Annotated in this window: 51 protein-coding genes and 3 tRNA genes (2 of these 54 cut by a window edge); 24 read left to right on the top strand and 30 right to left on the bottom strand. The window is 58.8% G+C overall.

Annotation, left to right across the window (positions count from 1 at the left end):
- Positions 1-269, top strand: the final stretch of a protein-coding gene (locus WG29040_RS11030; RefSeq protein WP_127196141.1) for a potassium transporter Kup. It extends 1,633 nt beyond the left edge of the window; only the last 269 of its 1,902 coding nucleotides appear in the window; its start codon lies off the left edge, out of view; it ends in the stop codon at positions 267-269.
- An 82-nt stretch (positions 270-351) separates the two neighbouring features.
- Here the strand turns inward: WG29040_RS11030 and WG29040_RS11035 are convergent, their stop codons facing one another.
- The 5 genes from WG29040_RS11035 to WG29040_RS11055 all read right to left on the bottom strand — a co-directional run bounded on the left by WG29040_RS11035 (position 352) and on the right by WG29040_RS11055 (position 5,186).
- Positions 352-1,632: a virulence factor family protein gene (locus WG29040_RS11035; RefSeq protein ID WP_127196142.1), complete on the bottom strand. Its 1,281-nt coding sequence runs from the start codon at positions 1,630-1,632 to the stop codon at positions 352-354.
- Positions 1,632-4,274 carry a bifunctional lysylphosphatidylglycerol flippase/synthetase MprF gene (gene mprF, locus WG29040_RS11040; RefSeq protein WP_127196143.1) on the bottom strand — a complete coding sequence of 881 codons (2,643 nt, stop codon included), beginning with the start codon at positions 4,272-4,274 and terminating at the stop codon, positions 1,632-1,634. The genes WG29040_RS11035 and mprF overlap by 1 nt, the downstream gene beginning before the upstream one ends.
- 260 nt (positions 4,275-4,534) lie before the next feature.
- Positions 4,535-4,611 (bottom strand) — tRNA-Met (locus WG29040_RS11045).
- A gap of 160 nt (positions 4,612-4,771) precedes the next feature.
- A tRNA-Met gene (locus WG29040_RS11050) sits at positions 4,772-4,848 on the bottom strand.
- Positions 4,849-5,109: 261 nt separating this feature from the next.
- A tRNA-Met gene (locus WG29040_RS11055) sits at positions 5,110-5,186 on the bottom strand.
- A 288-nt stretch (positions 5,187-5,474) separates the two neighbouring features.
- Between WG29040_RS11055 and dinB the strand changes: the two genes are divergently transcribed.
- The gene (dinB, locus tag WG29040_RS11060; RefSeq protein WP_003443002.1) at positions 5,475-6,536 is read left to right on the top strand and encodes a DNA polymerase IV; all 1,062 of its coding nucleotides are present in this window, start codon (positions 5,475-5,477) and stop codon (positions 6,534-6,536) included.
- Here dinB and WG29040_RS11065 read toward each other — a convergent pair.
- The 4 genes from WG29040_RS11065 to WG29040_RS11080 form a co-directional block, all read right to left on the bottom strand.
- Positions 6,533-7,486 (bottom strand): hypothetical protein, encoded by a 954-nt coding sequence (locus WG29040_RS11065; RefSeq protein WP_003442999.1) that lies wholly within the window; start codon positions 7,484-7,486, stop codon positions 6,533-6,535. The genes dinB and WG29040_RS11065 overlap by 4 nt on opposite strands.
- 17 nt (positions 7,487-7,503) lie before the next feature.
- A complete protein-coding gene (locus WG29040_RS11070) occupies positions 7,504-9,219 on the bottom strand; it encodes a proline--tRNA ligase (protein WP_003442995.1) in 1,716 nt (571 codons plus the stop codon).
- A 102-nt stretch (positions 9,220-9,321) separates the two neighbouring features.
- On the bottom strand, positions 9,322-10,866 hold the full coding sequence (locus tag WG29040_RS11075; protein ID WP_003442994.1) for an AmpG family muropeptide MFS transporter: 1,545 nt from the start codon (positions 10,864-10,866) through the stop codon (positions 9,322-9,324).
- Positions 10,867-10,908: 42 nt separating this feature from the next.
- On the bottom strand, positions 10,909-11,262 hold the full coding sequence (locus WG29040_RS11080; RefSeq protein ID WP_127196144.1) for an MGMT family protein: 354 nt from the start codon (positions 11,260-11,262) through the stop codon (positions 10,909-10,911).
- Positions 11,263-11,428: 166 nt separating this feature from the next.
- On the opposite strand from WG29040_RS11080, the gene WG29040_RS11085 reads away from it, so the two are divergent.
- Positions 11,429-12,442 carry a DUF481 domain-containing protein gene (locus tag WG29040_RS11085; RefSeq protein ID WP_003442992.1) on the top strand — a complete coding sequence of 338 codons (1,014 nt, stop codon included), beginning with the start codon at positions 11,429-11,431 and terminating at the stop codon, positions 12,440-12,442.
- Between the two features lie 111 nt (positions 12,443-12,553).
- On the opposite strand, the gene WG29040_RS11090 is transcribed toward WG29040_RS11085, so the two are convergent.
- Complete coding sequence (locus WG29040_RS11090; protein WP_060781731.1) at positions 12,554-13,312, bottom strand: SDR family oxidoreductase; 759 nt, start codon at positions 13,310-13,312, stop codon at positions 12,554-12,556.
- Positions 13,313-13,412: 100 nt separating this feature from the next.
- Between WG29040_RS11090 and WG29040_RS11095 the strand changes: the two genes are divergently transcribed.
- From WG29040_RS11095 to groL, 4 genes are all read left to right on the top strand, one after another.
- Complete coding sequence (locus WG29040_RS11095; protein WP_127196145.1) at positions 13,413-14,138, top strand: HugZ family protein; 726 nt, start codon at positions 13,413-13,415, stop codon at positions 14,136-14,138.
- A gap of 71 nt (positions 14,139-14,209) precedes the next feature.
- Entirely contained in the window at positions 14,210-14,683 is a 474-nt protein-coding gene (locus WG29040_RS11100) for an FxsA family protein (protein WP_003442984.1), read from the top strand.
- Between the two features lie 242 nt (positions 14,684-14,925).
- Positions 14,926-15,219 carry a co-chaperone GroES gene (locus WG29040_RS11105; RefSeq protein WP_003442977.1) on the top strand — a complete coding sequence of 98 codons (294 nt, stop codon included), beginning with the start codon at positions 14,926-14,928 and terminating at the stop codon, positions 15,217-15,219.
- A 49-nt stretch (positions 15,220-15,268) separates the two neighbouring features.
- The gene (groL, locus tag WG29040_RS11110) at positions 15,269-16,912 is read left to right on the top strand and encodes a chaperonin GroEL (RefSeq protein WP_003442974.1); all 1,644 of its coding nucleotides are present in this window, start codon (positions 15,269-15,271) and stop codon (positions 16,910-16,912) included.
- A gap of 123 nt (positions 16,913-17,035) precedes the next feature.
- Here the strand turns inward: groL and WG29040_RS11115 are convergent, their stop codons facing one another.
- Positions 17,036-18,985: an LTA synthase family protein gene (locus WG29040_RS11115; protein WP_127196146.1), complete on the bottom strand. Its 1,950-nt coding sequence runs from the start codon at positions 18,983-18,985 to the stop codon at positions 17,036-17,038.
- A gap of 203 nt (positions 18,986-19,188) precedes the next feature.
- On the opposite strand from WG29040_RS11115, the gene colR reads away from it, so the two are divergent.
- The 5 genes from colR to WG29040_RS11140 all read left to right on the top strand — a co-directional run bounded on the left by colR (position 19,189) and on the right by WG29040_RS11140 (position 22,970).
- Positions 19,189-19,872 (top strand): two-component system response regulator ColR, encoded by a 684-nt coding sequence (colR, locus tag WG29040_RS11120; protein WP_060690978.1) that lies wholly within the window; start codon positions 19,189-19,191, stop codon positions 19,870-19,872.
- The gene (locus WG29040_RS11125; RefSeq protein ID WP_003442958.1) at positions 19,862-21,142 is read left to right on the top strand and encodes a HAMP domain-containing sensor histidine kinase; all 1,281 of its coding nucleotides are present in this window, start codon (positions 19,862-19,864) and stop codon (positions 21,140-21,142) included. The genes colR and WG29040_RS11125 overlap by 11 nt, the downstream gene beginning before the upstream one ends.
- Positions 21,143-21,342: 200 nt before the next feature.
- Positions 21,343-22,023 (top strand): class I SAM-dependent methyltransferase, encoded by a 681-nt coding sequence (locus tag WG29040_RS11130; RefSeq protein WP_127196147.1) that lies wholly within the window; start codon positions 21,343-21,345, stop codon positions 22,021-22,023.
- A gap of 3 nt (positions 22,024-22,026) precedes the next feature.
- Positions 22,027-22,743, top strand: coding sequence for a lipopolysaccharide kinase InaA family protein (locus WG29040_RS11135; RefSeq protein ID WP_003442953.1), 717 nt, complete (start codon positions 22,027-22,029; stop codon positions 22,741-22,743).
- Entirely contained in the window at positions 22,743-22,970 is a 228-nt protein-coding gene (locus WG29040_RS11140) for a hypothetical protein (RefSeq protein WP_003442952.1), read from the top strand. The genes WG29040_RS11135 and WG29040_RS11140 overlap by 1 nt, the downstream gene beginning before the upstream one ends.
- A gap of 52 nt (positions 22,971-23,022) precedes the next feature.
- On the opposite strand, the gene WG29040_RS11145 is transcribed toward WG29040_RS11140, so the two are convergent.
- From WG29040_RS11145 to WG29040_RS11180, 8 genes are all read right to left on the bottom strand, one after another.
- On the bottom strand, positions 23,023-24,120 hold the full coding sequence (locus tag WG29040_RS11145) for a DUF1513 domain-containing protein (protein WP_003442951.1): 1,098 nt from the start codon (positions 24,118-24,120) through the stop codon (positions 23,023-23,025).
- A gap of 14 nt (positions 24,121-24,134) precedes the next feature.
- Positions 24,135-25,199, bottom strand: a complete 1,065-nt coding sequence (locus tag WG29040_RS11150) for an imelysin family protein (protein WP_003442948.1) — start codon at positions 25,197-25,199, stop codon at positions 24,135-24,137.
- Positions 25,200-25,225: 26 nt separating this feature from the next.
- On the bottom strand, positions 25,226-26,641 hold the full coding sequence (locus WG29040_RS11155; protein WP_127196148.1) for a di-heme oxidoredictase family protein: 1,416 nt from the start codon (positions 26,639-26,641) through the stop codon (positions 25,226-25,228).
- Between the two features lie 301 nt (positions 26,642-26,942).
- Positions 26,943-28,289, bottom strand: coding sequence for an imelysin family protein (locus WG29040_RS11160; protein ID WP_127196149.1), 1,347 nt, complete (start codon positions 28,287-28,289; stop codon positions 26,943-26,945).
- A 145-nt stretch (positions 28,290-28,434) separates the two neighbouring features.
- Positions 28,435-30,501, bottom strand: coding sequence for a bifunctional diguanylate cyclase/phosphodiesterase (locus WG29040_RS11165; RefSeq protein WP_127196150.1), 2,067 nt, complete (start codon positions 30,499-30,501; stop codon positions 28,435-28,437).
- 232 nt (positions 30,502-30,733) lie between these two features.
- Entirely contained in the window at positions 30,734-31,330 is a 597-nt protein-coding gene (locus tag WG29040_RS11170; RefSeq protein ID WP_003442934.1) for a superoxide dismutase, read from the bottom strand.
- Positions 31,331-31,516: 186 nt separating this feature from the next.
- On the bottom strand, positions 31,517-32,119 hold the full coding sequence (locus WG29040_RS11175; RefSeq protein ID WP_003442932.1) for a LysE/ArgO family amino acid transporter: 603 nt from the start codon (positions 32,117-32,119) through the stop codon (positions 31,517-31,519).
- A gap of 5 nt (positions 32,120-32,124) precedes the next feature.
- On the bottom strand, positions 32,125-32,526 hold the full coding sequence (locus WG29040_RS11180) for an ACT domain-containing protein (protein ID WP_003442927.1): 402 nt from the start codon (positions 32,524-32,526) through the stop codon (positions 32,125-32,127).
- Between the two features lie 99 nt (positions 32,527-32,625).
- Between WG29040_RS11180 and WG29040_RS11185 the strand changes: the two genes are divergently transcribed.
- The 3 genes from WG29040_RS11185 to WG29040_RS11195 all read left to right on the top strand — a co-directional run bounded on the left by WG29040_RS11185 (position 32,626) and on the right by WG29040_RS11195 (position 35,453).
- A complete protein-coding gene (locus WG29040_RS11185) occupies positions 32,626-33,519 on the top strand; it encodes a LysR family transcriptional regulator ArgP (protein ID WP_003442925.1) in 894 nt (297 codons plus the stop codon).
- 52 nt (positions 33,520-33,571) lie between these two features.
- Complete coding sequence (locus WG29040_RS11190; RefSeq protein ID WP_127196151.1) at positions 33,572-34,570, top strand: NAD(P)-dependent oxidoreductase; 999 nt, start codon at positions 33,572-33,574, stop codon at positions 34,568-34,570.
- Between the two features lie 61 nt (positions 34,571-34,631).
- Positions 34,632-35,453 (top strand): ATPase, encoded by an 822-nt coding sequence (locus WG29040_RS11195; protein ID WP_127196152.1) that lies wholly within the window; start codon positions 34,632-34,634, stop codon positions 35,451-35,453.
- A gap of 80 nt (positions 35,454-35,533) precedes the next feature.
- Here WG29040_RS11195 and WG29040_RS11200 read toward each other — a convergent pair whose 3' ends face one another.
- Entirely contained in the window at positions 35,534-37,051 is a 1,518-nt protein-coding gene (locus WG29040_RS11200) for an MDR family MFS transporter (protein ID WP_127196153.1), read from the bottom strand.
- Between the two features lie 60 nt (positions 37,052-37,111).
- Complete coding sequence (pobA, locus tag WG29040_RS11205) at positions 37,112-38,296, bottom strand: 4-hydroxybenzoate 3-monooxygenase (RefSeq protein WP_127196154.1); 1,185 nt, start codon at positions 38,294-38,296, stop codon at positions 37,112-37,114.
- A 174-nt stretch (positions 38,297-38,470) separates the two neighbouring features.
- Here pobA and WG29040_RS11210 point away from each other — a divergent pair, with 174 nt between their 5' ends.
- Positions 38,471-39,364 (top strand): helix-turn-helix domain-containing protein, encoded by an 894-nt coding sequence (locus tag WG29040_RS11210; RefSeq protein WP_010655740.1) that lies wholly within the window; start codon positions 38,471-38,473, stop codon positions 39,362-39,364.
- Positions 39,365-39,688: 324 nt separating this feature from the next.
- On the opposite strand, the gene WG29040_RS11215 is transcribed toward WG29040_RS11210, so the two are convergent.
- Positions 39,689-40,588, bottom strand: a complete 900-nt coding sequence (locus WG29040_RS11215) for a LysR family transcriptional regulator (RefSeq protein WP_003442894.1) — start codon at positions 40,586-40,588, stop codon at positions 39,689-39,691.
- A gap of 113 nt (positions 40,589-40,701) precedes the next feature.
- On the opposite strand from WG29040_RS11215, the gene WG29040_RS11220 reads away from it, so the two are divergent.
- Both WG29040_RS11220 and WG29040_RS11225 read left to right on the top strand, forming a co-directional pair.
- Positions 40,702-41,586: an MBL fold metallo-hydrolase gene (locus WG29040_RS11220; protein WP_010655741.1), complete on the top strand. Its 885-nt coding sequence runs from the start codon at positions 40,702-40,704 to the stop codon at positions 41,584-41,586.
- Positions 41,587-41,629: 43 nt separating this feature from the next.
- Positions 41,630-42,244 carry an NAD(P)-dependent oxidoreductase gene (locus WG29040_RS11225; RefSeq protein WP_127196155.1) on the top strand — a complete coding sequence of 205 codons (615 nt, stop codon included), beginning with the start codon at positions 41,630-41,632 and terminating at the stop codon, positions 42,242-42,244.
- 62 nt (positions 42,245-42,306) lie between these two features.
- On the opposite strand, the gene WG29040_RS11230 is transcribed toward WG29040_RS11225, so the two are convergent.
- Entirely contained in the window at positions 42,307-43,191 is an 885-nt protein-coding gene (locus WG29040_RS11230) for a LysR substrate-binding domain-containing protein (RefSeq protein ID WP_127196156.1), read from the bottom strand.
- Positions 43,192-43,302: 111 nt separating this feature from the next.
- Between WG29040_RS11230 and WG29040_RS11235 the strand changes: the two genes are divergently transcribed.
- Positions 43,303-44,934 carry a 5-guanidino-2-oxopentanoate decarboxylase gene (locus tag WG29040_RS11235; protein ID WP_127196157.1) on the top strand — a complete coding sequence of 544 codons (1,632 nt, stop codon included), beginning with the start codon at positions 43,303-43,305 and terminating at the stop codon, positions 44,932-44,934.
- Here WG29040_RS11235 and WG29040_RS11240 read toward each other — a convergent pair.
- Entirely contained in the window at positions 44,929-45,858 is a 930-nt protein-coding gene (locus WG29040_RS11240) for an AraC family transcriptional regulator (RefSeq protein WP_003442880.1), read from the bottom strand. The two genes, WG29040_RS11235 and WG29040_RS11240, sit on opposite strands and share 6 nt — an antisense overlap.
- 318 nt (positions 45,859-46,176) lie before the next feature.
- Here WG29040_RS11240 and WG29040_RS11245 point away from each other — a divergent pair, with 318 nt between their 5' ends.
- Both WG29040_RS11245 and WG29040_RS11250 read left to right on the top strand, forming a co-directional pair.
- A complete protein-coding gene (locus WG29040_RS11245) occupies positions 46,177-46,491 on the top strand; it encodes a putative quinol monooxygenase (protein WP_003442878.1) in 315 nt (104 codons plus the stop codon).
- A gap of 32 nt (positions 46,492-46,523) precedes the next feature.
- Positions 46,524-46,757, top strand: coding sequence for a hypothetical protein (locus tag WG29040_RS11250; RefSeq protein ID WP_003442877.1), 234 nt, complete (start codon positions 46,524-46,526; stop codon positions 46,755-46,757).
- Positions 46,758-46,760: 3 nt separating this feature from the next.
- On the opposite strand, the gene WG29040_RS11255 is transcribed toward WG29040_RS11250, so the two are convergent.
- Complete coding sequence (locus WG29040_RS11255; RefSeq protein ID WP_003442875.1) at positions 46,761-47,381, bottom strand: flavin reductase family protein; 621 nt, start codon at positions 47,379-47,381, stop codon at positions 46,761-46,763.
- Between the two features lie 222 nt (positions 47,382-47,603).
- Positions 47,604-47,861 carry a hypothetical protein gene (locus WG29040_RS11260; protein WP_003442858.1) on the bottom strand — a complete coding sequence of 86 codons (258 nt, stop codon included), beginning with the start codon at positions 47,859-47,861 and terminating at the stop codon, positions 47,604-47,606.
- 392 nt (positions 47,862-48,253) lie between these two features.
- Between WG29040_RS11260 and WG29040_RS11270 the strand changes: the two genes are divergently transcribed.
- On the top strand, positions 48,254-49,009 hold the full coding sequence (locus WG29040_RS11270) for a hypothetical protein (RefSeq protein WP_127196159.1): 756 nt from the start codon (positions 48,254-48,256) through the stop codon (positions 49,007-49,009).
- A gap of 70 nt (positions 49,010-49,079) precedes the next feature.
- Here the strand turns inward: WG29040_RS11270 and WG29040_RS11275 are convergent, their stop codons facing one another.
- From WG29040_RS11275 to WG29040_RS11290, 4 genes are all read right to left on the bottom strand, one after another.
- Positions 49,080-50,399 (bottom strand): MFS transporter, encoded by a 1,320-nt coding sequence (locus WG29040_RS11275; RefSeq protein WP_003442854.1) that lies wholly within the window; start codon positions 50,397-50,399, stop codon positions 49,080-49,082.
- A gap of 213 nt (positions 50,400-50,612) precedes the next feature.
- The gene (locus WG29040_RS11280) at positions 50,613-51,947 is read right to left on the bottom strand and encodes a sigma-54 dependent transcriptional regulator (RefSeq protein WP_010655744.1); all 1,335 of its coding nucleotides are present in this window, start codon (positions 51,945-51,947) and stop codon (positions 50,613-50,615) included.
- A 3-nt stretch (positions 51,948-51,950) separates the two neighbouring features.
- Positions 51,951-53,705, bottom strand: coding sequence for an ATP-binding protein (locus WG29040_RS11285; protein WP_127196160.1), 1,755 nt, complete (start codon positions 53,703-53,705; stop codon positions 51,951-51,953).
- Positions 53,696-54,445 (bottom strand): 4'-phosphopantetheinyl transferase, encoded by a 750-nt coding sequence (locus WG29040_RS11290; protein WP_127196161.1) that lies wholly within the window; start codon positions 54,443-54,445, stop codon positions 53,696-53,698. The genes WG29040_RS11285 and WG29040_RS11290 overlap by 10 nt, the downstream gene beginning before the upstream one ends.
- 135 nt (positions 54,446-54,580) lie before the next feature.
- Here WG29040_RS11290 and WG29040_RS11295 point away from each other — a divergent pair, with 135 nt between their 5' ends.
- The gene (locus WG29040_RS11295) at positions 54,581-55,258 is read left to right on the top strand and encodes a response regulator (RefSeq protein ID WP_003442848.1); all 678 of its coding nucleotides are present in this window, start codon (positions 54,581-54,583) and stop codon (positions 55,256-55,258) included.
- A protein-coding gene (locus tag WG29040_RS11300; RefSeq protein ID WP_003442847.1) for an ATP-binding protein crosses the window boundary here: on the top strand, positions 55,255-55,722 show its 5' portion. Its footprint extends 879 nt past the window's final position; 468 of the gene's 1,347 nt are visible here — the first part of the coding sequence; its start codon is at positions 55,255-55,257; the stop codon falls past the right edge of the window. Before WG29040_RS11295 ends, WG29040_RS11300 begins: the two co-directional genes overlap by 4 nt.

The following is a 55,722-nucleotide window of genomic DNA, read 5'->3' on the forward strand; positions in this document are numbered from 1 at the left end:
TCCGGGTGATCTTGCACTTCGGCTTTATGGATGAGCCGGATGTGCCTGAAGCGTTGAAACTGTGCCATCTCGACGAGCTGGATTTCAGTCCTATGCGCACCACCTACTTCCTGAGCCGGGAAACGGTGATTGCCTCCAAGATTGTGGGCATGGCGCGTTGGCGCGAGACGCTGTTTGCCTTCATGCTGAAGAACGCCAACGGCAACCTGCGATTCTTCAGGCTGCCCGTCAACCGGGTAATTGAGCTGGGAACCCAGGTCGAGATGTAGCGCTGTCGAGATGACCAAAAAAAGCCCCGGTTCGTGAGAACCGGGGCTTTTTTGTTGCTGACTGCTGCAGGGTTGCGGGGGGTTACGGTGCGGTTGCCTGATGCTTCTTGATGACGTCTACCAGGCGCTGGGCCAGAGCCGGGTAGTTCTCGTCAAAGTGATGGCCCCCTGGCAGCTTCATGCTTTCACCGACGGCGGTCTTGGCAGTGCAGCCGCTTTCATCGACTTCTTCCGCGCCATAAATGCACACCACTTTGGCGGCAGGCAGCCTGGACATCTCTTCGCCGGTATCGGCTTCTGCGCCGGCTTTGCCAAGCCAGCCGTCGACGTGGATTTCAAAGCTGCCGCTACGGGCAAAAGCCAGCAGGATGATGGCGTCAACGCGCTTTTGCTCGGCTTCAGGCAGGCGGTTGAAGGTGGCAGGCAACACGTCGGCACCAAATGAATAGCCGACCAGTACAAAGCGCTGGGTACCCCACTTTTGCCGATAGTGCTGCATCAGCTCGGTCAGATCGGTAGCGCTTTGCTCCGGGGTCTTGTGCTGCCAGTAGTAGCGCAGCATGTCGATGCCGACCACCGGGTAGCCGATCTTCGCCATCTCGCCGGCCACGTCGCGGTCCAGGTCGCGCCAGCCGCCGTCACCGGACAGGAACAGGGTCACGGTGCTGTTTTGCTGGCCGGCCGGTACTTCGACCACAGGCATGTTCAGCCCGCCGTTTTCATCCCCCACCAGTATTTTGCGCAGCTCATTGCTGAGTACTTGGGGGTAGTGAATGTCGTAGTCGCTGATGCTGGTCTGAGCATTCGGTTGATCGCGTACGAAGGCGGCGCTCGGGTCGTCAGGGTTGTCGTTCCAGGCCACCAGCCAATTGCCGTGTGCCGCCGACTTGGGCAAGGGCAGGGTGCAGCCGGGTTGTTCGAGCATGAAACCGACTGACACGGCTTGTGCCTTGTCATCGGTTTGCCCGGCCAGCCAGCGCCAGGCCAGGGTTGCGCCAGGACCTATGCCACTGACCAGCGTGGCAGGGCCGTCAAGCTGTTGCAGTGCGTTCTGCAGGGCCTGTTGCTGCAGGGTGCAATCTTCCTTGGGCAGGATCACCTGCACCAGTTGTGCTTTGCCGCCACGGCTCAAGGCCATCAGCTGGGTGTCGCTCAGTGCTTCTTCGACCGGAGTGGCTATTACGATCCGGGCCCTGGCTTTCTGGCCGGGTATCACTTTGGTCAGGGTCGAGCCGTCGGTTTGGCTCAGGTGTTCTATCGTCGGTTCCGGGGCAGGACGACTCCAGAACCAGTAGCCGCCTGCTGCAAGCGCGACCAGAACTATCAAGGTAAGCAATAAAAACCGCCAGGAACGATGTTTCATTAACGTTTCACCAATCCAGTCAAGCCGCCTGCAATCAGGGCGGCGGTATCAGCCAGTGCCACCAGCGGATCAAGTCCTGCGGGCACGGCCATATAACGAGGTTCCCAGTCAGGCTGGAATTTGTCTTTAAAGCGACGCAAACCCTGGAAGTTGTACAGGTGCTCGCCGCGCTGGAACAACATCGACCCCAGACGCTGGGTCAAAGGCGCTCCGCGACGCGGTTGCAGACCGGACAGGGGTACCATTCCCAGGCTGAAACGTGCGTATCCATGCTTTTTATAATGTTGAATCAGGCCGACCATCATGAATTCCATGGTCAGTTTTGGGGCCTCCGGGTGGGCGCGCATCAGGTCGAGGCTCGACAGTTCATGACTGTGGGTCTCAAGCAGGTTGGCGAAAGCCACCGGTTTGCCTTCAAAGCGGATAATGGCCACGCGAAAGTGCTTGATGTACTCGGTGCTGAATCTTCCGAGGGAAAAGCCTTTTTCGCGCACGTTCTTGCCCGTCAGCCAGGCATCGGAAATCACCTTGAGCTCATCCATCGGCGCCTCTCCCGGCTCATGGATTTCCAGTGACAGGCCATCACGTGTGCCGCGATTCCAGGTGTAGCGCAGGTCTTTCATCTCTTTGCCTTTGGCTTCGAGATCAAAACGGTGCAAGTCGACCCGGGCTTCTTCGCCGAGTTTGATCGCGGTCAGGCCAATGTCCATATAGAACGGCAGGTTCTCGGCACGCACTTGATAAAACACCGGCCGGGCGTGGTAGATATCGCACAGGTCACGGAACTGCCAGATCAGCTCGGCCCGGGGCTGGTTAGGCCCGATAGGGTCATACAGTGCCACCAGGCTGCGGCCTCGGCGGGCGTACATCAGGAAGGCGTTGTCGTCCGGATGGAACAGCAGGGCCTTGTCGCCGGTCAGGGCCAGGCCGCCATCGGGCTGATCGGAGGCCAGGAGGATTTTCTCGGCCCTTTCCAGCTCCCCGGCGTCCGGCAAGTGGATTACCGGGCGCGCGGTGCGCAGCAGCCAGGTCAGCGAAACAATCACCAGCAGCACTGCCGCGCCCATCAGTGAGCGCAGGCCCCGCGGGGCGTCAGAATCAAGGGTGAACTGCCACCACAGCTGATGGCTATAAGGAACGTCTTGATAGGCGAACAGCAGCAGCCAGATAGAGGCACCCAGGACGCAAATGCTGGCCACCAGATACAGTGGCGAAAAGGGTAGTTCGGTCAGGCGGCTCGGGCGGTAGAACGAGCGGCGAAACAGTCCCAGCAGGCTGGCGGTGAGAACCAGAATGGAGGCTTCCTCCCAGTCAAAGCCTTTGAGCAGGGAAAGCACGGCGCCCACCAGCAGCAAAATGGTGGTCAGCATCCAGGCTGCCGACAAGCGCCGGCGCAGGCCCTGGGCCAGTAGCAGGCACAGAACCCCGATCAGGCTGGCGCCGAAGTGCGAGGCGTCAATCAGGCGATGGGGGATCAGGAAGCCGATGTGTTCCAGGCGGGTGTCGATCTCGGGAGTGGCGCCCGAGAACAGCAAAACCACCCCGGACATAAACACCAGCACAGCCAGGACCGGTGCCGCGAGGCCTGAGGCCACCCGCAGGCTTTGGCGGGTATGAATCAGTCGTTGGGCTTCGTTGATCAGCAGCATCAGGCATGCGACCAGCAGCGGCATGATCACATAGATCATGCGATACAGCAGCAGGGCCGCAGCCAGGGGGGCGGCACCCAGCTGGTTGGCAAAGGCGGCAAGCAAGATGGCTTCAAAGACTCCGACGCCGCCCGGCACATGGCTGAGTACGCCGGCAGCCAGCGCCAGCAGATAAACCAGCAGGAATGGACCAAAAGGCGGTGCTTCAGGCAGCAATAAATACAGGACTGTGGCCGCAGCGGCGACATCCAGTGCCGTAATGACCAGCTGCAACAGGGTCAGGCGCGGGCTTGGCAGACGCAGCGTGCGGCGTCCGGCCTTTACCAGCAGGTTGTCGGGGATCGGCTGCTCGGGCAGGCGACGTCGATAAATACCCAGCGCCAACAAACCGAATAACGCCAGAACCGCAAAAGCGATCGCCCCCAATAGATAGGCGGGAATATGCAAGGCGGCGGAGGCCGCAGGCAGGTTGCTCAGGGTTGCCAGCGCCGCCAGGGGCGGTAGTGCGCAGCCCAGGGACAGGCTGGCAAACAGCGTCATATGGGCGACTTCAGAGGCGCCAACACCATGTCGTGCATACAGGCGATAACGCACAGAGCCGCCGGACAACAGTGACAGGCCGATGGCGTTGCCAATGGCAAAGGCGGTAAAGCCCCCCAGAGCCAGGGTTTTGGGGGGTAGCTTGACCCCTGCATAACGACTGGCGGACCACTCGTAGCCGAGCAAAATCACGAATCCTGCGGCCGTCGCAGCCAGGGCGCCGAGGAGGGCGGGCTTGGGGACTTCCAGAATTGAGTCTTGCAGGGCATATAGATCAAGCTCGCTGAGCAGATGCCGGCACGCGATCAGCGCAATCGCAAACAACAGTAAAGTGAGTGCAAGGCCAATGGGTTGACGGTATTTGCTCAACAAATCCAGCCAGCGCAAACGAGTTGCGGCAATCGGGTGGGCTGCTGTAACGGCTTCTTTAAGTTCTGGCGAGTTATCGGGCATCAATCACCTCGTGGATCGTGCGCGACAGGATGGGGGCATAAACTCAAGTTACCAATCCTTTTGGTTAAAGTTTTTCAAAATATTGCCAGTTGTTTGTCTGAGGTTCAGGTTTGGCGTTTGAAAAAAAGGTAATTGCCGGCCCACAGCATAGTCGAACGGATTTTCAGAAATATGATGTTTATTTTTCGCTGGTCGTCTATTGCAGACTTTTCGAGCACGCACAAAAAAGGCCACTCTTTCGAGTAGCCTTTTTTGATGTTTGGTTGCGGGAGCCGGATTTGAACCGACGACCTTCGGGTTATGAGCCCGACGAGCTACCAGACTGCTCCATCCCGCGTCTGTGGGGTGGATTCTACAGCGAATCGCCGGGCTGTCAACCCCTGAATCTCGTAAGCGATTGAAATGTCCGGATTTAATCCTGCTCCTCCGGTCGGGGAGGGGGAGCAAAAACACCCGGGCACAAAAAAGGCCACTCTTTCGAGCAGCCTTTTTATGTTTGGTTGCGGGAGCCGGATTTGAACCGACGACCTTCGGGTTATGAGCCCGACGAGCTACCAGACTGCTCCATCCCGCGTCTGTGGAGCGCACTCTACAGTGATGCGGTGGGGAGTCAACCTTTAATGCGAAAATGCACTAAATAAGATCAATGCAGCTGGTTTTCAGGCGACGGCCTGATCCTGGTCGGCTCGATCCTGCAGGAGAGCTCCCCGGTCTTCAAGATTGTTGCGCTGTACAAGGGGAGAGGTTGTTGCGAGCAGATCGCTCTTTGTGCGGCGGGTCATAAAACAGGCGCGCACAAAAAAGGCCACTCTTTCGAGTAGCCTTTTTCGATGTTTGGTTGCGGGAGCCGGATTTGAACCGACGACCTTCGGGTTATGAGCCCGACGAGCTACCAGACTGCTCCATCCCGCGTCTGTGGGGTGGATTCTACAGCGATACGCTGGGCTGTCAAACCTTAATTTAGAAAAAAGTGTTCTGGTTCAATCGCTTAGATAAAAGTGCGGGTTATAAAAACGGCTACAGGGCAGGTAGCGTATGGGGTCCAGCTCTATTAGAGGGTGTAATTCGATTAGAAAAACAAATTCATGAGCGGTATTTCCCACGCCTGTCGGGGAGAATCCACACTACTGGTGCTATATACAGTTCCCGGTGACATACTGATCTTCTGTATTGCCTACCCTATAAAGAACACCGCCCTACATGACCCAGCGCAAAATCATCCATGTCGACTGTGACTGTTTCTACGCCGCTATTGAAATGCGTGATGATCCGAGTCTGGCGAACAAGCCCATGGCAGTCGGGGGCTCGGCTGACCATCGTGGGGTTATTTCTACCTGTAACTATGAAGCGCGGGCTTTTGGCGTGCGTTCGGCGATGGCGTCCAGACATGCACTGAAATTGTGTCCGGATCTGGTCATCGTCAATGGCAGGATGGATGCCTATAAAGAAGCCTCCAGAGAGATACACGGCATCCTGCGTGATTACACCGAGCTGATTGAGCCGCTGTCGCTGGATGAGGCCTATCTGGATGTGTCTGACAGTCCGCATTTTGCCGGCAGCGCTACGCGTATCGCCCAGGATATCCGGCGCCGTGTGTCCAACCAGTTGCACATCACCGTGTCTGCCGGTGTGGCGCCCAATAAATTCCTGGCCAAGATCGCCAGTGACTGGAAGAAACCCAACGGACTATTCGTGATCACTCCGGATCAGGTCGAGGATTTTGTCTCGGCGTTGCCGGTCAATAAGCTGCATGGGGTGGGCAAAGTCACGGCCGACAAGCTTGGACGGCTGGGGATTGAAACCTGCCTGCAATTGCGGGACTGGAACAAGCTGGCGCTGGTGCGTGAATTCGGTAGTTTCGGTGAGCGATTGTGGGGTTTGGCACGCGGGATAGATGAGCGTCTGGTGCAGAGCGACAGCCGACGTCAGTCGGTCAGTGTTGAAAATACCTACGATACGGATTTGCCTGATCTGGCCAGCTGTCTAAGCAAACTCCCCGAGCTGCTCGCGACCCTTAATGGACGCATTGCCCGCATCGACAGCAGTTATCGTCCCGGCAAGCCGTTCGTTAAAGTGAAATTTCACGATTTCACCCAGACCACACTGGAGCAGTCCGGTGCGGGGCTTGATCTTGAGAGTTACCAGGATTTATTGAGTCAGGCATTTGCACGCGGTTCCAAGCCCGTTCGATTGCTCGGGCTTGGTGTGCGTTTGCAGGACTTGAACAACGGGTTTGAACAGCTGGAGCTGTTCAGGCGTTAGCTGATCCCGGGATCAGCCACCAGCCGACCGGCATTTTTGGTCAAGGATTGAAGGAATTCACGTTGTAACTCGGGATCGTTACGGGTGAGTTCGATCAGGCTTTGTTCCAGTTCGCTGGCTTCTTCTTCCAGACCCAGTTCCGACAGGCGCTTGACCCGATGCACCCATTGGTTGACGTCGTCACCCTCAAGGTCGTCGTAGATCAAGTTGTGCGCTTCCAGCAGCTTTCCGCGCAGGCCACTGCTGATCGACAGGGTCGAGTCCGAGTGGGTCTCGTCCTGGGCATCCTCAACCATGATGGTTAATTTGCCGATGTGATTCAGGTCCTGCTCGGCAAAAGGGCTGTCCAGCAGGTTGAGGCGCAACACGCCATTGCGGTCGGTGGTGAGTTCGTGGGTCTGTTTGCCGGCTTTTACCACCACCGGACGCTCAGCCCATGGCAGGCTCGAATACTCCAGGCGCTTGTCGCGCTGAACATCCTCGATCCCTGCCAGGTTCTGCTCGGCGCGACCGTGGGACTGTACGTTCATCGCCGGGTTCACGCCGGCGAAACCGTAGTTGATCCAGTCTTTGGTCACGCTGTCAGGCAGTTGCCCAAACATGAACACGTTCAGCACATTGGCGCCCACCCCGGCGACAATCGCCACCGCACCCAGTGGCACTTCATAGATCTCGCGCCAGGGCTGATAGGGCGTGTAGCGGTCGTAATGACGGGTGACATCGAACTCAGTGACTTCAAAAGTCTTTTGTTCGTTGATGCGCACACGGCGTTGCGGCAGCTCCAGCACCGAAGGTGAACCGACATCAATCTGCAGGCTGTGGGCCAGTAGTTTGCGCTCGATGCGCTCCTCGTGTTCGCTGCGTTGCGACATGTGATTGGCACAGCCGCTCAGCAGCAGGGCGCCGCACATGGCGGCGCCCCCGAGGGTCAGGGTGTTTCGATTGAACATGACGTCTCTATCTGGATTCAGCGGCTGATGCGCGCCTGAAGGAATGCAAGGACATCGGCAACGGGCAGGGCTTGCGCTTCTGCTTCGGTACGGCTCTTGTATTCCAGGTTGCCTTCGGCCAGGCCACGGTCACTGACGACGATCCGGTGCGGAATACCGATCAGTTCCATGTCGGCGAACTTGATGCCAGGGCTGGTTTTCTTGTCGCGGTCGTCCAGCAGAACTTCAAAACCGGCGGCCGTGAGTTGGGCGTAAAGGTTGTCAGTCGCTTCGCGAACGGCTTCGGTTTCATAGCGCAGTGGTACCAGTGCCACCTGGAAAGGTGCCAGGGCATCGCTCCAGATAATGCCGCGCTCGTCGTTGTTCTGCTCGATGGCAGCAGCGACCACACGGGAAACCCCAATGCCGTAGCAGCCCATTGCCAATGTCACGGGCTTGCCGTTCTCGCCCAGTACCTGGCACTTCATCGCTTCGCTGTACTTGGTGCCCAGCTGGAAGATGTGACCGACTTCGATACCGCGTTTGATTTCCAGCGTGCCTTTGCCGTCCGGGCTCGGGTCGCCAGCCACCACGTTGCGCAGGTCGGCAACGGTAGGTACAGGCAGATCGCGCTCCCAGTTCACGCCGAAGTAGTGCTTGTCATCGATGTTGGCACCGACGCCGAAGTCGCTCATCAGCTCGACCGAACGATCAATGATGCATGGCAGTGGCAGGTTCAGCGGGCCCAGGGAGCCTGCGCCTGCGCCAATGGCGTCACGCAATTCTGCGTCCGAAGCCATGGTCAGCGGGCTGGCCACCAGCGGATGGTTACCGGCCTTGATTTCGTTCAGCTCGTGATCGCCGCGAATGACCAGTGCGATCAGTTTGCCTTCTTCGGCAGCGTGAACGATCAGGGTCTTGACGGTTTTCTCGATCGCCAGGTTGTAGCCTTCAACCAGTTGAGCAATGGTCTTGGCGTCAGGCGTGTCGACCAGGCGCAGTTCTTCGGTGGCTGCCGCGCGCGAGGTTTCAGTCGGGATGGCTTCGGCTTTTTCGATGTTGGCCGCGTAGTCCGAAGCATTGCTGAACACGATGTCATCTTCGCCAGACTCGGCCAGCACGTGGAATTCGTGGGAGCCAGCACCGCCGATGGAGCCGTTGTCAGCTTCTACCGGGCGGAAGTTCAGGCCCAGACGGGTGAATACATTGCAGTAGGCCTGGTGCATGCGGTCATAGGTGACCTGCAGCGAAGCGTTGTCGGCATGGAACGAGTAGGCGTCCTTCATGATGAATTCGCGGCCGCGCATCAAACCGAAGCGCGGACGGATTTCGTCACGGAATTTGGTCTGGATCTGGTACAGGTTGATCGGCAACTGTTTATAGCTGTTCAGCTCGTTGCGGCACAGATCGGTGATGACTTCTTCGTGGGTCGGGCCCACGCAGAATTCGCGGCCGTGGCGATCCTTGAGGCGCAGCAACTCGGGACCGTACTCTTCCCAGCGGCCGGATTCCTGCCACAACTCAGCCGGTTGAATGCTCGGCATCAGCACTTCGAGAGCGCCGGCTGCGTTCATTTCTTCGCGAACAATGGCTTCGGCCTTGCGCATGATCCGCAGGCCCATGGGCAGCCAGGTGTACAGGCCGGAAGCAAGTTTGCGAATCATGCCGGCGCGCAGCATCAGCTGATGGCTGATAACGACCGCGTCGGAAGGCGTTTCTTTCTGTGTGGCGAGCAAATATTGACTGGTGCGCATGGTTAGTCGTTGCCGTGCTGATGACTAGAAATGACTGGGCATTGTACGGCCGAGATGGGTTGGCGTACAGGGCGGACGGGGGAGCTGGAATCCCCCGGGCTGTTACGGGACTTTTTCGAGATTTACCGGGGGGTTGAGGCGTGCCCGGCGGCTTTCCTGATACCAGTGCAGACTGATCAGCAGCAGGGTGGGGACCCCCATGACGGCAGTGATGATGAAGAAGTTGTGATAACCGAACTTTTCCACCAGGACCCCTGAATAACCGCCCATCAGACGCGGTAGCAGCAGCATGATTGAGCTGAGCAGGGCGTATTGGGTGGCGGAAAACTTGAGGTTGGTCAGGCTCGACAGGTACGCCACGAACGCCGAAGTCGCCAGGCCGGAGCTGAAGTTGTCCAGTGAAATGGTGACAACCAGCATCTGCAGGTTGGGGCCCATGTCGGCCAGCAGCATAAACAGCAGGTTGGTGCCTGCCGAAGCCGCACCGCCAATCAGCAGGATCGGCAAGATGCCGAACCGCACGATCAGCAAGCCGCCCATGCCGGCGCCAACCAGGGTCATGATCAGGCCGAAAATCTTGCTCACGCCTGCGATCTGATCCTTGGTGAACCCTTGGTCGATGTAGAAAACGTTGGCCATGACCCCCATGACGGTGTCCGACATGCGATAGGTGGCGATCAGCCCAAGCAGCAGAAAGGCTTGCCAGCGATACCGCAGGATAAAGTCGTTGACCGGTGTCAGCACCGGCGCGAGTCCGCGACGGCCTATGGACGACAGGCAGAGCACAGTGAGCAGGGTGTAGAGGATGGCGCGCAGAAAAGCCCGGTCTTCGAGTACCAGGTTGACCGGGCTCACGCCTTCAAACAATACCCCGGCAAAGTCGGTGTTATAGAGCTGGGTGAACATCGCCGGAACCGAGACCAGGAGCACGATCAGGACAAAAACCGACGCCAGCTGGTGACCAAAGCTATAACGTCCTGCCTGCAGCTGGGTGCGTAGTGGTACCGGTGGTTCGCGCATGAAAAAGGTGGTCAGCAGCGCCGGAACCATCAGCAGGCCGAAGAGCACATAGGTGCCGGTCCAGGCGGAGTGCTTATAGTTGAAGCCCGTTGAACCGAAACCTTCGGCAAAAAACAGGGCGCCAGCAGTGGCCAGCAAGGCCGCCACCCGGTAACCGGACATGTAGCTGGCTGCCAGCGCGGCCTGACGGCTGTCGTCGGCAATTTCCAGGCGGTAGGCGTCCACGGCAATGTCTTGGGTGGCAGACGCGAACGACACGACAACAGCAATGGCAATCAGCCAGGAAAGATGTTTTTGCGGGTCGCAAAAGCCCATGCCGATCAGGCCGAGGATCACCAGGGTCTGGGACAGCACCAGCCATGAGCGGCGTCGGCCAAGTTTTCCGAGGAGCGGCAGGCGCCATTGATCGAGCAGCGGCGACCACACCCATTTAAAGGCGTATGCCAGACCGATCAGGCTTGCATAGCCAATAGTTTCCCGAGCCACACCGGCTTCGCGCAACCAGACAGAAAGCGTTGAAAACACCAGCATGTACGGTAAACCGGCGGCAAAACCGAGCAGCAACAGTACAAGGGTTGAGGGGCTGGAATAGGCAGCTAGCGCTTCGCGCCAGGTTTTACGGGGCATGGACTCGAGTCTGCCTCTGATTGCGGAATCAAAGGGCGCACTCTAACCGTAGTGCTCTATCGGGCGCCAGCCATGGCGTTGTAAATCCACCCGACTATTCACAATCATCAGGCCTTCGCTGCGCAAACGCGCCCGCTGCTCATCACCTGAGGGGCTACCTGCTGGCAAACTGATGCGCCCCCCGGCGGCCAGTACCCGGTGCCAGGGCAGGCGGGAACCTTCGGGCAGCTGGCTGAGCGTGCGCCCCACCCAGCGTGCCGCCCGGCCCAGGCCCGCCAGTTCGGCGAGCTGGCCATAGGTCACCACATAACCCGGGGGAACCTGCATGAGTGTCGAATACAACGCCGTACGGCGGATTTCGGCGGGGGATGGCTGGGGGCTGGTGGCTGTATTCATAGGTGAACCGGATTAAGTGACAGGACCTTAAAAAATAAAGCAGATGCTTTGTTCATCGATCCCGGGAAATGAACTACAGGGGATACATCCGGTCTTTCTTTGCCTGGGGTGTGTCCATCAGGATAATGCCGGCACTTTTTCGCAAATCTGAGTTTCGCATCTGCTTATGTTGTCCAGAACCCTGTTATGCCTTGCTGTCTTGAATGTGTCTACGCCTTTGCTTGCCGATACAGTGTGGTTGAAAAATGGTGACCGCCTGAGCGGCAAGATCAAAGTGTTTGATGGTGGCAAGTTGCTCATTCAGACCGAATACGCAGGGACTATTCCCGTTGACTGGAAGCAAGTCAAAACCCTGGAAAGCGATCAGGAATTGCTGGTCAAGCAGGATGCTTATGTTGGCGAGAAGGCCAAGTCGCTAACGGCGGCAGGGGACGGCAAGGTCACCCTGGCCAACGGAGAAGCACCGAAAACGGTAGAACTGTCCAGCATCGAGCAGATCATCAAGCCCAAGCCAGTGATTGAAGATCTGGTCTGGAAGGGTAACGTCGATGTCGCGCTGGACTACAAGCGTGCCGAGAAAAAGACCGACGACTACGACATCGACTTCAAGACCACTGCCCGCCATGGGGCCTGGCGTCACCATGCCGAAGGTGAGTACAACCGCGAGTTCCAGAACGACGTGGTGACCACCGATAACTGGAGCGCCGAATATGCCCTTGACCATTTCATTGACGAAAAATGGTACTGGCAAGGCCGGCTGACCTACAAAAGAGACAAAGTGGAAGACATTTCCCGCCAGCGCACTGTGGGTACTGGCCCGGGCTACCAGTTCTGGGATGACGAGCTGGGGTCTTTCTCCCTGGGTTCACTGTTGAACCGCACTGACTATGAATACTCCGACGGCCAAAAGGACAACTTCTACTCATTGGCCATGAAGTGGGACTACAACCGCTTTCTGTTGGGCAAAACGGTTTCGCTCTTCACCAACGGAGAGTTGGGCAAGCCTCTGGAAGGCGCTTCGGATTACAGCCTGGATGCCGAAATCGGCCTGCGTTACAAAGTCACCGAGTGGGCTTCGTTAAACCTCAAGGCTGAAAAAGATCTGATCGGCAGCGGTGGGGGCAATGACAATACCCTCAACAAAACCCGCTACAGCGCGGGTTTTGGCGTGACCTGGTGATTGTCTGAGCGCTGGGCCAGGCAGTGGGCGCCGGCTTGCCGGCGATACGGATAACCCGCTTGCTCTAATGCCTGAGCGAGCAAGCGGGCCTCCTGCAGCAGGCGGAGCAGGTTAGATGCGCAGACCGCCATCGAGCTCCAGAATCCGCCCGCTGTAGTAGTCGTTCTCAAAGATGTAGGCCGCCGAATGGGCGATTTCTTCGACTTTGCCCATGCGCTTGAGGGGAATGCCGGCAGTCATTTTTTCCAGGGCTTCGGGTTTCATGCCCAGGGTCATTTCGGTTTCGATGAAGCCGGGGGCAATTCCGGCAACGCGAATGCCGTACCGCGCCAGTTCCTTGGCCCAGGTGACTGTCGCAGCCGCTACCCCGGCCTTGGCCGCAGAGTAGTTGGTTTGCCCGACGTTACCTGCGCGCGAGATCGACGAGATATTGATGATCGCGCCCTGCTGGTTCAGCTCGATCATTTTTGCCGCCACCTCACGGGTGCACAGGAAAACCCCGGTCAGGTTGACGTCGATTACCGCCTGCCATTGCGCCAGACTCATCCTGGTCATGACGCCGTCCTTGACCTTCAGCAACAGGCCGTCGCGCAAGATCCCGGCGTTATTGATCAGGCCGTTGATCGCACCAAAGTCTTCTGCAATTTGGGTAACGGTCCGGGTAACCTGCTCTTCGTCCGCGACATTGCACAGATAGGCCCGGGCCTCGACGCCCTGAGCCTGGCAAGCTGCCACGGCCAGTTCGAGTTTTTCCGGGTTCAGGTCAACCAGCGCCAGTCTGGCGCCCTTGGCCGCCAGATACTCGGCCATGGCACGACCAAGTCCTTGGCAACCGCCAGTGATAATGATTACTTTGTCTTTCAGTTGCATAACAGCCCTCGGCAGCAAATCAGAGTGAGTCCTCGCAGGCCTTTGAAATGCGCCCTGAACTCGTCCGTTTTCGGCGGATTTTTTATTAAGGAGTCACAAGTTGAGCGTTGAAGCTGCCAAGCATGCCCGAGAATTACTGCTCAAGGAATACCGTGGCGCCTTGTCCACCCTCTCCAAAGCCATGCCGGGATTTCCCTTCGGGTCAGTGGTGCCTTACTGCCTGGACGAACAGGGCCGGCCGCTGATCCTGATCAGCCGGATTGCCCAGCACACCCACAACTTGCGCAAGGATCCCAAGTGCTCGCTGATGGTGGGCGAGCGGGGCGCTGAAGACGTTCAGGCGGTCGGTCGACTGACCTGTCTGGCCGAAGCCGAGCAATTGACCGGGGCCGAGGCCATTGAAGCCGCCGCCGAGCGTTACTACCGCTACTTCCCCGAGTCGCGCAGCTATGACACCGCTCACGCTTTCGACTTTTGGGTGTTGAACCCGGTACGCCACCGTTATATCGGCGGTTTTGGCGCCATTCACTGGCTCGACCAGGTGACTTTGCCCAACCCCTTTGCCGGAGCCGCCGAGCAACGGATGATTGAGCATATGAACAGTGACCATGCCAGTGCCATTGCGCATTACGTCGAACTGGCAGGGCTGCCCCGCACCGAACCGGCGCAGATGGTCGGTATCGACAGCGAAGGCATGCACTTGCGTATTGGTGACGGCCTTTACTGGCTGGGCTTTGCTGAAGCCTGCAATACTTCGACACAAGTACGCGAAGCCTTGGTTTTTCTGGCCCGCGCGCAGGAGTGGCCGAAAAAACAGACGGCATAGCCTTGAATTCAGGAAGGCGCGCCGTCATCTAAGCTGGGTTGGAAGATATTCTTCCGGAGAGGAATCATTCGATGCGCGCTTTTCTATTGCTCTTTCTGTTGTTTCCAGTGCTAGAGCTGTACGTCTTTTTCAAGGTCAGCACCGCTATAGGGTTTTTCCCGGCGTTGCTGCTGATCATTGCCGGCTCCATGCTGGGTGTTCTGGTGGTACGCGTTGCAGGTTTGGCCACAGCCCTGAGGGCCCGTGAAAGCCTGAGTCGTGGCGAGTTGCCGGCCCAGCAAATGCTGGAAGGTCTGATGCTGGCTCTGGGTGGCGGCCTGATGGTGCTCCCGGGCTTCATCAGTGACATCGCGGGTCTGTTGCTGCTGTTCCCGCCGGTGCGTCGTTTTCTGGTTAACCGTCTGCGCAAGCGTGCAGAGGAACAGGCCATCCGTCAGCGTGCATTTGCCGATGAATTTGCAGCGCAGAGCCGACCCGGTACACACCAGCCCCTGGGCCGTGAGCCGAACGTGATTGAAGGCGAGTTCGAACATCGCGACAAGTAAGGTTTTGACGTTTTCCACACGGCACCCTGGGTGCCGTGTTTGTTTTCAGGGATTGCACAGGGCTAAAAATTTCATTGGCGTGCCCTTGTAATCAGTTGATACGCCCTTATGTAACGGACACCGCAGGGTTTTGCTGGCAACAGCAGGCACCTTTGAGCGAATCGCACCCGGCATTTCCGGACTTGCAAACCCCGCCGGTTTTAACATCGGCCGATGAACACCACAATTAGGAGAGATCGACAATGAAGCTTCGTCCTCTGCATGACCGCGTCGTAATCCGTCGCAGCGAAGAAGAAAAGAAAACCGCTGGCGGTATCGTTCTGCCGGGTTCAGCTGCCGAAAAAGCCAACAGCGGTGAAATCATTGCCGTGGGTACTGGTCGCGTTCTGGACAACGGTGAAGTACGTGCGCTGGCTGTGAAAGTGGGTGACAAGGTTGTGTTCGGCCCTTACTCCGGCAGCAACACTGTAAAAGTCGACGGCGAAGACCTGCTGGTTATGGCTGAGAACGAGATTCTCGCTGTAATCGAAGGCTGATCTCCCGCTCCTTTTCCCGTTACTACAAAGTATTTAAGGAAGAACGAACATGGCTGCTAAAGAAGTTAAATTTGGTGATTCCGCCCGCAAAAAAATGCTCGCCGGTGTAAACGTCCTGGCTGACGCAGTAAAAGCGACCCTGGGTCCTAAAGGCCGTAACGTGATCATCGAGAAGAGCTTCGGCGCTCCGACCATCACCAAGGACGGCGTTTCTGTTGCCAAAGAAATCGAACTCAAAGACCGTTTCGAAAACATGGGCGCGCAGCTGGTTAAAGACGTTGCTTCCCGTGCTAACGATGACGCAGGCGACGGTACTACCACTGCAACCGTTCTGGCTCAGTCGATCGTCAACGAAGGCCTGAAAGCCGTCGCTGCCGGCATGAACCCGATGGACCTGAAACGCGGCATCGACAAGGCGACCATCGCCATTGTCAAAGAGCTGAAAACCCTGGCCAAGCCATGCGCTGACAGCAAGGCAATCGCTCAGGTAGGTACCATCTCTGCCAACTCCGACAGCTCCATCGGCGACATCATTGCCGAAGCCATGGAAAAAGTCGGTAAAGAAGGCGTGATCACTGTTGAAGAAGGCTCGGGCCTGGAAAACGAACTGTCTGTAGTTGAAGGCATGCAGTTTGACCGTGGCTACCTGTCCCCGTACTTCGTCAACAAACCAGAAACCATGACTGCCGAGCTCGACGGTCCGCTGATCCTTCTGGTCGACAAAAAAATCTCCAACATCCGTGAACTGCTGCCAGTTCTGGAAGCTGTTGCCAAAGCCGGCCGTCCGCTGCTGATCGTTTCCGAAGACGTTGAAGGCGAAGCCCTGGCGACTCTGGTTGTGAACAACATGCGCGGTATCGTTAAAGTCGTTGCTGTTAAAGCACCTGGCTTTGGTGACCGTCGCAAGGCAATGCTGCAGGACATCGCTGTTCTGACTGGCGGTACCGTTATCTCCGAAGAGATCGGTCTGAGCCTGGAAAGCGCTACCCTGGAACACCTGGGTAATGCCAAGCGCGTAACCGTAACCAAAGAAAACACCACCGTTATCGACGGTGCTGGCGTTGAAGCAGACATCCAGGCTCGCGTGACTCAGATCCGTGCCCAGGTAGCTGACACTTCGTCCGACTACGACCGTGAAAAACTGCAAGAGCGTCTGGCCAAGCTGTCCGGCGGCGTTGCAGTGATCAAGGTTGGCGCTGGTTCCGAAGTAGAAATGAAAGAGAAGAAAGCCCGCGTTGAAGACGCCCTGCACGCTACCCGTGCAGCCGTTGAAGAAGGCGTGGTACCTGGCGGTGGCGTGGCACTGGTTCGCGCTCTGCAAGCAATCGCTGACCTGAAAGGCGACAACGCTGATCAGAACGTAGGTATCGCTCTGCTGCGTCGTGCTGTTGAAGCACCTCTGCGCCAGATCGTTGCCAACTCCGGCGACGAGCCAAGCGTAGTTGTCGACAAAGTGAAGCAGGGTTCGGGTAACTACGGTTACAACGCAGCCACTGGCGAATACGGCGACATGATCGAAATGGGTATCCTTGACCCGGCCAAAGTGACTCGTTCGGCTCTGCAGGCAGCTTCTTCGATTGCCAGCCTGATGATCACCACCGAGGCGATGATCGCTGAGATCCAGGACGACAAGGCAGCTGGCGGCGGTATGCCAGACATGGGCGGCATGGGTGGTATGGGCGGCATGATGTAAGCCGGCTTTACCCCGAAACGCAAAAGCCCCGCCTGAGCAATCAGGCGGGGCTTTTTTGTGTCTGAAGAAACAGTTGAACCCTGCAGGAGCGAGCTTTAAAAGCTCGCTCCTGCAGGGAAATGGTTACTTCTGCGAGATCTGCAACGGTGCTGCGAACACCGGTTTCCAGCTCAGCAACTGCTGCTTGTAGCCGTAGCTGGCGACCTGGTAGTAGGTGATCGCACGCTCAATCAACGGATCGGTGGCCGGTACCCGGGATTCAATACTGGCAGTCAGTGCTTCGTCGTGACGGCGCAGGCCCTGGCGCGGGCTGAGAATCGCCAGGTCCTTGCCGTCGAACAAGCCCAGATGCTGGTAATTACCCACTACCACGCGGGGTGGCAGAGGGTTTTCCTGCAGCAGGTTGCGGCCAAAGAAGGTCGACTGATAGTCCATGTTCAGCAAGCCGAGCAAGGTCGGAGCCAGGTCGATCTGGCTGGCCAGTTGTGCGCTCTCGCGGGCTTCTATGAATTTTGGCCCATAGATGAACAGCGGGATCTGGTAGTTGGTAATGGGCAAGTCTTCCTTGCCGGCGCTGCCTGCCGTGTGGTCAGCCACGAAAATGAAGATCGTGTTGTCGAACCACGGCTTTTGGCGGGCATCCTTGAGGAACTGGCCGATGGCGTAATCGGTGTATTTCACCGCACCGTCGCGACCGTTACCCGACTTGATGTCGATACGGCCTTCTGGATAGGTATAAGGACGATGGTTGGAGGTGGTCATCAACTGCAGTAAAAACGGCTTTTGCCGGGCGTAATCGGCATCGGCCAGCTTCAGGGTTTCGCGGTACAGGTCTTCGTCAGCCATGCCCCACGCATTTTTGAAGTGGATATCGGCTTCATTGACGCTGCTTTGGTCAACCACGCGGTAACCGTTGCCGCTGAAAAATGCGTTCATGTTGTCGAAATACCCGCGGCCGCCATAGACGAACACGCTGTCATAGCCCACGGCATTGAGTTGCTGGCCAAGGCTGGCAAAGCCGCTTTCACGACCGATACGCTTGACGATCGAGCGGCCCGGGGTAGGAGGAATGGCCAGGGTAATGGCTTCCAGGCCCCGATCGGTACGGGTACCGGTGGCATAGAAGTTATTGAAGTACAGGCTCTCTTTGCGCAACTGATCCAGGTTCGGGGTCAGGTTGCGGCCGTCACCATTGCTGCCCAGGTACTTGGCGCTCAGGCTTTCGATGGTCACCAGCACAATGTTTGGCTGGCGCGCAGTCCCCGGGTTGTCGATGTTGCGCCGGATATCCAGCGGGTCCTTGCCGACAAACGTGGCATTGGGTTCCGTGAGCTCGGTGCGCAGCCGTCTGGCGACCACGTCGGCAGGCAGGCTGGCGTAGAACTGCTGGTAGTCCAGTTCGTTGTTACGGAATGCGGCGAAGAACTGGTACGGGCCGTTGCTCGCCAGTTCGTGCTGATAGGCGTTGCCGCCCTGGCCGCGCGGGCCGTCCTGATCAAGCAACTGCAGGCTCAAGCCTGCCACCAGCAGCAAACCGGCGAAGGTTGCCAGGCGAGCGCGAAAGGTGGGCAGCGGGGCATTCATGGCGGCATTGAACGGTTTGCGCAAGGCAACACTCAGAACAATGGCCGCGACGCCGATGGCACTGAGCAGCAGGCCGATCGGATACGACTCCAGCACGTTATTCAGCACTTCATCGGAGTAAACCAGGTAATCCACGGCGATAAAGTTAAAGCGCACACCGAACTCGTCCCAGAACAGGAATTCGGCCACTGCGGTGAACAGCATGGCGAACAGGCTCACGGTCAGCAGGCCTTGCAGGAACCAGCGATGACCACGACGGCGCCACAGGGCGGGCGGGCACAGCAGCAAATACAGACCCAGCGGCAAGGCGGCGTAGGTCAAAAATCCCAGATCGTAGAGCAGGCCAATGCCAAACACCGGCAACCAGCTATTACCAGCCTCGCCCAAATGGGTGAACAGCAAGACGCCTCGGGTGATTAAAAAGGTCGCCAGCCAACAGCCTGTCAACAGAAGCAGATAGCGCATTGGCGCGGTGGACAGCAGACGCATTAGTGTTTTTCCTTAAACCCGTGGGGGGCGTGAGTGTGCGGGCGCCACTGTATTGGCTTTGTGAACCGTGAGTAAAAAAAATGTCAGATTTGGGCGTTCTTCAACTAAATAGAGTGATGGTCTTGCAGCGCTGGCTCTCGGTCGTGCTAAGACTTAAGCTGCGCGGGCCAAGACGGTCGTAACTGCGTACGGAGAAAGTGCCCATGAGAATTCTACTGGTTGAAGACAACCGCGATATCCTTGCCAATCTGGCGGACTACCTAGGGCTTAAGGGCTATACCGTTGACTGCGCGCAGGACGGTTTGTCAGGTCTGCATCTGGCGGCCACCGAGCATTACGACCTTATCGTGCTCGACATCATGTTGCCCGGGATCGACGGTTACACCTTGTGCAAGCGCTTGCGTGAAGATGCGCGACGCGATACTCCGGTGATCATGCTCACCGCCCGTGACCAGCTCGACGACCGCCTGCAGGGCTTCAAGTCCGGCGCCGATGACTACCTGCTCAAACCCTTTGCCTTGTCGGAACTGGCGGCACGCATTGAAGCAGTATTGCGCCGGGCTCAGGGGGGCGGGCGACGCGAGCTGCAAGTGGGCGATCTGAAATACGACCTCGATACCCTTGAAGTAACCCGCGAAGGGCGCCTGCTCAAGCTCAACCCGGTGGGGCTCAAGTTGCTGGCCGTATTAATGCAGAAAAGCCCCCACGTGTTGCGCCGTGAAGTGCTGGAGGAGGCCTTGTGGGGCGATGACTGCCCTGACAGCGACAGCCTGCGCAGCCACGTGCACCAGTTGCGTCAGGTGATCGACAAGCCGTTCGACAAGCCGTTATTGCAAACCGTACATGGTGTCGGCTACCGCCTCGCCGAGAGTCGTGATGGAGTTTAAGCAAAGCCTTGCCCAACGGATCATCATTGCCTTCGCACTCATGAGTGCGCTGGTGGCGGGGACATTCGCCCTGGGCATTGTTGCCACCGTTCACCTGGTCGAAGAAAAACTCATTTCAGCGGGCCTGGGCGGCGACCTGCAACGCCTGTTGTTGATGGACAACATTGCCGACTGGAACCATCGACCGGAGCCTGACCAGCTGTTTTATTACAGTGGCGGGCGCGGCGATTTCGCTTTGCCCAAAGACCTGCGCCATCTTGATCCGGGTTTTCATGAAGTGTTCCGCGACCAGCTGTCGTACCACGCCATGGTCGAAGTGGTTGACGGTCGGCGCTATGTATTGCTGCAGGACCAAAGTGATTTCGAAGAACGTGAGCGCGTGTTGTTTGCCGTGGTCGTGGTCGGTTTTGTACTGGCATTGGCCCTGGCGGTCTTTTTAGGCTGGATTCTGGCCCGCAGGGTCATGGCCCCCGTGGTGCGCCTGGCGCGCCAGGTGCGTCATCGTGATCAGTTGCTGGGCCTGGCTCCGCCTTTGGCGCCGGACTATGCGGCCGATGAAGTGGGCGAGTTGGCGGTGGCGTTCGACGCTACCCTGGGGCGCCTGCGCGACACCCTGACCCGTGAGCGGCTGTTCACCAGCGATGTCAGCCATGAGTTGCGTACCCCGCTGATGGTACTGGCCAGTTCGTGCGAGCTTTTGCTGGAAAATCCGGCGCTGGACCCGCGCAGCCGCTCGCAAGTCGAGCGAATCTCGCGCGCCTGTGAAGAAATGCGCGAGCTGGTACAGACCTTCCTGATGCTGGCCAGGGCACAGCACGAAGATGCCAGCATGTCGCCGAAAGTGACCCTCACTACCGTGGCCGAAGGCCTGATCAGCTTGTGGCGCGGCCCCATTGAAGCCAAGGGCCTGACCCTGATCTACGATCCGGGGCAGCCACTGGATACCCGTTATAACGCGACCTTCCTGCACGCCGTCATGGGCAACTTGCTACGAAATGCCCTGCATTACACCGACACCGGTTTCATCCGGTTGAGTCTCGAGCCCACCGGATTTGTGGTGGAAGACAGCGGTGTGGGGATTCCCGAAGAAAAACGCCAGGCCATGTTCCAGCCTTTTGTAAGGGGCAGCGAAAAACGCGGGGAAGGGCTGGGGTTGGGGCTGTCGCTGGTGCAACGGATCTGTGACAGCCAGGGCTGGCGGGTAACGCTGACTACCATGGAGCCCAACGGGTGCCGCTTTCACGTTGAATTGAACCCGGTTGATGTCTGATATGTCCTGCCATGGCCAGCGTCCTGCTGGCCATTCCCCTTTCAGGGTTTAGTTTTTGAAGTGGCCCAGAGCCATTATTGGTGGTCTGTAAAACCCTGTAACGTCTGATCGGGCCAAGGCACGAAATTTTCACCCGGTGATGACCTGATGCATACGTTCTCCTGATTAAGGTAGCGCTTACACGCTTCAGGAGAGCCGTCATGAGCTCCACAATCAAACTCAAGTTTTCTGAAAAGTACGATCAAAAGCACGCCGCCGAGTACCTGGAAAAACATCAGGACGGGCTCGCCCGACGCCTTTCGCACAAGCGTGATGAGCAGTTGGCGCGCAAGGCCCTGGCATTGGCCGGCGAGCCGGGCCTGGTACTGGATCTTCCTTGTGGCGCAGGGCGTTTCTGGCCGTTGCTGGCCGAAAAGACCAACCGCGAAATCATTGGTGCGGATTACTCTGCATCCATGCTGGAAGTGGCATCGAAGGCACAGCCTGCGCAAGTGGTCAAACGGGTACGGCGTTTGCAGACATCTGCATTTGATATCGATCTGCCAGATAACGCGGTCGACAGTATTTTCAGCATGCGCCTGCTGCACCACATTGGTGATGCAAGTCACCGGATGGCTCTGTTACGGGAGTTTCACCGTGTCAGCCGGGACAGTGTGATCATTTCGCTGTGGGTCGATGGCAATTTCAAAGCCTGGAAACGCAACCGCCTGCAACGTCAGCGTGAAGCCGATGGCGGGTCGAACGGGTATCAGAATCGTTTTGTGTTACCGGCGGTGACTGTTGAAGCCGAGTTTAAAAAAGCCGGGTTCGTTGTTCAGAATCATTTGGATTTTATCCCGCTGTATGCGATGTGGCGGGTTTACATATTACGCAAGAGGTAACCCATGGCCGTTGAATTTGTATCTCCACCCCAAGCTGCAACTGAAGACCGCTTCGAGTACTACTGGCAGCAGCAAGGCGAGTGGGTCGAGGAGCCGAATCAGCGTCGCGGCGGTGAGAGTGGTGTGCAGCGAATTCGCGATGCCGGTGGACGATTGCTTTATGCCAAACGCCAGGTCGGTCATACCTACCGTAGCTGGCGTTACCCGCTGGGCCGGCCGACGGTATTGCGTGAGCGTGATGCACTGCTGGCTATGCAGGGTTTGGCGGTGGGGGTACCCGAGTTGGTGTACTGCGGGGCAAAACAGGGTGCAGACCGTCAATGGCGCGCACTGCTGGTGACCGCAGCCCTAGACGGCTTTATCGAAATTGACAACTGGTACGCCGCCGGTGGGCGTGAACGCCATGGTGAAGCGATCCATGAGCGGGTGCTGGAAGCCATTGCCCATACCCTGGCGCGCATGCATCTGGGACGTTGGCAGCATGGTTGCCTGTACCCCAAGCACGTCTTCGTACGGGTCACCGCAGACGGTGAAAGTGCCGTGGTCGACATCGCCCTGCTGGACCTTGAAAAAAGCCGGCAACGCCTGACTCCGCACAAAGCTGCCTCCCATGATCTTAAGCAACTGCGTCGCCACTCGTCGTGGAATGCCGCCGACTGGAACAAATTGATCTACTTTTACGAGAAGGTGTTTGGCAGCGCCATCAAAGGTTTACGGTGATGAAGAGAGAAATAGCACGAGGTTTGTTTCTACTGGTCGCTCTGGCCATTGCTTCTGTGGCGCTGGCCGCCTGGGAGCAGCCCAAGCCTCAGGTATTCAGCGGTGCAGTCAGCGGGGCCAGTTGCCCGCTACCGCGAGTTGCGAAAGTGGCGAGCGTAGCGACGCCAGATCACGACCTGTTGCTGTTCATGTTTGGCATGGCCCAGGGCATGAAATCCCAGGGCTGAAGCCGCAGGCTGTGCCAGGGGCCCCGGGACCTTGAGTCATGGGGCTCTGGATTTACATCACATGCAAATGGTTGTCCCACAGCCCCGATGGCAAATCCAGCGGTTTGGCTGTCAGCTCACTCTGGCGGCAGTCATAGAAACGGCAACGACCCTGACCGGATGTAACCACAAAGCCATCCTCTACTGCAGCCACCCCGGCGCAATCGGGTAACGGCGCATCGAGGCGCAAGTCACCGCTGTCCAGATCCCAGACAAAGAACCGGTTGCCCCGCGGAGCGGTCAATGCAACCAGCCGCAACCCGCTGTGTACCGCCACACTGGCCGTGTAATGGCCCATGGCACGCAGTTGCTGCTCTGCCACCGGGAAGGGTTCGAAGGGCTGACCAGGACGCTTGATCGCCAGCAATTCGGATAATGTGTGGGCCTCGCCCATGAATTGCTGACACGCAACGATGGTGCCGTCAGTTGCAATTGCAAGATGGCGCACGCTGTTCATCTGCTGGCTCAAGGTCTCTTTGCTCAGCAACGTCCCGTCGCGCTGCATCAGGACCAGGCTGGGCTCCATCGCATTCAGATTCATCTCGATCCGGCTTTCGGCCTCGGTACGAATCCCGCCGTTGGCCACCACCAGCGTCTCGCCGTCGGGCATCCACGACACCTGATGCGGGCCAACGCCGTGGGTCGGTATTTCGCCACTGTGAACCAGGCGCCCGTCTGCAAAGCGATAAACCCCCAGCAAGCCACGTCCCGGGTCGGTGGTGTCATTTTCAGTGGTGTAGAGCCATTCACCGTCTTTATGGATCACCGCATGGCCGTAGAAATGTCGATCGGGCAGCGATGTCAGGGTTTGTAGCAACTGCCCGTCTGCAAGGTTGATCAGGTAGCTCTCGGTGCCGGGGCGCCGCGCGACAAACAGCGCAACGGGCAGCGAAGGGTGATTGATGATGTCATGGCAGCGCTGGCCGACCCGGGTGCTGAACACCTGGGTGCCGTCCAGCCGATAGCCGACGGCAAAGTGATTGCCGTCCACATCGTCACGGGCACTCAACAGCAGCGGGCTCTGGCCTTTTTGTTTAAACAGTGACCAGCCGCCCAACGTGACGGCGCTCAGTAGTAAACCACCGAGCTTGAGAGCTTGCCTGCGCATCATCGACCCCTCTTTCATCAGTCGCCGTCGTTGGCGTTAAAGCCCAGCTGAATGCCCAGGGCCTTGGCCAGTTCGCCTTCGTGCAGGCGGTGAACCACGTTCAGGCTGTCGTAGATGGCGTCCAGCTGGGCGCGACCTGCGTCGTCAGCCAGCAATTCATTGAGCGAACGCTGGTTGTCATTGAACAGCTTGAGCGAAGCGGCATAGGCAGCGTCGATCTTGTCAGCCAACGGCTTTTGATCAGCAGGCAACAAGCCACGCAAGCCTTGATTGTCGACCCCGACCCAGACGGTCTGGGCGGCAGCGAGGCTGGCAGCCAGGCTTTGCAGCGATGACTGGCTGCGCCATGCGTCGGCCTGGAATGGCTGGGCGATGCCCTTGCTCTGGCGGCCCATCGGGGTGCCGAGCTTTTTCTTCAGGGTATCGAGTGCCGTGACCTGTACCCGCAACAGATCAGCAATGGCCTCGTGGGAGTCGGCATAGCGCTGGTTAGGGAACTTGGTCATTTGCGCGAGCATGCCGTCGGTGCTGTTCCAGCTGGCCAGAATCTCTTCGGCCAGTTGTTTCTGGCGTTCGCCAATGGCACTCAACAACGGGCAGTAACGGGCTTTTTGTGCAGCATCAGCCAGGTCGATATTGCTGTCGAACAGAATGTATTCGTAGGCTGACAGGCCTTGCACCACAACGCTGGACTTGGCCAGGGCATCGGCATCGATCTGGGGCTGGGCTACCACCAGTTGCTCAACCTGACGTCCGACCAGGTTTTTCTTGTCCGGCCAGAACTGGACCTGCCACGAGCGATTGCCTTCGGCCAGCGGACCGATCAGCAAGGGTTGCAGCTCGGCCCAGGCTTTTTGCGCGTGCAAGAAGTCAGCCCTGGCGGTTTCCAGTGTTTCTTTGCCCTGGCAGAAGGCCAGGGCACTGACGGCCAGTTGGCGGTCGGCATCGACCCAGCGGCTGTAGGTCGGCAAAATCACCTGTTTGGCAATCGCCGCCGAGGTGACGGCTTGCGGGTCTTGTGGCGAGCATGCGGCCAGAGCGATCGCGGCAAGGCTGGTGAACAAAAGCTTGGGTCGAAACATGTCGGGGTCCCCGATCTTGTAAGGCGTTAAAGAGAGTTCAGGAACGCCAGCAACGCTGCGCGCTGCCCGGCATCGAATTGCAGCACCTGCTGTCTGGCCGGTTCGGCCTCACCACCGTGCCAGAGCACGGCTTCGAGCAGGTTGCGTGCACGTCCATCGTGCAAAAACCGTGTGTGTCCACTGACTGTTCGGGTCAGACCTATACCCCACAGTGGCGCGGTGCGCCAGTCGCGCCCGGAGGCGGCGAACTCTGTGCGGTTGTCGGCCAGACCGTCGCCCATATCGTGGAGCAACAGGTCGCTGTAAGGGTGAATCACCTGGTTGGCCAGTTCGGGTTCAGCGGCGTTGGCCGAGGTGGTGAACGTCGGCGTATGGCACGACGCACAGCCTGCCTGGTAAAACAGGTTCTTGCCGGCCAGCACCTGGGGCGAGCCGACATCCCGTCGTGCAGGCACGGCGAGGTTGCGGGTATAGAACTCGACGAGCCGCAGAATGTTGTCACTGACCTCTGGCTCGCCATCCGGGCCATTGCCGTTGGGGGCTTGAAGACAGTCAGTTTGGGCCGGGGTGCAGTCATCAACGGGTCTCAGGGACGTGGTGAGCCCCATGTCACCAGAAAAGGCGTGAACGTTTTGTTGATTGAGGTTCGGTTGACCGGCTTTCCAGCCAAAGCGCCCCAGAACAGTCTTTTGTTGCGCATCATCCCAGACCCGGTTCGGACGTCCGGCAACCCCGTCACCTGTGTTGGCATTGGCCAGAATCGCCTCTTCGGGGATGGCCTCAAGCAAACCCAGGCCAATCATCGGCGGTGCAACGCGTGCCGAGAAACGGGTGTCCGGGTGCATCGGGCCATAACCGAGCTGGGTGATTTGCAGTGTCGGTTTTTGCAGCTCGACTGCCGTGCCGTCCTTGAAATGTACCAGCACCGGCTGGTATTCGACCCGCACCTTGCCTTCGGGGGCAACGCCGGGCACGGCCATGTCCTGCAACTGAGCGCCATAAACCGGTTCCGGCACTACGCCGGTCTGCTCGATCAACTTGGCATAGGCGGGTTGATCGGGAATCGACAGGCGTACCAGCATGGACACCGAGTTGACGGCGTCCGGCGCAGGAGGGTGGCCGCGACCGTCCTTGATATGGCAGTTCTGACAGGCATTGGTATTGAACAGCGGGCCCAGGCCGTCACGGGCGGTGGTGGTGGAGGGGGCTATGACCCAGGGGCTGCGAAAGAAACTGTTGCCGACACTGAAATCCAGACGCCGGCTTGGCGAAAGGTTGGCGGAGGGCATGGAGAACGCATTTCGATCGGCTTTACCCACTGTCGTATCCCCGCCGGAGCGGGCTTCACCGGGCTCGGGTTGGGTAAAACGCGGGGCATCATCACAGCCGCCAAGGCCCAGGGCCAATAGCAGCAGAGACAGGCGAAGAGGCAGCGAAGGCATCAAGCGTCCAGATCAGCGAGCAAAATCGAGGGCGCAAAGTTTATCAGGGAAGGTGAATTGAAATAAGAGGGATTAGCATTTGGTTTGATCAGGGGCAGGTTTTCGTTCCTGTGCACGGAGGGAATTGCTCCACCTTGCAAGTGGTCCGACCCGGCACTGCAGGAGCGAGCTTCCCGGGAATGTCGCGTTCACTCGCCCATCAACCTGGGCTCGATAAAAAGCTCGCTTGTGCAGAGGTCGGTGGCGTCGAATAAAAAAGGCGGCCCGAAGGCCGCCTCATCATTCACTCAAACCCTGCGGATCAAAACTCGTGGTCGGCAGTGTCCGGGTTCAGATCGTTGATGCCCAGCTTGCCGGCTGCCTGCTCGATGGCCGCGGTCTGTTTGACCAGGGCGGCGATGGCGTCACGTACAACCTGATTGCCCGCCTCATTACCCGCGGCGATCAGTTGGTCGTAGTGCTCGCCCTTGTTGGCAAGATCAACCATGACCTGGATCTTGGCTTCGGTGTCTGCCAGATCGGATTTCAGCGTGGCGTCTGTGGCCGGGTCAACCGCCACAACCAGCGACGACAGGCTCGGGCCGGTCATTTTAGTGCCGTCAGTACGCAGGTACTCACCCAGGTACACGTTACGAATGCCTTTGGCATCGTAGAAGTGCGAGTTGTGGGTGTTGTCGCTGAAGCAGTCTTGCTCGTCTTCCGGGGAGTTGGCTTCCAGCGACACTTTCATGCGTTCGCCTGCCAGTTCACCCAACGACAGGCTGCCCATGCCGAACAGCATTTTGCGCAGGCCGTTCTGCGGGGTATCAGCTTGCAGTGTGGCGCGGTAGTTGTCGGTTACATCCGGTGCCCAGTTACCGACCATTTCGTCCAGGTCGTTGACCAGCAGTTGGGTAACCGCTTTGAGGTACGCGCGACGACGGTCATTGTGGCCGCCGGTGGCGCCTTCGCCTTCAAGGTAGTCGGACGCCGGACGGTTGCCCGCGCCAGGGCCGGTACCGTTGAGGTCCTGGCCCCAGAGCAGGAATTCGATTGCATGGTAGCCGGTCGCCACGTTGGCTTCGGAGCCGCCCAGTTCGTTCAGGCTGGCGAGGGTCTCGGGGGTGATTTCGGTCACGTCGACCTTGTCTTCGCCGACCTGGATCTGGGTGTTGGCAATAATGTTGGCGTTGGCACCCGGGTTGCCCAGTGCACCGGCGTAGCTGGTGTCAACGTAGTCGATCAGGCCTTCGTCCAGTGGCCAGGCATTAACCTGACCTTCCCAGTCATCAATGATGGTGTTGCCGAAACGGAATACTTCGCTTTGCAGGTAAGGTACGCGCGCCTCAACCCAGGCCGCGCGGGCGGCTTTGAGGGTGTCATCGTTGGGCTTGGCGAGGAAGGCGTCGATAGCCGTTTGCAGTTTTTTCGCACCCGACTCGGCGTCGCTGAATACTGCGTGAACCATGTCGGCGTAATGCGCGACAACGGCTTTGGCGGCAGTTTCATCAATTTTCACCGCGCTGACATCGGTCGCTGGCGTTGCGGTGCTGGTGGCTGCTGCCGGCGTAGGGGCCGCCGCAGTTTTTTCCTTGTCCTTGTCGCCACAACCGGCGAGTGAGATAGCAATGGCCAGCAGACTGGCGGTAGCCAGGGGCATACGAATCATGGCGAAAATCCTGCTTCGAGAGGTGGGACAAGCGTGCGGCTGCACGCAAAACTGCGACATGATGCGAAAGATATGCATTTTGTGTAAAGGGTTAGCGTTGTAAATATTTCTTATTTACCTTCAGGCAACCCCGATTCAGGGGCAATCACGAAACACCGGGTTGCAGCTTCAGTAGCCGATTACGCCGGGCCTGCTCCAGGTAAGCGCTCAACTCCCGTGCTCCCAGGGGTTTGCTGTACAGATAGCCTTGGCCTTCGTGACACCCTTCCTTGATCACATAGGCTTCCTGTTCGGCGGTTTCGACGCCTTCGGCTATTACCTGCATGCCCAGGCTTTTACCGAGCTGAATAATGGCCCGCACGATGGTCGCATCGTCGTCATCGTCAATCAGGTCCTGCACAAAACTTTTATCGATCTTGATTTTGTCCAGCGGCAGTCGCTTGAGGTAGCTCAGGGATGAGTAGCCGGTGCCAAAGTCATCAATCGCGATCAAGGCGCCGGAGCGACGCAGGCTCAGCAGGTGCTGGGCGGCAGTGCCGATGTCTTCCATGAGGCTGGTTTCTGTGACCTCCAGCTCCAGGCTGCGGGGTGCCAGGTGGTAGTTGTGAAACAGCTCGTTGACCATCCGTGGCAGTTCGGCGTGATGCAGTTGCACGGTCGAAAGGTTGACTGCCATGCGCAGCTCGCTGAAGCCCTGATCATGCCATTCGCGCAGTTGGCGGCAGGACTGGTGCAGTACCCACTCACCGATGGCAATGATGCTGCCGTTTTTTTCGGCCAGCGGAATAAACAGATCCGCAGGGACCAGGCCGTGCTCGGGGTGCTGCCATCGCAGCAACGCTTCGACCCCGACCACCCGATGGTCGCTGTAACGGATCTGCGGCTGGTAGACCAGGTGCAACTGGTTATTGAGCAGTGCTTCGCGCAAGTCTTTTTCCAGCTGGCGCAGGCGCCGCATCTCGCGGTCGACGCTGGCGATATAAAACTGATAACGGCCGCGCGACCGGCTTTTGGCCAGGGTCATGGTCTGCTCGGCTTTTTGCAGCAGTTGCTCAGATGTGTCGCCATCTTCGGGAAACAAGGTGATGCCAATGGTGGCGCGTAATCGGATGTTGTGCTGGTCCAGACTGAAGGGGATTTCGAGATCATCAATGATCTTCTGGGCCAGCTCGGCGGCCTCGTAGAGCTGCTCGATATGGGCCTGGACCAGCGCGAACTGGTCGCCGCCCAGGCGTGCCAGAGTGCCCTGGCATGCGCTGTGGGCACGAATCCGGTCAGTCAGGGCTTGTAACAGCCGGTCACCGGTCTGATAGCCAAACTGTTCGTTGATGCCTTTGAAATCGTCCAGCCCCACACACAGCACCGCGACACGACGTTGCGAGCGGCCAGCCTCCACCAGGGTTTTGCCCAGTTGGGCCTGCAGTTGCTGTCGATTTGGTAAACCGGTCAAAAAGTCATACCGGGCCATGCGCAACAAGGAGTTTTCCGCTTCGCGGCGCAAATCGGTATTGCGCTCAATTGAGCTCAGCAGCTGATTGGCGGTGTTGACCCACATCCCCAGTTCATTGTTCTCATGCCCCTTGAGTGGCGGCATCCAGTGCTCGCCGGGGCGATCGGGGTTGATACTGGTCAAGTGGCGGAGGATTTTTGACAAGGGTTTGGTCAGTAGCCAGTGATACACCAGGTACAGCACCAGCCCCAACAGCAGCGCGCGCAGCACGCCGGAGATCAGAATGATCACGGCGTTGGTTAAGAAATCTTTGCCAAAAGGGGCGGTATCGAGGGTTATGTTCAGGTCGCCGTAATACTCGCGGTCCGGTTCACGGCCCGTCAGCGCAATGCTGTCGGTGTGTTGCCGGCCCAAAATAAGGTCGGTCAGCCAACGGCTTGAGGACGTGTGCAAGGGCCGTGACTTTTGCGCAAGGCTGGCTTCATCGGGGTGACCAATGGACGCCTGACGCACGGCATCATCCTGAAACAGGCCTTCGATGACCTGCATCGCCATATCGCGGTCCAGGCTATACAGCGCCTGAGTCGAGGGGTCGCGAAACATGCCGAGGATACGCCCCGCATCATTGTTGACGGTCTGCCGTGTTTCGTAGGCGTAGAACACAATTTGCCCGCAACCAAGCACTGCTCCAACGCCCAGTGCCGACAGCAACACGATCTGCAGCAACTTGAACGACAAGCTGTTTTTGAGTTCCGGCTTCAAAGCGCTATTCCTTGTTTCTGCCACTAATGCTTTTGGCCAGGTGCCTGAGTACCGCTGCAGATATCCACGGCAGCTAATGTGTCGGTCTGCGGCTTCTTTAACTTGAGGGGCTGAATGAAAAATATCGGGTGTCTTGATACGGCTGGCCCGAAACCGGGCAGGGGCGGGGCAGACACTTTCAGGCAGACAAAAAAAACCCGGCATGCCGGGTTTTTTTTACCTGGAGTCAGGCTTAAGCAGTAAAGGTTTTGCCTTCGAACTGCTCAGCAACGAACTTCCAGTTAACGAGGTTCCAGAACGCTTCAACATACTTCGGACGCACGTTGCGGTAGTCGATGTAGTAAGCGTGTTCCCAAACGTCGCAGGTCAGCAGCGGGGTGTCGCCGCTGGTCAGCGGGTTGCCGGCGCCAATGGTGCTGGCCAGGGCCAGGGAACCGTCAGCTTTCTTCACCAGCCAGCCCCAGCCGGAGCCGAAGGTGCCGATGGAAGTCTTGCTGAACTCTTCCTTGAACTTGTCGAACGAACCGAAGGCTGCGTTGATGGCATCAGCCAGCGCGCCAGTAGGTGCGCCGCCGCCGTTTGGCGTCATGCAGTTCCAGTAAAAAGTGTGGTTCCAGACCTGAGCGGCGTTGTTGAAGATACCGCCCGAAGAGGTTTTAACGATCTCTTCCAGGGTTTTGCCTTCGAACTCGGTGCCTGGCACCAGGTTGTTCAGGTTCACGACGTAGGTGTTGTGGTGCTTGTCGTGGTGAAACTCCAGGGTTTCTTTGGAGATGTGCGGCTGCAGGGCATCGTGTGCGTAGGGCAGCGGCGGCAATTCGAAAGCCATGATGATTCTCCTAATCAGGTCAGTTGCGATGAGCGCAAGGCCGATCACGGGCGGCCAAACACGCGCCGATGAGTTTTTACTCTTCGCGGCGCAGGGGCTGGATCATAGCACCGGGGGTGCGGCAAAACCACGCAACAACTGTGTGGAATAGAGGTTCCAAAGATTTTGCAAACGCTCTGGCCCGCATCAGCCGGCACTTATTAATTGATACGCCACGCTGAACATCATCACCGCCACCAGCAGGTCCAGCCAGCGCCAGGTTGCCGGGCGTGCCAGCCACGGGGCCAACCAGGCGGCACCCAGGGCCAGGGCGGAAAACCACAGCAGCGAGGCACTGGCGGCACCTGCGACATAAGCGCCGGGTTCAGTTTGCTGGGCGCCCAGGGAGCCGATCAGCAATACGGTGTCCAGATACACATGGGGGTTGAGCAGGGTCACCGCCAGGGCACTGAGCATCACCGCGCGTAATGAACGCACCTTATGGTTTTCACCTTGCCCAAGGCTTTGTTTCGAACAGGCCCGGCGCAGGGCCAGGGTGCCGTACCACAGCAGGAAGGCTGCGCCGCCCCAGCGGGCGATGGCCAGCAACAAAGGGTTTTGCGCCAGCACTGTGGCCAGGCCAAACACACCGGCAGCCACCAGCAGGGCGTCACATACCACGCACAGGGCCGCCACCGGCAGGTGATGTTCCCGGCGCAGGCTTTGCGCCAGCACAAAGGCATTCTGGGTACCAATGGCCATGATCAAACCCAGGGCCACCAGCAAGCCGTTCACATAACTTTGCCACATGGTTCTTACTCCGCGCTGGCTGCCAATTGACTCAGTACTGTCATGGCGCGATCTGCATCGCTGCGGCCGACAAACAGATGGTCGTGGTAATAACCGGCAATCACGTTGCAACTGATTCCGGCCTGGCCCAGGGCAGTGGCGAAGGCTGCTGTCAGGCCGACTGCCTGCAGCGCCGAGTGCACATTGAGGGTGATCCAGGCGGCGATGTAGTCATAGGCAAGCCCGGCCTGTTCGGCCTGTTGGCGCTCGACAATCAGTGTCAGGCCTTCTTGTTCACGAAAGCTGCCGATCACCTCGCAACTGTCCGGGATGCGGTGGTCGGGCAGGGTGCAAAACACGTAGTCACCCTGGTTGAGGTGCGGGCTCATGCTGCGCAACAGAGTTGCCAGGGCGGTTTCGCCGGCCATGGAGTAAGTCCTTGAAGAGTGAAAAGTGATGCTGGCTATTCTCGGGGCTGAAGCTGTATAAGAAAAACCAATATTGCTGATCGCTCATTAGGAAAACTGATGTTCGACTATAAATTACTCTCTGCCCTTGCCGCAGTCGTAGAGCAGGCCGGTTTTGAACGGGCGGCCCAGGTCCTGGGCCTTTCGCAATCGGCCATCTCCCAGCGGATCAAGCTGCTGGAGGCACGCATCGGCCAGCCGGTGCTGATTCGCGCCACACCGCCGAGCCCGACCGAGATTGGTCGGCGTTTGCTCAACCACGTCCAGCAAGTGCGTCTGCTTGAGCGTGACTTGCAGAGTGCGGTCCCGGCTCTGGACGATGAAGGCCTGCCCGAACGGCTGCGCATTGCCTTGAACGCCGACAGTCTGGCCACCTGGTGGGCCGTGGCGGTGGGGGACTTTTGTGCCGACCAGCACCTGTTGCTGGACCTGGTGGTTGAAGATCAAACCGTGGGCCTCAAACGGATGCGGGCCGGTGAAGTGGCCGCCTGCCTGTGCGCCAGTGAGCGTCCGGTGGCCGGGGCCCGTAGCGTATTGTTGGGCGCCATGCGCTACCGCGCACTGGCCAGCCCGGCGTTCATTGCCCGGCATTTTCCCGAGGGGGTGAGTGCCGGGTTGTTGCCAAAAACCCCCGCGCTGGTATTCGGCCCGGATGACTTTTTGCAACATCGCTACCTGGCATCCCTTGGGGTCGACGGCGGCTTCGAGCACCATTTGTGTCCGTCCTCCGAAGGTTTTATTCGCCTCACCGAAGCCGGCCTGGGCTGGGGGCTGGTACCTGAATTGCAGGTGCGCGAGCAGCTTGCAAGCGGGGCTTTGGTGGAGCTTTTGGCAGATAAACCGATCGACGTGCCACTGTACTGGCATCATTGGCGCAACGGTGGGCAACTGCTGGGGCAACTGACCGAGCATTTAACGCGCTCGGCACCCCGCTGGTTAGTGCCTTTGGCCTGACAACCAGCGTTTAAACAGCAGGCAACAAGAATTACAGCATTTGGAGTGATTGATGAAGATTCTGGTCACCGGCGCGAGCGGCTTTATTGGCGGACGCTTTGCGCGTTCTGCCCTGGAGCAGGGCTTTGACGTACGGGTCAGCGGGCGACGGGCCGAAGGTGTTGAACACCTGGTGCGGCGCGGGGCTGAATTTATCCCGGGTGATTTGACCGATGGCTTGCTGGTGCGCGATTTGTGTGTCGATGTCGATGCCGTGGTGCATTGCGCCGGTCACGTGGGCGCCTGGGGTCGTTATCAGGACTTCCACCGCGACAACGTGCTGGTCACCGAGAATGTGGTGGAAGCCTGTCTGAAGCAGAGAGTACGGCGCCTGGTGCATTTGTCTTCGGCATCGCTGTACTTCGATGGCCGCTCCCATAACGATTTGACTGAAGAACAGTTGCCCCGGCGTTTCCGGCATCCCTGTGCCGCGACCAAAAACCTGGCGGAACAAAAAGTCTTCGGTGCCCAGGAGTTCGGCCTTGAGGTGATTGCCCTGCGTCCGCGATTCGTCACCGGGGCGGGAGACATGAGCCTGTTCCCGCGCCTGCTCAAGCTGCAACGCAAAGGTCGGCTGGCCATTGTCGGCAATGGCCTGAACAAGGTCGATTTCACCAGCATCCAGAATCTCAACGAAGCCTTGATGAGCAGCCTGCTGACCACAGGTTCGGCCCTGGGCAAGGCCTACAACATCAGTAATGGCGCACCCATTCCGCTGTGGGATGTGATCAATTACGTGATGCGCCAGATGAACGTGCCGCAAGTTACCCGCTACCGAGGCTATGGTCTGGCCTACAGCCAGGGAGCGCTCAACGAGGCCGCCTGCAAACTGTGGCCGGGTCAGCCTGAGCCGACCCTGTCGCGCCTGGGCGTGCAGATCATGGACAAGGACTTTACTCTCGACATCAGCCGCGCCCGGCACTATCTGGACTACGACCCTAAAGTCAGTCTGTGGGCGGCGCTTGACGAGTTTTGCGGCTGGTGGAAAGCCCAGGAATCGCCTTACCGTTAACCCTCTGGTGTCCGAAGCTTGTACCTTGACCCCATTTTCAGGATTCAAAAAAGGTTTAGCCATGCGTAATGATGCCCGCGACGACTTTCACGATGTACCGCTCCTGCGCGCCACGGCGGCTGATCAGGACCCGCTGGAGCCGGCTGGCGGTGCCCGTGAACGCACCACGGTGTACTCGCGCAACACGCCGGTGATCAAGGTCAAGGGGCCGAGTACCGGACCTTTGTGGGTGCTTGTCGGTGCATTGATGCTGGCGGTTGCGGGGCTGGGGTGGTGGAGCTTTCAGCAGATTTCGCTGATGGAGCAGCAACTGGTGGCGACCCAGGAAAGCTTTGCCCGTATCAGCGAGGATGCGGCGGGACGCTTGCAGGCCATATCGGGCAAGGTGGTGGCCAGCGAGTCGAACATCAATAACGGCAGCGAAGCCCTGAAGTTGCAGATCAAGCAGATTGAAGAGCAGCTGCAGGAGCAGAGCACGCACCAGCAAGGCATGGTGGCGGGGCAGCAGGGCGAACTGGACAACCGTTTTGAGCAGATCAATGCCGCGATGTTGCTGCAGGTGACGGCCCAGAAAGAAAGCCAGACCAGACTCGAAGCCGATATCAAAAGCCTGGGCAGTGAGCTGACCACACTCAAAGCCAGCGTCGCGCAACAAGCGGTGGACGTGGCGGCCCTGAAAAAACAGGGCAACCCGGGTGCAGCGGTAGAGCGTCTGGAGCAGGACTTGATGGTGCTCAAAAGTGAACTGGAGAACCGCCCGGCACCCGCCCAGGGCACCAATACCGCTGAGTTTGACGCCTTCCGTGGCCAGGTGACGCGCAACATCAACACCCTGCAAAGCCAGATTCAAAACTTGCAGAAGCAGATCAGCGCCCGGCCTTGATGGGGTGCAACACCTCTAGCCGCGAGCTTGCTGGCGATGGCATCGGTGCAGTGTTCACGACTGCACCGATGGCCAATAATTTACTGCGCCTTGTCTTCGCGCCCGCGCAGTACCTGATTGGGCATGGCTATCGCCGCGCTCAACCCCAGCAGCGAGATTGCCGCACTGATCAGTAACAAGTGACGGAAGGTCTGCAGCAATTCTGCGCGAAGGCTCGCCAGTGCAGGGCCTTGCACTGTATTCAGGCTGTCGAGCAACAGGTTGCCCGAGCTGCCTTCAACCAGCATCCCTGTGCCGCTGGCAGGGGCCAGCAAGGAGCCGTGCAGCAGCGCCAGCAACAAAGCCGACATCAACGCCACACCCACTGCGCCGCCCAGTGAGCGGAACAGATTGGTGGTGCTGGTGGCCACGCCAATGTCGTGCTGCTGTACCGAATTTTGTGCACCCACCAGCGAGGTCGGAAACTGCAGCCCGGCGGCAATCCCGGCGAACAACATAAAGACGCCGCTCAATACCTCCGAACCTGGCGGGCTGAATGCCATGCCGGAAATGGCCAGGGGCATCAGCACCGCGCCCGCCAGAATCATCGGTTTGTAATAGCCGGTAACCGAGGTCATGCGTCCCGCAAAGTAAGCGCCCATCGGCAGGCCCATGGCCAGTGGCAACAGGTGCATGGCGGCGCTGTCAGCGCCCGCGCCGGTGATGCTCTGATAACGCAGCGGCATCAGCACGATCAGCGAAATTGCCTGAAAACTGGTGAAGAAAATCGTGCACCAGCACAGCACCGCGTTGCGGTTGGCAAACAGGTGCATTGGCAGCAACGGCTCCAGGGTGCGGCGCTCATGCCGTACGAACAGACCAAGGGCGATCAGCGCAGCCAGCAGCAGCCCCAGCACCTGAGTATCCCGCCAGCTATGGCCCTGACCGATAAAGGTGATGCTCAGCAGCAATGACGTGAGCCCGACAATCATCAATACCGTACCCAGGTAATCAATGATCGGTTTGCGTTGCGGCACGGGCAGCCCGACCAGTGTGCGGTACGAGATCCACCACGCTGCCAGGCCCAGGGGCAAATTGATCAAAAATACCCAGCGCCATGACAGGTATTGGGTCATATAGCCGCCCAGAACCGGCCCGGCAACGCTGGCAATGGCGTACATGCCGCTGAAATAGCCCTGATAACGCCCGCGCTCGCGGGGTGGCACGATGTCGCCAATGATTGCCTGGCTTACCGAAATCATCCCGCCCGCGCCGATCCCCTGAATGATGCGCGCCAGCACCAGTTGCTCCATGTTCTGCGCCAGCCCGCAAAACAGCGAGGCCAGGGTGAACAGGCCCATGCCGAACAGCATCAGGCGTCGGCGCCCGTACAGGTCGCCGAGTTTGCCGTAGATGGGAACGGCCACGGTCATGGCCACCATGTAGCCCGAAATCACCCAGGCCAGCTGGCTGACGTCCTTGAACTGGGCGGAGATGGCAGGAATGGAGACGGCTACGATAGTCTGGTCCAGCGCGCCGAGGAAAATCGCCAGCATCAGGGCAACCAGAATGCTGCGAATGGCGGGTCTGGATTGGGGGGGCTGATTCAGATTGGTCACTACAACACCTGTGCGCGGCATGCCTGTGGTGGAATGCCGCCCAGTCTACTCGATAGCTTGCTATTCGATAGCCTCGTAAGGAAGGCCCACGTAATTTTCTGCAATGGTCGTGCGCCCTGCCACAGAGTCGACAAAATATGCCAGCTCACTGTCGGTAATCCGCTGGCTAAAGCTGTCGCTGTCAGGGAAACGGTGCAGCATCGAGGTCATCCACCACGAAAAGCGTTCGGCCTTCCATACTCGCCGCAGGCACACCTCGGAGTAGCGCTCCAGCAAATCGGTGCGACCTTGTGTGTATACCTTGAGCAGAATATTGAACAGGGTGCTGACATCACTGGCGGCCAGGTTCAAGCCTTTGGCCCCGGTGGGCGGCACGATGTGTGCGGCGTCCCCCACCAGAAACATCCGCCCGTACTGCATGGGCTCGACCACGAAGCTGCGTAGCGGCGCGATGCTTTTCTCGATTGACGGCCCGGTCACCAGACGTTCGGCCAGGGGCTGCGGCAGGCGGGCCTTGAGTTCGTCCCAGAAGCGCTGGTCGGACCAGTCCTCGACCTGCTCATCGGCCGGCACTTGCAGGTAATAACGGCTACGGGTTGCCGAGCGCTGACTGCACAGGGCAAAACCGCGCTCATGTTTGGCGTAAACCAGTTCGTCGTTGACGGGCGGGGTATCTGAAAGCACCCCGAGCCAGCCGAAGGGGTAAACGCGCTCGAAGATTTTCAGTACGTCGCCGGGAATCGACTGGCGCGCCACTCCGTGAAAGCCATCGCAGCCGGCAATGTAGTCGCAATCCAGGCGCCAGCTTTCGCCGTCTTTCTCAAAGGTCAGGTAGGGCGCATCGGTTTTCATGTCGTGGGGCTGGACGTTGCTGGCGCTGTACAGGGTTTGCGCGCCTGCTTGCGCACGTGCAGCCATCAGGTCCCGGGTCACTTCGGTCTGGCCGTAGACCATCACCGTTTTTCCGCCGGTCAGACCCTTGAGATCGATATGGACCTGGCGGCCATCCAGTGCCAGTTCAAAACCGTCGTGCACCAGGCCTTCAGCGTCCATGCGCTGGCTGACTCCGGCCTGTCGCAGCAGGTCGACCATACCTTGCTCAAGCACCCCGGCGCGGATTCGCCCCAGGACGTAATCGGCAGTCTGACGTTCGATAATGATGTTATCGATGCCCGCTCCATGCAGCAGTTGACCGAGCAACAGGCCTGAAGGGCCGGCACCGATAATGGCGACTTGAGTTCTCATCGTGGTGGTCTCTCGCAAGCCCCGGCCGTTAAGGGCGAGGTGGTTCTTATTAGTTTGTGCTTGTATTTTTCGCTTGCGAAGCGGGCAATAGAAGGTGATAACCACGTCATTACCGGTACTTTTCGCTAATCGGTGCGGTTATCGGCCCTTGACCCATCTTTAGACTCTGGCGCTATGAATCTTTCCTCTTATCCGTCGATCCCGGTCTTCAAGCTTTATGGTGAGCAGCAGGACTGGCTCAGTCCCGACCTGCTGCACTGCGAAACCATTTCGTTGCGCAGCCGCGTCCACGACTGGGAGATTCGCCCCCATCGGCATGCAGATCTGTGCCAGTTGCTGTACGTGCACAAGGGGCGGGCGCAGGTTGAAATCGAAGGCCAGCAGCATGTGCTGGAGCAATCTGCGATTCAGGTAATCCCGCCGTTATGCGTCCACGGTTTTCAGTTTTCCCCTGACGTTGACGGCTATGTCCTGACGTTGGCCGCGCCGTTGGTGGCGCAGTTGCAAGCCCAGCTGGGCGGTTCGCTGAGTGCTTTGCAAAGGGCGGCCAGTTACCCGGCGGGCAAGGATCGGCATTACCTGAATAATCTGTTCAGTGTGCTGCAAAGCGAATATGCGGGCGCCCGGCCGGCCCGGGACATGCTCCTGCAATCGCTCATCAGCGTGCTGTTGGTGTGGGTCACGCGCCAGGTCATCGCACGGCGTGAAGCGCGGCAATTGCCACAACGTGGCCGGGAGTATTTGAGCCTGTTCAATCAACGGGTCGAGATCCTGTTTCGCCAACAACCCGCCGTGGAGCAGTTAGCGCATCAGGTAGGCATTTCGGTGGCGCATCTAAACAGCATCTGCCGTGAACTGGCGGGGCAGTCAGCGTTGCAGATCATTCATCAGCGCCTGTTGCTGGAGGCCAAACGGCATTTGATCTACACACCGATGACCATCAGCGAAGTGGCCGATAGCCTGGGTTTTGCCGACCCGGCGTATTTTGCGCGTTTTTTCCGGCGCCTGACCGGGACTTCGCCCAGCGCGTTTCGTACAGACCGGACTGACAACAGCAGTCCGGTCTGACTCCGGGGCATCCTTACCTCAGAGCGCTAAACGCAGAATTACAATGCCCGCCATTGCAACTGACGGTATATCCGACTGCTTGCCGGGTTTGTTCGGCGCGGTAGCAAGCGCCAGCAAAGATGACAGCGGCAGCAAAAATGAGAAACAAGGTCATGCATCTGGTTTTTGTTTTAGTGGTCATGGCATTCATCTCCTAGACGTCACACCATTGAGGCTAGTTCAGACCTAAGGACTTGCCATGCTAGTTGTACGAGTGGAGTTGCAGCGCTTCATCCTCCAAATGGACTATTCGCAAGATTATGTGGCCGCGCTCTAGATGTTTTTTCAGGCATCCCACGCCGGTTTTTCGGTAAAGCGCCCGGCGAGAAAGTCGAGCATGCTGCGCAACGTGGCGGGCATGTGTTTGCGCGAGGCATACACCGCGTAAATGTTCATCACCCGGGGTTCGGCATCTGGCAGCAGACGGACCAGTGTGCCCTGGCGCACATGTATCCCGGCCTGATAGGTGGGCAGCAATGAAACTCCGGCCCCTGCCAGTGTGGCGCTCAATAGGGTGCTGGCTTCATTGGCGCTGATGTTGCCTTGCACCGGCACCGCTATTTCTTCGCCGCGCCGGGTGAAATGCCACAGGCTTTTGCCGTAGTAGGAGTGGGTCAGGCAGTTGTGCCGGCTGAGGTCATCGACCTGTTGCGGTGCCGGGTGCTCGCGCAGATAGGCCGGTGCTGCGCATAACACCGATCGACAGACCGTCAGCTTGCGGGCAATCAGGTTCGGGTCCAGGTCATTGCTGGTGCGAATTGCCAGATCAATCCGTTCATCCACCAGATTCACTGTGCGGTCGAGCATTTGCAGATCGACGCTGACCTGCGGGTTGAGCCGCACATAGTCAGCAACGGCAGCGGCCAGTTGGGCCTGGCCGAATGAGGTGCTGACGCTGATCCGCAGCAAACCCCGCGGCGCATCACCGGGAACACTGACTGTGGCCTGCAGGTCATCTGCCAGTTCCAGTAATTGCCGGCAGCGGGGCAGCGTTTCGAAACCGGCGGCGGTCAGGCTCAGTTTGCGGGTGGTGCGGTGCATCAAGCGGGCGCCCACCCACTCTTCGAGTTCAGCCAGGTACCGCGACACCACAGGCCGCGACAGGTCCAGATGATCGGCCGCCGCTGACTGGCTGCCAAGGTCGACGACGGTGGTGAACACCCGCATTGCAGTAAGACGATCCATGATTTGCCCGATATCCGAAACAGACTATGTTCAAGCATCGCATTTTTAGTTGGCTGGGGTGCTACTAAGCTCTGTCCATCACCTGCATCGTCCCACGACTCTGGATACCTCCCATGCCTGGATTTTCCACCCTGCGCCGTTTCATTCTCGGTGCTGCCGTACTGGGCTTTGCTGCCCACGCGGCAGCGGCCCCGGCCCCTTTGACCCTGGACGTCTACAACCCCGGTGCTGCGGCCATTTTCCCGGTGTCCTCAGTGCTGGTCAGCGGTGAAAAAGACGCGATTCTGATTGATGCCCAGTTTGCCGCCGCCCAGGCCCGGCAAGTGGTCGACAAGATCCGCGCCAGCGGCAAACACTTGACCACCATCTACATCAGCCATGGCGACCCGGATTACTACTTCGGCCTGGAAACCCTGACCCGGGCCTTCCCGGACGCCAAAGTGCTGGCCTCGGGGCCGACCGTCGAGCACATCAATAAAACCAAGGACGCCAAGCTGGCGTACTGGGGACCGCAGATGGGCCAGGATGTACCGGGCCGGTTGATCGTGCCGCAGGTGTTGAAGGGCAACACCCTGGAGCTTGAAGGGCGTGAGCTGGACATCGTAGGTCTGGGCGGCAGACAGCCGGATCGCACCTTCGTCTGGATTCCCTCGCTCAAGGCGGTGGTCGGCGGCGTGGTAGTGGCCGATAACCTGCACGTGTGGATGGCCGATACCCAGACCCCGCAGTCCCACCGGCAGTGGCTGGCCACTCTCAAACGTATCGACAGCCTGCAACCGCAAGTGGTCGTGCCCGGCCATTACCTGGGGCAGAACGACCGCTCCCTGAACGCCGTACATTTCACCCGCGACTACATCAAGGCCTTTGACGAAGAAGCCCTCAAGGCCCGCAATTCGGGAGAACTGATCGCCGCGATGAAAAAACGCTACCCGGATCTGGGCGAAGAATCTTCGCTGGAACTGAGCGCCAAAGTAGCCAAAGACGAAGTGCAGTGGTGAGGCAGGATTTACCTGCCACCCATCAATCCAGCTGGAGAATGTCATGAGCAAGATTGCAATTATCGGCGCTACCGGTCGTGCGGGTAGTCAATTGTTGGAAGAAGCCCTGCGTCGCGGTCACAGCGTTACGGCCATTGCCCGCCATGCTTCGAAAATCGGCGCCCGTGACGCAGTTGTGACCAAGGATGTGGACATCAACGACGCAGCCGCACTGCAAGAGGCGGTGGCAGGCAACGATGTGGTGTTGAGTGCTGCGCACTTCTCGACCCTGCCGGCTGCGGCCATCATCGACCCGGTAAAAAAAGCCGGTGTCAGGCGCCTGCTGTTTGTCGGTGGTGCGGGTTCGCTGTTGCTGCCCGACAATACCAAGGTCATCGAAAGCCCGGATTTCCCTGCCGAGTACAAGCCGGAAGCCACAGCCGGAGGCGTTTATCTGGATACCCTGCGCGCCGAGAAGGACCTGGACTGGACCTTTATTTCCCCGTCTGCCGAGTTTGTAGAAGGCCCGCGCACCGGTAAATTCCGTTTGGGCAAAGATCATTTGCTGATCAGTGCCGAAGGCAAAAGCTGGATCACCTTCGCCGACTTCGCCATCGCCATGCTCGATGAAGTGGAGCACCCCAAGCATTCGCGTCAGCGGTTTACGGTCGGTTACTGATTACCGGCTGTGACAGGGGCGAGCAGGTCTGGTGACAGTATTGTCGCGAGGCGAGCTCGCCCCTACGGCGTTGTTGTTGCCTGCTTGACCAGCCACTCCATTAATTCGCGCAGCGGCGCCGAAGCTTCTGCGCGCGGCGAGCAGACAAGCTGATACACCGCTCCGGTGCGTACTTTCAAATCAAATGGCAGGGCCAGGCGGCCACTCTTCAGGTCGTCGCCGATCAGTGACCAGTCACCGATCGCGACACCGTTGCCCTGGGCTGCCACCGTCATGGCCAGGTCCAGGGTGTCGAAGTACTGACTTTTGCAGATGCTCGCGACATCGCCTCCGGCAGCATTCAGCCAATTGCTCCAGTCCCGTTGATCGCGGCTGGGGTGCAGTAGCGTGTGGTGCTTAAGGTCGTCCAGGCTATTGATGGCTTCGCTGCCCTCCAGCAACTGCGGGGCGCATACGGGGGTCAGTTGCTCATCCAGCAGGTGTTGGCCCAGGCGCTTTGGTCCCGGGGTGGCGCTGTAAATCACCGCGGCATCGAAGGTCTCACGGCGAAAATCCACCCCGTGCTCCATGCTGCTGGTCAGTTCTACCGGCACGTCCGGGCGCAGCTTTTGCCATTCCATCAATTTGGGCAACAGCCAGCGCAACATGCAGGTCGGAGCTTTTATCTGCAGCGGGGTACGGCGCACGCTGGCCTGCTCGACCGCTTCACCGATCAGATCGAAGGCCTGCTCGATCCTCGGGTAAAGCGCCTGGCCTTGCTCGGTCAGGCTCAAGCCCCGTGCCTGGCGGTGGAACAGGGCATAGCCCAGGTGATCTTCAAGCCCGGCAATCTGCCGGCTCACGGCACCCTGGGAGATATGCAACTGCTCTCCGGCCCGGGTGAAGTTGCAGCATTGGGCAGTGATTAAAAAAGTATGCAGCGCAGGGAGTGGCGGAAGGCGTTTCATCAGGAGTCAGCCATGAGCACAGGACATGGCTAGTATGAGCAGGTTTGCGTTGTGCGCGCCACACTCGCCCGCTTCAATGGTTCATTTAGAACAACAAGAGGGGCAGGACAGATGGCGACGTGCGGCGAAGTATTGGTCAAGTTGCTGGAGGCCTACGGGGTTGATCAGGTATTCGGCATTCCCGGCGTGCATACCGTTGAGTTGTATCGCGGGCTGGCGGGCTCGTCGATCAATCACGTGACCCCGCGTCACGAACAGGGTGCCGGCTTCATGGCTGATGGCTATGCCCGTACCAGTGGCAAACCCGGGGTGTGCTTCATCATTACCGGCCCGGGCATGACCAATATCACCACGGCAATGGGCCAGGCCTATGGCGATTCGATTCCGATGCTGGTGATCTCCAGTGTGCAGTCGCGCAGTCAGTTGGGCGGTGGCCGCGGCAAGCTGCACGAGTTGCCGAACCAGAGTGCGATGGTGGCTGGAGTGGCGGCGTTTTCCCACACCCTGATGTCGGCGGCTGAACTGCCGGCCGTACTGGCCCGCGCTTTTGCCGTGTTCCAGGCGGGACGTCCACGGCCGGTACACATCGAAATTCCGCTGGATGTGCTGGTGGAAAATGCTGATGCGCTGCTTGCCAGCCAACCGGTCAGCATTGCTCGTGCTGGCGCGGCGCCCGCTGCTATCGAACAGATGGGCCAGCGTCTGGCCCAGGCCAAACGGCCATTGATTCTGGCCGGTGGCGGTGCAATTGACGCGGCCCCGGCGCTGCAACAACTGGCCGAACGGCTGGGTGCGCCCGTGGCCTTGACCATCAACGCCAAGGGCATGCTGCCTGCCGCCCATCCGCTGCTGATCGGCTCCACCCAGTCCCTGGTGGCCACCCGCGCTTTGGTCGCCGAAGCGGACGTAGTCCTGGCCATTGGCACCGAGCTGGCCGAAACCGATTACGACATCACCTTTGCCGGTGGCTTTGAAATTCCCGGGGGCTTGCTGCGGATCGATATCGACCCGGATCAGACGGTTCGCAACTATGCACCCGCGCTGGCCCTGGTGGCAGACGCCAGAGTGGCGGCTGAAGCCTTGCTGGCTGAACTTGGCGCCTTGCCGGCACGCAGTGCCGAATGGGGCGCGGCGCGGGTCAGCCGCTTGCAGGCGCAACTGGCAAGTGACTGGGATGCGCCGACCCGGGCGCAAACGCACTTTTTGCAGACCCTGTTCGATGTATTGCCGGATGCAGTATGTGTCGGCGACTCGACCCAGCCGGTATACACCGGCAACCTGACCTTCAACCCCGATCAGCCGCGGCGCTGGTTCAACTCTTCCACCGGCTACGGCACCCTGGGGTATGCCTTGCCGGCGGCCGTTGGTGCCTGGCTGGGGCGTCGTAGTGGCGGCCAGGCGGGTGGTCCGGTGCTATGCCTGATCGGCGATGGCGGCTTGCAATTTACCCTGTCCGAACTGGCCAGCGCGGTTGAAGCTCGCACGCCGATTATCCTGTTGCTGTGGAACAACCAGGGTTACGGCGAAATCAAGAAGTACATGCTCAATCGTGCCATCGAGCCGGTGGGCGTCGATATCTACACTCCGGACTTTATCGGTGTGGCTAAAGCCATGGGCTGTGCCGCACTGGCGGTGGAGGGCGAAGGGCAACTGCGCGCAGCGCTGGCCAGTGCCGCCGACCGTCAGGGGCCGACCCTGATCGAAATCGACGAGCTGCACTGGCAACAGTCTCTGGTGCTATAGGCTCATTCGCAGGCGCGCCAGATCCCGTACCGGTGGCGCACCAAACAGGCGGCTGTACTCGCGGCTGAATTGCGAAGGGCTTTCGTAGCCCACACGGTAGCCGGCGGCCGATGCATCCAGCCCCTCGCTGAGCATCAACCGCCGCGCTTCGTTGAGGCGCAGCTGTTTTTGGTACTGCAACGGGCTCATGGCTGTCATCGCCTTGAAGCGGTGGTGCAAGGTCGACACGCTGAGATTGGCCTCCCGGGCCAGGCTGTCGATGCGCAGCGGCTGTTCGAAGTTACCGTTGAGCCAGGAAATCGCCCGGCTAACACGATGCGTCTGACTGTTCTCGCTGGCTATTTCATACAGCCGGTAGCCCTGCGGGCTGCGCAACAGGCGGTACAAAATCTCGCGGCGGATCAAGGGCGCAAGCATGGCGATATCTTTCGGCGTGTCGAGCAGGCGGGTCAGGCGCAGCAAGGCGTCGAGCATCGGCTGGTCGATGGGTTCGACATACAGGCCCCGCCCCGCAGGCCGTGACGGTACGCCCATGGGCCCGGCGTCGCTGATCAAGGTGGTGATGTCTACCGGATCAATATCCAGGCGCAGGGCCAGTACCGGCTGTTCGGGATCACTCTCCAGAACCCGGCCGCTAATGGGCATCGACACCGAGACCACCAGGTAATTGAGCGGATCGTAGGCGAAGTACTCATCGGCTAACCGCACCTCCTTGCGGCCCTGGGCCATGATGCACAGGGCCGGTTTGGGGTGGCTGGGGGAAAAGTCACTGGGCCGGCTGTAGCGCGAAACGAACAGCGCCTCGACGGGAGTAGTGAACGTGCCGTCTTCACGGGCGTGACGGTGGATCAGGTCAGCCAGTTCCACCCGCTGCTTTTCTAGCGCGGGGTCGAGCGCGGGGCGCGGCGGTTCCAGCAGTGACATGGGAGCATCCTCGTTAAAGCGGCAGAGTGGGCACAGCTTAAATTTGTGCAAGGCGCAGGGGTAGTCGATTCCTGTCGAAGGCTTGCCTGATTCTGTCGCTGTCCGGGGTTGGCTGTCCGGCGAGGCCGTGGCAGAGGTCGATGATTGCTTGAAAGCATAGCGCCCAGTCAGTCTGGTGAGTGCCTGGGCAGAGGAGGGGGACGTGCAAGGTTTTGCAGAATTGTGCAAGCCAGGGGCAGGAATCGACTAACGGCCAGGAGCGCCGGGCTATAAGCTTTGAACCTCTCACCCATGCCACTTGCTTTTGTGGAGGCCACCATGCCCCAGTCCAGTGCCGTCAGTCATATGACCTTGGTCCGCGCTCGCGTAGGGTGCTCGGCCCAAGTGCAGACCTGCCTCAACCAACTGCTCGAGCCCACCCGTAAAGCCGCCGGTTGTATGCACTTTGCCTTGCAGCATTGCGACACCGACCCGCTGTTGTGGCACGTCGTGGGCCATTGGCAGGATGAACCCTCGATGCAAGCCTACTTCAACTCCCCGGTGATGGAGGTTTACAGCGTGCTGGTGCACCAACAGGTGGTTGAAAGCATCGATTTTAAAACCTTCAGCGATGCAGGCGGGTTGAACAGGTAGAATGCCGGTTTTTTGTGGCCGGAGTTTTCAGCATGGCGCGTAAAGAGTTTGCACATTTTGAAGCGGTATCAGCGGTTGTTCCGGTAGAACCCGGTACTTACCATGCGGCGATTGCAGTCAAAGCCTTGTACGAAGGCGGCGCGCCGCGCTTTCACAAAGTGTTGATCGATCAGACTTTTAAAACAGCGACCGAAGCCGATGCGGCCGCCGCTCAAAAGCTTGAAGACCTGCAGGGCGTTACTGAAGACGCCGAACTGGTCTGGTAACGACTAGCGGGGGCGGTGCATTTTGAACAGCGCCTCAGGCCCCAGCTGGAAGTAATCCGCCGGGCCGCCGCCGCGCAAAATAGGTTCAGCGGCGGCAGTGTCGTAAATCCCGTCTTTAAGCAGATGCCTGGCGATATGTACCGCCACCACTTCCCCCAGAATCAGCCAGCTTGGCACCAGTTCCTGGTCTGCCCTTTGCAGCTGAATGATCTGCGTCACCTTGCACTCGAACGACACCGGGGTTTCGGCCACCCGGGGCACGCTTACTACCCGTGAGGCCACGGTCGTCAGCCCGGCCAATTCGAATTCATTGATCTCTGGCGCGACCATCGCACAGCTCTGGTTCATCGCCTCGGCCAAAGGCCGGGTAGCCAGGTTCCAGACGAACTCGCCGGTTTGCTCGATGTTATTGAGGCTGTCTTTGCGGCCCACACTGCAAAACCCGATGATTGGCGGGATGTAGTTGAACGCATTGAAAAAGCTGTAGGGCGCAAGGTTCAGCCGGCCCTGGGCATCCTGCGACGAAATCCAGCCGATCGGCCGCGGCCCGACGATGGCGTTGAATGGATCATGGGGTAAACCGTGGCCCTTGGCGGGCTCATAGAAATGGATGTCGTCATGCATGGCAGGAGTCCGCAAACGGCTGGGATAGAGGGGCTATATAGTGCAAGCCATTTTGTTGAATGACAAAACAAGATTGGCTTTTTGAGATTTTGGGCGTGATTGAGCCCCCCTCCTACCTGCAGCAGCAAGCTCGCGCCTACAGGTAGAAGGCCATTGCCTTTTACCTTGCTCCAGAAACGACTAAGCCCGGCCGAAGCCGGGCTGGAGTGGCAACTTCAGGTGTTAGCTGAAGCGGGCGCCGTGGGTACGATCATAGCCATCGGCGGCAAAGGTGGCCGACTGGGTGCGGCTGTAACCGTCTTCGGCAAAGGTGGCAGAACCGGTGCGGTCATAACCGTCGGCAGCGACTGCGGCAGAACCTGTGCGGCTGTAGCCATCTTCAGCAAAGGTTGCTGATTGGGTGCGATCAAATCCGTCGCCTGCAAAAGCGTTGAAGGCCAGGACTGAGAGGGCGGCGGCGAGGATAAATTTGGTTTTCATGGTCGTGCTCCTTGTTGCGGACTCTTGTGAAGAGCGGGATGTTTCGTTGCTATGGGTTTAAGACTACGCCGATTAAATTGATTAAAAAGCGCAAAAATTAGCACAAAGTAATCAGTTTATTCGATGTATTGGCGCGCTCAATTATTTGATCTGCAGGCTGTTCAGCTTGTTGGCCGAAGGCGCTGCGAATCATCCATGAACTGATGTTTCGCTGAGATTGATAGTGGGCTATCAGCATTAACTGACTATTAATCTTGAAAAAAACTGCACCCGCGGACGGACTTTTCATTTTCGCGTTACCTATTTTTCACCGGGCGGGCAGCAGTCTTCAGCGGGCAAAAAAGCCGACAACTGCAACGGCTTTGCACCCTGCCACCTGGAGCCTTTACCCGATGAATAAACTTCCCCAAATCACCCTCGCGTTCTGGGTGATGAAAATCTGCGCCACGACCCTGGGAGAAACCGCCGGCGATTTGCTGTCCATGACCCTCAATGTGGGTTATGCCGTTAGCTCGATGATCCTTATCAGCGTGTTCGTTCTGACCTTGCTGACTCAGCTGTTCTCGAAAACCTACAACCCGGTGCTGTACTGGTTGGTGATTCTGTCCACCAGTACGGCCGGCACCACCATGTCGGACTTTATGGACCGCACACTGGGCCTGGGTTACGCCACGGGCTCATTTATTCTGGTGTCGATACTGGTGGCGATTTTTGCGCTGTGGAAATGGAGCGGCGAGTCACTCAACGTCAGCAAGGTGCAGACCCCGCGCGGCGAGATGTTCTATTGGATGGCGATTCTGTTTTCCAACACCCTGGGTACCGCCCTGGGCGATTACCTGGCGGATGATTCGGGGCTGGGTTTTGCGGGAGGTGCCTTGTTCATCGGGGCAACCATTGCCGTTGTGGTGCTGGCACGTTACTTGAGCAACATCTCGTCGGTGGTGTTGTTCTGGGTGGCGTTCGTGCTGACGCGACCCTTTGGCGCGACCCTGGGCGACTTCCTGACCAAGCCCCATGACAAGGGTGGACTGGATTTCGGCACTGTCGGCTCGTCGCTGGTACTGGCAGGGATACTGGTGGCGATGATCGCCGGCGCCGCCTATGTCAAAAACAAACAAACCCGGCCTGCGGTGGCCGGGTTGTCTTAAACGATGAACTTGCAGGAGCGAGCTTGTCTGGCGCTCTGTTAAAAGCTCGCTCCTGCAGAGCCCGGGACGTTTAGTCGGTCTCGATCCGCGAATGTTTGCGGGTGTCTTTCATCGTGATGTACACCAGCAGCGAACAGGCGATACACGCCGTCACGTACCAGTAATAGCCGGTTTCCATACCTGCACTTTTGAACCACAGGGCGATGTATTCAGCAGTGCCGCCGAAGATCGATACCGTCAGTGCGTAAGGCAGGCCTACACCCAGAGCGCGGATTTCGGTCGGGAACAGTTCGGCTTTCACCACGGCGTTGATCGAGGTGTAACCGCTGACAATGATCAGCGCCGCCATGATCAGGAAAAACGCGCCCCACCAGGTGGTGATGGTATGCAGTGTGGTCAGGATCGGCACGGTGAACAGGGTACCCAGTACACCGAAGGCGATGAGGATCGGACGTCGTCCAACCTTGTCGGACAGCCCGCCCACCAGGGGCTGGATGCACATGAAGAGGAACAGCGTGGCGGCCGAAATGGTGGTGGAGTCGGAGATGCTCATCCCGACCGTGTTCACCAGGTATTTCTGCATATAGGTGGTGTAGGTATAGAACGCCAGTGTGCCGCCCATGGTCAGGCCGACTACGGTCATCAACTCTTTTGGATGACGCATCAGCGTGCGCATGGCGCTTTCTTTAGGCTCGGCTTTGACCTTCTTGAAGGACTCGGTCTCTTCCATTCCGCGACGCAGATACAGGGCAACCACTGCACACAGGGCACCGATCACGAACGGAATCCGCCAGCCCCAGCTATACAGCTGCTCTTCGGTCAGGGTCTGTTGCAGCACGATCAACACGCCCAGCGCGATGAGCTGGCCCGAGATCAGGGTGACGTACTGGAAGCTGGAGAAGAAACCGCGACGTTCTTTAGTCGCCATTTCGCTGAGATAGGTCGCCGAGGTACCGTACTCGCCACCCACCGACAAGCCTTGCAGCAAGCGAGCGAAGACCAGCAGGACCGGCGCCCATACGCCGATGGTTTCGTAACCTGGGGACAGGGCAATCAGCAGCGAGCCGAAGCACATCAGCAGTACCGAAGCCATGAGCGCGGCTTTACGGCCTTTGCGGTCAGCGTACAGGCCCATCAGCCAGCCGCCGATCGGGCGCATCAAAAAGCCGACGGCGAAGATCGCGGCGGTATTGAGCAATTGGGCAGTGGTGTCGCCTTTCGGGAAAAAGGCTTTGGCGAAGTACAGCGAGAACGCGGCATAAACATACCAGTCGTACCATTCGACCATGTTGCCGACGGAACCGCTGAAAATGGATTTGATGCGGCTGGAGGTGGTTCTTTCTTTCGGGGTTGCAGCAGACCCGGCAGACAGGGAGCTTGAGTTATCCATTAAATGGATCCTTCTTTTATTTGTTTTTTTATAGCGCGTCAAAACGCGAGCTTGCAGGGCTATAGCAGGAGTTGTGCCAAGGCTTGAATCCCCGGTTTATAAGGGGGGAACGATAGGAAATGAGCGGGTATCCGCCGGGCGGGATGTTTGGATGAGCGGAAATCCGCCTATATGGCGCGCAAACTGTTCGCGGCCGCTCTGAAGCGCTCGGGCCTACAGAGGTTGTGTGAATGCCTCACGTACCAGTCCATGACGCTGCATTTTTTCATTCAGGGTGCGGCGCGGCAGTTGCAGCTCGTTGAGCACGGCCTTGATATCGCCTTTGTGCCGGCTAAGGGCGGCCCGCAGGCATTGCGCTTCAAAGGCTTCCTGTTGCGCCACGAGGGACTGGCCAGGATTGAGGTCTTCAAACTGGGGTTCGCTCAGGCCCAGGACGTCACGTTCTGCAACGTTGGCCAGTTCGCGTACGTTGCCGGGCCAGTCGTGGCTCAGCAGACGCGATAGCTGCGGCCCGCTGAGTGGCCGCGCGCTACGGCCCAGACGCTCGGCCGCGGTGTGGGAAAAGTACTGATACAACAACGGAATGTCTTCACGGCGTTCGCGCAGAGGTGCCAGGCGCAGTTCGGCCACCGTCAGGCGATAGGCCAGGTCTTCGCGAAAGCGTCCGGCGCGGGCTTCTTCGAGCAAGTCGGGTTTGGTTGCGGCGATCACCCGCAAATCAACCGCGATGCTCTGGTTCGAGCCCAGGCGCTCGAGTTTTTGCTCCTGCAGCACCCTCAGTAATTTGGCTTGCTGGGCCAGTGGCATGCTTTCGATTTCATCCAGAAACAAGGTGCCGCCATCGGCATATTCCAGTTTGCCTATGCGCTTGCCCTGGGCGCCGGTGAACGCGCCGCTTTCGTGACCGAACAATTCGGCTTCAAACAATTGTTCGGGGATCGCCGCGCAATTGAGCGCGACAAAAGGTTTGTCGGCCCGCGGGCCAAAGTCATGCAGGCTGCGGGCGACCAGTTCTTTGCCGCTGCCGGTTTCGCCGCGAATCAGCACATTGACCGGCAGCGGCGCCAGTTCCATCACCTGGCGGCGCAAGGTCTGCAAGCTGCGGGACATGCCGAGCAGGCGCCCGTCGATCTGCTGGCGCAGGTCTGCCTGTTCGTGCAAACGACGGTTCTCCAGTACCAGCCGGCGCTTTTCCAGCGCGCGCCGAAGGCTGCTCAGTAGCGCTTCGGGGCTAAAAGGCTTCTCCAGAAAGTCGTAAGCGCCATCGCGCATGGCTTCGACCGCCATCGGGACATCGCCATGGCCCGTCAGAAGAATGACCGGCAGATCCGGGTCCAGCTGCTGTAAGCGGTTCAGCAGGGCCAGGCCCCCCATCCCCGGCATGCGCACATCACTGACAATCACACCGGCGAAATGTGCGGGTAACTGGCTCAGGCAATCTTCAGCGCAACTGAACAACTGCACGTCAAAACCGCTGAGGCTCAGCCATTGCTCAACGGCATTGCGAATACTGGCCTCGTCATCGACCACGATAACCGAATTGAGCATGTTTCAAGATTCCTGTGCGATGGGCAACGTCAGCGTGAAGAGCGCGCCGTCAACCTGATTGCAGGCTGTCAGACGTCCACCGATTTCATGAACAATGGCGTAAGACACCGCCAGCCCCAAGCCTAAACCTTCACCCACGGGTTTGGTGGTGAAGAAAGGGTCGAACACTTTACCCAAGTGCTCCTCGGCGATTCCGCCACCGCTGTCGCTGACGCTCAATTTCCAGAGTTGCTGATCGGCTTCGATGCGGATTTGCAGTTGCTTGCGCGGTTTGTCCGCCATGGCATCCAGCGCGTTGTGCAGCAGGTTGATCAACACCTGTTCCAGGCGAATGGCATCGCCCCGTACCCATGCCGGGCGTACCAGTTCAACCTGCAGGTCTATCTCTTCTTCCTTCAGTCGCGGTTCGAGCAATTGCAGGGATTGATCCACAACGCTGGCCAGATCCAGTCGTTCGCGCAAGCCGCTCGGGCTTTGCCGGGCGTAGGTTTTGAGGTGGCCCGTGAGGGCCGCCATGCGCGTCAACATCTGCTCCAGTGGTACCAGGGCTTTATAGGCATCGTCGACCCGGCCGTGATCGAGCAACAGGCGCAAGGTTGCCAGTTGCATGCGCTGAGCCGTTAACGGTTGATTGATTTCATGGGCCAGCGCTGCCGACATTTGCCCCAGCGCCGCGAGCTTGGCCGATTGCACCAGGCCATCTTGAGCGGTACGCAGATCCCGGGTGCGGGCTTCTACCAGTTGCTCCAGTTCTTCACGATTACGCTGGCGTAAACGGCCCAGTCGCCAGCGCTGGAGGAGAAACAATCCTGAAAAGACCAGCGTCAGCCACAGGCCGATCGCCGCCAATGCGGCATTGCGGCTGTCTTCGGCTGCGACCACGGGGTGGCGTAACAGATGCAAGGTCCAGCCTTCAGCCGTTAGCGGTAAAGATTCCCACAAATAATCTGCCGCTCCAGTGGGGGCGTCGACCCGGGTCAGAAAGCTGTTTTCGGCAAAGCTGCGCAAAGTATGGGTTTTGAGCAAGGTCAGAGGTTGGTTGTGATACTGGCGAGTGAGGGTGATTTCGCTGCGGTCACTGTCACTCAACGGCCGCAAAAGGCGGTAACGCCAGCCTGGCTGGTTGGCGATAAATACGATGCCCCGCGCATCGCTGACCAGCAGTATGTCGTTGCCATGATTCCATTCCCGCTCCAGCTGCGGAAACTCCAGTTTAACCACCATTGCCCCCGAAAATTGCCCCTGGGCATCGAGTACCGCGCTGGACAAAAAATACCCCGGAATGCCGCTGGTCACGCCCACTGCATAAAAACGCCCGGAGCCCTGGCTGCGGGTCTGGCTGAAGTAAGGCCGAAAGCCATAGTTATGGCCTACATAACTGTTGGAGGTGTTCCAGTTGCTGGCAGCTACCGCCAGCCCGGTTCGGTCCAGCAGTTCCAGGGTTGAGGACTGTGCCGCGCCATTGATGCGCTCAAGTTTTTGATTGAGTGACGCCTGGACCTCAGGGGTGATGGGAGCACTCAGGGCGGCGACCAGTTCAGAGTCCAGCGCCAGCACTGCGGGCAAAGCCCGATAACGCTCAATCAGGGTGTGCAGTGAGTTGGCATACAAACTCAGTTGCTCGGGACCACGGCGGGCACTTTCTTCCAGTGCATGCTGCTCGGCCTGGCGCATGGCCCAGCCGCCGGCAATCACTGCGCCGGCCAGAATCAACAGGCAATACAGCGCCAGTCGCAGGGCTCGGGAGGTTAGCGGCATGGGGGGAAGTCGCTTGCAGCGCTGATCGCTACCACGCTCAGCAATTGCCCGTGATACAGCGCAAATTGCGCGTCCAGCTCTTGGCCCTGCTGCCATTCAGGCGACAGGTCGGTGAGCAGGCGCAGGCGGACATGGCCTTCGCGGGACCAGCTCAGCACCTGCGCATGCTCAAAGTAAAAGCGTTTTTTCACCAGTGGGAAGAGGGCCTTGAACAGGCTTTCCTTGACGGAAAAGGTCAGCGTCACCAGCAGCGCAATGTCTTGGGCTGCACCGGCGGCCATGGCCCGCAGTTCATCGGGGGTGAGGATTTCCTTGGCCAGGCGTTCGGCCCGCTCGGTACTGAGCATGTTTTCGAGGTCCATGCCCAGCCCTTGCCACTGGCTTTTAAGGCCGACGATGGCCGCAGCGGTGCCATTGCTGTGGGTGATTGCCCCGCTGATGTGGGCGGGCCACACGGGGGCGCGATCTTCACCGATGGCCGGGATGGCCCGGGTGCCGTCCAGTTGCAGCATGGCGGCGCGAGCGCAGACCCGGCCGGCGAGAAATTCGGTTTGGCGTTTGGCCACAGAGCGTTGAATACTTGCAGGCATCTCAATGGCACTGCTCGCAAAATCGTCAGCCGTGAGCCGGGCAGGGGTGAAACCGGTGCTGAACCATACGCTGCCCGGCAACGCTAGGGGCAAGGGCCATTCGTCACGCAGCGGGGTGCAACAGGCAGGCAGTGCGGGGAGTCGATTCATGTCGGGCATTTTGCAGGCTGGCGGCCATGCTGTGCAATTGTTCAGAGTATGTTCAGGGCACACGACATACTGTGTGTGGCTAAGCTATATAGGACGCACGTCCTTCAAGACGCGGTTTTTGCCTGGGAGAGCGCAATGAAATTGCTGGTGGTTGAAGATGAGGCGTTATTGCGCCATCACTTGCAAACCCGTCTGACCGAAAATGGCCATGTGGTCGAGTCGGTGGCCAATGCCGAAGAGGCGTTGTACCAGACCGGGCAGTTCAATCATGATTTGGCGATGATTGATCTGGGATTGCCGGGTTTGGGCGGTCTCGAGCTGATTCGCGAACTGCGCAAGCGCGGCAAGACGTTCCCGATCCTGATCCTCACGGCTCGTGGCAACTGGCAGGACAAGGTCGAAGGGCTGGCAGCAGGGGCCGACGATTATGTGGTCAAGCCGTTCCAGTTCGAAGAACTGGAAGCACGTCTGAATGCATTGCTGCGTCGTTCCAGTGGTTTCACCCATTCAACCATTGTCGCTGGCGAACTGGTGCTGGACATCAATCGCAAGCAGGCAGTACTTGAGGGCGAACCTCTGGCGTTGACCGCCTATGAATACCGGATACTTGAATACCTGATGCGCCATCACCAGCAGGTGGTGGCCAAGGACCGACTGATGGAACAGCTGTACCCGGATGACGAGGAACGTGATCCGAATGTGATCGAGGTGCTGGTCGGGCGCCTGCGACGCAAGCTTGAGGGGGCAAACGGCTTTAAGCCAATCGATACGGTACGCGGTTTGGGGTACCTGTTTACTGAGCGCTGTCGTTGATCCGTTCGCTTCGCGTTCGATTGATGCTGGCGGCCACACTGTTGGCCGTGCTCTTTATGCTTGCGCTGTTACCGGCGATGCAGGGGGCGTTCAGCCTGGCGCTCAAGGATGCGATCGAGCAACGCTTGGCATCCGATGTGAGTACGCTGATCTCGGCGGCCAGGGTTGAAAGAAATCATTTGAAAATGCCGGCATTGCTGCCGGACGAAGAGCTGAATCTGCCTGACAGCCGGATGCTCGGCTATATCTATGACCGCGAGGGGCGTCAGGTCTGGCGCTCGCGGGCGACTCAAGAAGAATCCATCAACTACAAACCGCGCTACGACGGGCGCGGTAACGAGTTTGCGAGTATTCGTGAAGACAATGGCGAAGAGTTCTTTGTCTACGATGTCGAGGTCAAACTGCTGGGCGGCAAAAGTGCAGCGTTCAGTTTTGTCGCCCTGCAACCAATGCGAGAGTACAAC

The sequence above is a fragment of the Pseudomonas sp. PAMC 29040 genome (assembly GCF_003994535.1).
In the GTDB taxonomy this organism is placed as follows: domain Bacteria; phylum Pseudomonadota; class Gammaproteobacteria; order Pseudomonadales; family Pseudomonadaceae; genus Aquipseudomonas; species Aquipseudomonas paraversuta.

What these genes read in the sequence shown, in the direction of transcription:
- WG29040_RS11035 (WP_127196142.1), bottom strand. Translation starts at nt 1,632, where the DNA reads ATGAAACATCGTTCCTGGCGGTTTTTATTGCTTACCTTGATAGTTCTG.
- mprF (WP_127196143.1), bottom strand. Translation starts at nt 4,274, where the DNA reads ATGCCCGATAACTCGCCAGAACTTAAAGAAGCCGTTACAGCAGCCCAC.
- dinB (WP_003443002.1), top strand. Translation starts at nt 5,475, where the DNA reads ATGACCCAGCGCAAAATCATCCATGTCGACTGTGACTGTTTCTACGCC.
- WG29040_RS11065 (WP_003442999.1), bottom strand. Translation starts at nt 7,486, where the DNA reads ATGTTCAATCGAAACACCCTGACCCTCGGGGGCGCCGCCATGTGCGGC.
- WG29040_RS11070 (WP_003442995.1), bottom strand. Translation starts at nt 9,219, where the DNA reads ATGCGCACCAGTCAATATTTGCTCGCCACACAGAAAGAAACGCCTTCC.
- WG29040_RS11075 (WP_003442994.1), bottom strand. Translation starts at nt 10,866, where the DNA reads ATGCCCCGTAAAACCTGGCGCGAAGCGCTAGCTGCCTATTCCAGCCCC.
- WG29040_RS11080 (WP_127196144.1), bottom strand. Translation starts at nt 11,262, where the DNA reads ATGAATACAGCCACCAGCCCCCAGCCATCCCCCGCCGAAATCCGCCGT.
- WG29040_RS11085 (WP_003442992.1), top strand. Translation starts at nt 11,429, where the DNA reads ATGTTGTCCAGAACCCTGTTATGCCTTGCTGTCTTGAATGTGTCTACG.
- WG29040_RS11090 (WP_060781731.1), bottom strand. Translation starts at nt 13,312, where the DNA reads ATGCAACTGAAAGACAAAGTAATCATTATCACTGGCGGTTGCCAAGGA.
- WG29040_RS11100 (WP_003442984.1), top strand. Translation starts at nt 14,210, where the DNA reads ATGCGCGCTTTTCTATTGCTCTTTCTGTTGTTTCCAGTGCTAGAGCTG.
- WG29040_RS11105 (WP_003442977.1), top strand. Translation starts at nt 14,926, where the DNA reads ATGAAGCTTCGTCCTCTGCATGACCGCGTCGTAATCCGTCGCAGCGAA.
- groL (WP_003442974.1), top strand. Translation starts at nt 15,269, where the DNA reads ATGGCTGCTAAAGAAGTTAAATTTGGTGATTCCGCCCGCAAAAAAATG.
- WG29040_RS11115 (WP_127196146.1), bottom strand. Translation starts at nt 18,985, where the DNA reads ATGCGTCTGCTGTCCACCGCGCCAATGCGCTATCTGCTTCTGTTGACA.
- colR (WP_060690978.1), top strand. Translation starts at nt 19,189, where the DNA reads ATGAGAATTCTACTGGTTGAAGACAACCGCGATATCCTTGCCAATCTG.
- WG29040_RS11125 (WP_003442958.1), top strand. Translation starts at nt 19,862, where the DNA reads ATGGAGTTTAAGCAAAGCCTTGCCCAACGGATCATCATTGCCTTCGCA.
- WG29040_RS11130 (WP_127196147.1), top strand. Translation starts at nt 21,343, where the DNA reads ATGAGCTCCACAATCAAACTCAAGTTTTCTGAAAAGTACGATCAAAAG.
- WG29040_RS11135 (WP_003442953.1), top strand. Translation starts at nt 22,027, where the DNA reads ATGGCCGTTGAATTTGTATCTCCACCCCAAGCTGCAACTGAAGACCGC.
- WG29040_RS11140 (WP_003442952.1), top strand. Translation starts at nt 22,743, where the DNA reads ATGAAGAGAGAAATAGCACGAGGTTTGTTTCTACTGGTCGCTCTGGCC.
- WG29040_RS11145 (WP_003442951.1), bottom strand. Translation starts at nt 24,120, where the DNA reads ATGATGCGCAGGCAAGCTCTCAAGCTCGGTGGTTTACTACTGAGCGCC.
- WG29040_RS11150 (WP_003442948.1), bottom strand. Translation starts at nt 25,199, where the DNA reads ATGTTTCGACCCAAGCTTTTGTTCACCAGCCTTGCCGCGATCGCTCTG.
- WG29040_RS11155 (WP_127196148.1), bottom strand. Translation starts at nt 26,641, where the DNA reads ATGCCTTCGCTGCCTCTTCGCCTGTCTCTGCTGCTATTGGCCCTGGGC.
- WG29040_RS11160 (WP_127196149.1), bottom strand. Translation starts at nt 28,289, where the DNA reads ATGATTCGTATGCCCCTGGCTACCGCCAGTCTGCTGGCCATTGCTATC.
- WG29040_RS11170 (WP_003442934.1), bottom strand. Translation starts at nt 31,330, where the DNA reads ATGGCTTTCGAATTGCCGCCGCTGCCCTACGCACACGATGCCCTGCAG.
- WG29040_RS11175 (WP_003442932.1), bottom strand. Translation starts at nt 32,119, where the DNA reads ATGTGGCAAAGTTATGTGAACGGCTTGCTGGTGGCCCTGGGTTTGATC.
- WG29040_RS11180 (WP_003442927.1), bottom strand. Translation starts at nt 32,526, where the DNA reads ATGGCCGGCGAAACCGCCCTGGCAACTCTGTTGCGCAGCATGAGCCCG.
- WG29040_RS11185 (WP_003442925.1), top strand. Translation starts at nt 32,626, where the DNA reads ATGTTCGACTATAAATTACTCTCTGCCCTTGCCGCAGTCGTAGAGCAG.
- WG29040_RS11190 (WP_127196151.1), top strand. Translation starts at nt 33,572, where the DNA reads ATGAAGATTCTGGTCACCGGCGCGAGCGGCTTTATTGGCGGACGCTTT.
- WG29040_RS11195 (WP_127196152.1), top strand. Translation starts at nt 34,632, where the DNA reads ATGCGTAATGATGCCCGCGACGACTTTCACGATGTACCGCTCCTGCGC.
- pobA (WP_127196154.1), bottom strand. Translation starts at nt 38,296, where the DNA reads ATGAGAACTCAAGTCGCCATTATCGGTGCCGGCCCTTCAGGCCTGTTG.
- WG29040_RS11210 (WP_010655740.1), top strand. Translation starts at nt 38,471, where the DNA reads ATGAATCTTTCCTCTTATCCGTCGATCCCGGTCTTCAAGCTTTATGGT.
- WG29040_RS11215 (WP_003442894.1), bottom strand. Translation starts at nt 40,588, where the DNA reads ATGGATCGTCTTACTGCAATGCGGGTGTTCACCACCGTCGTCGACCTT.
- WG29040_RS11220 (WP_010655741.1), top strand. Translation starts at nt 40,702, where the DNA reads ATGCCTGGATTTTCCACCCTGCGCCGTTTCATTCTCGGTGCTGCCGTA.
- WG29040_RS11225 (WP_127196155.1), top strand. Translation starts at nt 41,630, where the DNA reads ATGAGCAAGATTGCAATTATCGGCGCTACCGGTCGTGCGGGTAGTCAA.
- WG29040_RS11230 (WP_127196156.1), bottom strand. Translation starts at nt 43,191, where the DNA reads ATGAAACGCCTTCCGCCACTCCCTGCGCTGCATACTTTTTTAATCACT.
- WG29040_RS11235 (WP_127196157.1), top strand. Translation starts at nt 43,303, where the DNA reads ATGGCGACGTGCGGCGAAGTATTGGTCAAGTTGCTGGAGGCCTACGGG.
- WG29040_RS11240 (WP_003442880.1), bottom strand. Translation starts at nt 45,858, where the DNA reads ATGTCACTGCTGGAACCGCCGCGCCCCGCGCTCGACCCCGCGCTAGAA.
- WG29040_RS11245 (WP_003442878.1), top strand. Translation starts at nt 46,177, where the DNA reads ATGCCCCAGTCCAGTGCCGTCAGTCATATGACCTTGGTCCGCGCTCGC.
- WG29040_RS11250 (WP_003442877.1), top strand. Translation starts at nt 46,524, where the DNA reads ATGGCGCGTAAAGAGTTTGCACATTTTGAAGCGGTATCAGCGGTTGTT.
- WG29040_RS11255 (WP_003442875.1), bottom strand. Translation starts at nt 47,381, where the DNA reads ATGCATGACGACATCCATTTCTATGAGCCCGCCAAGGGCCACGGTTTA.
- WG29040_RS11260 (WP_003442858.1), bottom strand. Translation starts at nt 47,861, where the DNA reads ATGAAAACCAAATTTATCCTCGCCGCCGCCCTCTCAGTCCTGGCCTTC.
- WG29040_RS11270 (WP_127196159.1), top strand. Translation starts at nt 48,254, where the DNA reads ATGAATAAACTTCCCCAAATCACCCTCGCGTTCTGGGTGATGAAAATC.
- WG29040_RS11275 (WP_003442854.1), bottom strand. Translation starts at nt 50,399, where the DNA reads ATGGATAACTCAAGCTCCCTGTCTGCCGGGTCTGCTGCAACCCCGAAA.
- WG29040_RS11280 (WP_010655744.1), bottom strand. Translation starts at nt 51,947, where the DNA reads ATGCTCAATTCGGTTATCGTGGTCGATGACGAGGCCAGTATTCGCAAT.
- WG29040_RS11285 (WP_127196160.1), bottom strand. Translation starts at nt 53,705, where the DNA reads ATGCCGCTAACCTCCCGAGCCCTGCGACTGGCGCTGTATTGCCTGTTG.
- WG29040_RS11290 (WP_127196161.1), bottom strand. Translation starts at nt 54,445, where the DNA reads ATGAATCGACTCCCCGCACTGCCTGCCTGTTGCACCCCGCTGCGTGAC.
- WG29040_RS11295 (WP_003442848.1), top strand. Translation starts at nt 54,581, where the DNA reads ATGAAATTGCTGGTGGTTGAAGATGAGGCGTTATTGCGCCATCACTTG.